This window comes from Streptomyces sp. NRRL F-6492 (genome assembly GCF_001280125.1).
Lineage (GTDB): Bacteria > Actinomycetota > Actinomycetes > Streptomycetales > Streptomycetaceae > Streptomyces.
Genome location: NZ_LGEG01000235.1, coordinates 1 through 54,437, shown reverse-complemented (window position 1 = coordinate 54,437; position 54,437 = coordinate 1). Strand labels below are relative to the sequence as shown.

Below are 54,437 nucleotides of genomic sequence, written 5' to 3'. Positions count from 1 at the left end.
GCGTCGAGGACGGCGCCCAGGAGGGGCCGCAGGGCGTCGGCGCCGGGGGCGCCTCCGGCGAGGGGTGGGGGTGCGGCACGCATGGACGACAGGGTGCCGGGGGGTGCGGGGTTTTGTCCGGCGAGTGCGGGGGTGTGACCCGAACGGGGGACATGGGGTGGTGTTTCGGTGGCGGGTGGTGCGGGGACCGGGGTCCCCGCACCGTCCGGCTCAGGCCTCTCTGGCGCGCAGGGCCCGGCGCAGGTCGTCGAGTTGGTCGACGAGCTTGCGGTGGAGGGCGGGGATCATGGGGGTGTCGGCCAGGTGGCGCTCGCCGAGGGCGAGGGAGTCGGCGTCGACCGCGTGGGCGGGGAAGGCGTGGCGGCCGGCGGCTTCGGCCATGGCGGGGCCGCGCCGGTCGCCGAGGGCGGCGGCGGCCTCGTAGAAGCGGGGCACGTACTCCCTTACGAGGTCGGCCTGTTCGGGCTGCCAGAAGCCTTGTGCGGTGGCGGTGAAGAGGTAGTTGGAGAGGTCGTCGGAGTCGAAGAGGGCGGACCAGGCGGCCGCCTTGGCCTCGGGGGTCGGCAGGGCGGCGCGGCAGCGGGCGGCGCCCTCCTGGCCGGTGGCGCTGGGGTCGCGTTCCAGTTCGGCGGCGATGGCGGCCTCGTCGGTGGCGCCGAGGACGGCGAGCCGGGCGAGGATGCGCCAGCGCAGCTCGGGGTCGAGTTCGGGGCCGCCGTGGACGGTGCCCTCGTCGAGCCAGGAGGCGATCTTGTCGGGGGTGGTGGCGCTGTCGACGAAGGCGCGGACGGCGGTGAGGCGCAGTCCGGGTGCTTCGCCGTCCTCGGTGCGGCGCAGCAGGGCGCGGGCGATCTCGCAGACGACGGCGAGGGCGGCGGGGCGTTCGTCGGCGGGGACGTACCGGTCGGCGATCTGGTGGCGGGCGAAGGCCAGGACGCCCTGGACGACGGCGAGTTCGGGCTCCTCGGCGAGGTGCACGCCGGCGACCACGAGGTAGTCGGCGGGGGCGAGGTCGCCGTCGCGGACCTGGTCGCGCAGCGCGTTCCAGACAACGGCGCGGGTGAGCGGGTCGGGGATGCGGGAGAGGCCGCGCAGGGCGGACTCCTCGGAGACCTCGTCGAAGCGGAGCTTGGTGTAGGTGAGGTCGCCGTCGTTGAGGACGACGAGGGCGGGGCGGGGGCCGGTGAGTTCGGCGGGGGCGTCCTGGGGGACGTCGAGTGCGCGGTGTTCGCGCAGGACGAGGTCGCCGGAGGGGTCGCGGTCGTAGAGGCCGGCGGAGATCCGGTGCGGGCGGGCGCCGTCGCGGTCGACGGTGAGCTTCCAGTGGAGGCCCTCGCCGTCGAGGCGGGGGGGGGGGGGGTCGACGCCGGGGGTGCGGAGCCACTGCTCGGCCCAGCCGTGGACGTCGCGGTCGGTGGCGGCGGCGAGGTTGTCGATGAAGTCGGCGAGGGTGGCGTTGCCGAACCGGTGCCGCTTGAAGTGGATGTTGATGCCGGCGAGGAAGTCCTCCTCGCCGAGCCAGGCGACGAGCTGGCGGAGGGCGGAGGCGCCCTTGGCGTAGGAGATGCCGTCGAAGTTGAGGAGGGCGGAGGCGGTGTCGGGGACGGCCTCGGGGTCGGGGGCGACGGGGTGGGTGGAGGGCCGCTGGTCGGCCTCGTAGCCCCAGGCCTTGCGGGTGACGCCGAAGTCGACCCAGGTGTCGGGGAAGAGGTCGGAGCAGGCTTCGTTGACGGTCTGGTAGCCCATGTACTCGGCGAAGGACTCGTTCAGCCAGATGTCGTCCCACCAGCGCAGGGTGACGAGGTCGCCGAACCACATGTGGGCCATCTCGTGGGCGATGACCATGGCGCGGGTCTGGCGTTCGGTGACGGTGACGGCGGAGCGGAAGACGAACTCGTCGCGGAAGGTGACGAGGCCGGGGTTCTCCATGGCGCCGGCGTTGAACTCGGGGACGAAGGCCTGGTCGTAGGAGTCGAAGGGGTACGGCTCGTCGAACTTCTCGTGGTAGCGGTCGTAGCAGGCCTTGGTGACGGCGAGGATCTCGTCGGCGTCGGCGTCGAGGTGGGGGGCGAGGGAGCGGCGGCAGTGGATGCCGAAGGGGAGGCCGGCGTGTTCGGTGCGGACCGAGTGCCAGGGTCCGGCGGCGACGCAGACGAAGTAGGTGGAGAGGAGGGGGGTGGGGGCGGCCTTCCAGGTGCCGTCGGGCTGCCGTTCGGTGATGCCGTTGGCGAGGACGGTCCAGTCGTCGGGGGCGGTGACGGCGACCTCGAAGACGGCCTTGAGGTCGGGCTGGTCGAAGGCGGCGAAGACGCGCTGGACGTCCTCCATGAAGAGCTGGGTGTAGACGTAGGACTCGCCGTCGGTGGGGTCCGTGAAGCGGTGCATGCCCTCGCCGGTGCGGGAGTAGCGCATGGTGGTGGTGACGCGCAGCTCGTGGTCGCCCTCGGTGAGGCTCAGCGGGAGCCGGTTGCCGTCGAGGGCGGCGGGGTCGAGGGGCTCTCCGTCGAGGGTGGCGGAGTGCAGGGTGACGGGCTTGAGCTCGACGAAGGTGTCCCCGGCGGCGCGGGCGGTGAATCGGACGGTGCTGGTGGACTCGAAGGTCTCGGCGCCGGTGGTGAGGTCGAGGTCCACCAGGTAGCGGTGGACGTCGAGGAGCTGGGCACGGGTCTGCGCTTCGTCGCGCGTCAGTACGGACATGGGCCCTATGCTGCCCGATGCCCGGGGCCGTCGGCAGGGGCGAGGGGGAGAACCTTGCGGGGGGGCTCAGGCGGTTCCGGAGCCGTTCAGGTGGGTGAAGGCCGCGGTGATGCGGGGGCGGTCGTAGCCGGCCGGGCCGGCGGCGCCGCTGGAGAGCAGGGCGTGGAGGAGGATCCGGGCCTTGGCGGGGTCGAGCGGGCCGGCCGGGACCAGTCCGCGGCGCAGCAGGTCGTGTTCGGAGCCGGGGCCCCGGTAGGTGTGCGAGAGGGTCGCTCCGCCGCCCGTGCGGGAGGCGAGGACGACCGGGACGCGCCGGGCGATCGCGGCGAGGGGTTCGACGAGCGGGGCGGGGACGTGTCCGGCGCCGAGGGCGGCGACGACGAGGCCCTGGAAGCGGTGGTCGACGGCTTCGAGGAGTTCGCCGCGGTCGCCGAGGGAGAGGGTCACCAGGGCCACCCGGATCTCGGGGTCGAGCGTCAGCGGGCGGGGGGTGGCGGGCGCGGCGGGGCGGAACAGGATCCTGGGTTCGCCCTCGACGACGGTGCCGAGGGGCCCGGCGCCGGGCGAGGCGAAGGTGGCGACCGAGGTGGTGTGGGTCTTGCGGGCGTGGCGGGCGGCGTGGATCTCGTCGGCGAGGACGACGAGGACGCCGAGGTCCCGGCAGGCGGGGTCGGCGGCGACGGCGAGCGCGGCGGCGAGGTTGGCGGGGCCGTCGGCGCCGGGCAGGTCGGGGCGGCGCATGGCGCCGGTGACGGCGATCGGCCGCTCGGTGGTGCAGAGCAGGTCGAGGAGGAAGGCGGTCTCCTCCAGGGTGTCGGTGCCCTGCACGACGACCGCGCCGGAGCCGGCGGCGACGGTGGCGCGGACCTCGGCGGCCAGGTCCGCGAGGTCGGCGTGGGTGAGGGAGGAGCTGGGGACGCGGCGGAAGTCGCGGAGGACGACGTCCTCGGGCGCGCCGAGCGCGGCGAGCACCTCCGGGCCGGACATGCGGGCCGCGTCACCGCCGCGCGCGGAGATGGTGCCGCCGAGGGTGAAGACGGTGACGCGGGCCATCAGCGTGCCCCGTCCGCGATCGCCTCGCGCGCGGAGGCGGAGGCGGGCGCGGGGGCGAGGGCCGTGGTGTGCGCTGTCACCGTGCTCCGTCCGTGATCGCCTCGCGCGCGGAGGCGGAGGCGGAGGCGGAGGCGGGCGCGGGGGCGAGGGCCGTGGTGTGCGCTGTCACCGTGCTCCGTCCGTGATCGCCTCGCGCGCGGAGGCGGAGGCGGAGGCGGGCGCGGGGGCCGTGGTGTGCGCCGTCACCGTGTTCCGTCCGCGATCGCCTCGTACGCAGGAGCCGTGGTGTGCGCCGTCAACGCGTGCCGTCCGCGATCGTCTCGTGGTGGCGGATGACCTCGGCGATGATGAAGTTCAGGAGCTTCTCCGCGAAGGCCGGGTCCAGTTTCGCGTTCTCGGCGAGTTCCCGCAGGCGGGTGATCTGGCGGGCCTCGCGGGCGGGGTCGGCGGGCGGCAGCTGGTGCTCGGCCTTGAGGACGCCGACCTGCTGGGTGCACTTGAAGCGTTCGGCGAGCATGTGGACGACCGCCGCGTCGATGTTGTCGATGCTGTCGCGCAGCCGGGTCAGTTCGGCGCGTACGGCCTCGTCGGCGGCCGTGGGGGGAGCCGGGGCGGGGGTCGGGGTGGAATCGCTCATGACCTGCGAGCTTAGACGGAGCGCGGGGGGATCGTCGGCGGGTGTTCGGGATCCGGGACGCGGTCGCTCCAGCCGCCGGGCACGGAGCGCCCCTGCTGTTCGCGGAAGCGGATCGGGGCGGTGCCGACGCGGCGGGTGAAGAGCCGGGAGAAGTAGGCGGGGTCGTCGTAGCCGACGCGGCGGGCGACGGCGGAGACGGGCAGTTCGGTGGCGGCGAGGAGTTCCTTGGCGCGGCCGAGGCGGACGGTGAGCAGGTAGTCCTTGGGGCTGCAGCCGGCGGCGCGGCGGACGGCGGTGCGCAGTTCGGCGGGGGTCATGCCGTGGCGGGCGGCGTGTTCGGCGACGGAGAGGGGGGTGAAGGCGTCGCGGGCGAGGGCGGCGAGGACGGGGTCGCCGTCGGCGTTGGTGTCGGCGCGGGCGCGGCGCAGGGCGACGAGCAGTTCGTGGACGGCGGCGCCGGTCTCGACCTCCAGGAGGGGGTTGCCGGGGCGGGCGGCGCGGGCGATCCGGGCGATGGCGTCGCGGGCGGGGGCGGCGTCGGCGAGGGGGACGACGGGCCGGTCGGGCTCGATGTAGCCGAGTTCGGTGTAGGTGGCGGCGGCGGGGCCGGAGAAGTCGACGAAGGCCTCGTCCCAGCCGGTGCCGGGGTCGGCGCCGTAGTGGTGGGGGGTGCCGGGGGTGAGCCAGATCAGGGAGGGGGCGGTGACGGCGGTGCGCCGTCCGTCGGTGCCCCGGTACCAGCCGGCGCCGGCGGAGACGACGACGGCCACGTGGTGGTCGAGGGTGCGGGGTCCGACGGTGGGCAGGGTGCCGTGCTGGAGTCCGACGCCGAGGCAGACGAGGCCGAGGCGGTGGTGGACGGGGCCGGGCGTGAAGTAGCGCATCCAGGTGTGGTACATGCGGTGGTGCCCCTTCCCCGGGGCCCCCGGTCGGGTGGGCCCTAACGTCCAAACTGCGACGATCTTTGTCCATGGACGGGTCCGCCGCCAGGGGGTGAGGTGGTGCCCATGAGCACGTTCGCTGTGGGTGACGAGGACTTTCTGCTCGACGGGCGGCCGGTGCGGCTGCTGTCGGGGGCGCTGCACTACTTCCGGGTGCACGAGGGTCACTGGGAGCACCGGCTCGGGATGCTGCGGGCGATGGGCCTCGACTGCGTCGAGACGTACGTCCCGTGGAACCTGTACGAGCCGGAGCCCGGCCGGTACGGGGACGTGGCGGCGCTCGGCCGGTTCCTGGACGCGGTGGGGCGGGCGGGGATGCGGGCGATCGTGCGGCCGGGGCCGTACGTCTGCGCCGAGTGGGAGAACGGCGGGCTGCCGCACTGGCTGACCGGGCCGCTCGGGCGGCGGGTGCGGACCCGGGACCCGGAGTTCCTGGCGCCGGTGGGGGCCTGGTTCCGGCGGCTGCTGCCGCAGGTGGTGGAGCGGCAGGTCGACCGGGGCGGTCCGGTGGTCCTGGTGCAGGTGGAGAACGAGTACGGGAGCTACGGCAGCGATCCGGTGTATCTGGAGTGGCTGGCGGGGCTGCTGCGGGAGTGCGGGGTGGTCGTGCCGCTGTTCACCTCGGACGGCCCGGAGGACCACATGCTGACGGGCGGGTCGGTGCCGGGGGTGCTGGCGACGGCGAACTTCGGCTCGGGGGCGCGGGAGGGTTTCGCGGCGCTGCGGCGGCACCGGCCGTCGGGTCCGCTGATGTGCATGGAGTTCTGGTGCGGCTGGTTCGACCACTGGGGCACGGAGCACGCGGTGCGGGACGCGGCGGACGCGGCGGCGGCGCTGCGGGAGATCCTGGAGTGCGGGGCGTCGGTCAACGTGTACATGGCGCACGGCGGGACGAACTTCGGGGGCTGGGCGGGGGCGAACCGGGCCGGGGAGCTGCACGACGGGCCGCTGCGGCCGACGGTGACCTCGTACGACTACGACGCGCCGGTGGACGAGGCGGGGCGGCCGACGGAGAAGTTCCGGCGCTTCCGGGAGGTGCTCGCGGAGTACGCGGAGGGGCCGCTGCCGGAGGTGCCGGAGCCGCCGGCCCGGCTGGCGGCGCCGGTGCGGGCCGGCTTCGGGGGGTGGGCGCCGCTGGACGCGGTCCTGGAGGTCCTCGGCGGCGAGGAGGTGGTGGCGGCGGTGCCGCCGGTCTTCGAGGAGCTGGGGGTGGACCGGGGCCTGGTCCGCTACCGGGTGGCGGTGCCGGGTCCCCGGCAGCCGTACCCGCTGGGGGTGACGGGGCTGCGGGACCGGGCGGTGGTGTACGTGGACGGGGTCCTCGCGGGGGTCCTGGACACGGGCGACGGGGAGGACGTGGCGCTGGCGGAGCCGGTGGCGGGTCCGGCGGTGGTGGACCTGTGGGTGGAGTCCCTGGGCCGGGTCAACTACGGGCCGCGGCTCGCGGAGCCGAAGGGGATCACCGGGGGCGTGCGGCACGAGCGGCAGTACCTGCACGGGGTACGGGCGCGGGGGCTGCGGCTGGACGCGTTCGAGGCGGCGGCGGTCGACAAGGTCCCGTTCGAGGAGTTCGGCTCCGGGGAGGCCGGTCCCGGGGAGGTCCGCTCCGGGGAGGTCCGCTCCGAGCGGGTCCGCTCCGGGCCGGGGCTCCTGCGGGGGACGCTCGACGTGGCGGGCGCGGGGGACGCGGTGCTGCGGCTGCCGGGGGCGACCCGGGGCTTCGTGTGGGTGAACGGCTTCTGCCTGGGCCGCTACTGGTCGGCGGGTCCGCAGGAGGCGCTGTTCGTGCCGGGTCCGGTGCTGCGGGAGGGGGCGAACGAGGTGTGGGTCCTGGAGCTGGAGGGGGACGCGGGGGCGGGGGTCGAGCTCGACGTCCTGTGAAGCGGCCCCGAACGAGTGGGGCCGGACGGGCCGTGCACACCGGGCCGGCCCACACCGGCCCGGTGTGCGGAGGGGTGCTCCGGGGCCGAGGCCGCCCCGGAGCGCCCGTTCACGGGGTGCCGCTACAGCGTGGCGGCGGCGGACTTGATGGCGGCGGCGAAGGTCGAGACCTCCGTGTAGACGCCGGGGTAGTTGGGCCGGGCGCAGCCCTGGCCCCAGCTCACGATGCCGACCTGGACCCAGGCGCCGGCGTTGTCCTTGCGGAACATCGGGCCGCCGGAGTCGCCCTGGCAGGTGTCGGTGCCGCCCTGGGCGTAACCGGCGCAGATCTCCTCGGCGGGGACGAGGTCGTTGCCGTAGGAGGCCTTGCAGGAGGCGTCGGAGACGAACGGGACGTTCGCCTTGAGCAGGTAGCGCTGCTGGCCGCCGCCCTCGCGGGCGGCGCCCCAGCCGGCGACCGTGAAGGTGCCGGTGTTGTAGGCGGTGGTCTCGGCGAGCTTGAGGTTGGGCAGGGAGGTGATGGGGCTGGCGAGCTTGATGAGGGCCCAGTCCTTGCCCGTGCCGTTGTAGCCGGGGGCCTGGAGGACCTTGGTCGACTTGACCTTGATGGCGCTGCCGCTCTGGAGGTCCACGACTCCGGCGGTGGCGGTGATGCTGGTGTTGTTGCCGGAGCCGCTCACACAGTGGGCGGCGGTGAGGACGACCTGCGGGCTGATCAGCGAGCCGCCACAGCCCATGGAGAGCCTGACCATCCAGGGGAACTCGCCCTGGGCGGCGCGGGTGCCGCCGACGACGGGGGCCGGGGCGGCGGAGGCGGTGGTGGTGGGCTGGAGGCTGACGGCCGCGAGGACGACGGCGCCGGCGGCGGCCAGCTTCTGGAGCGCGCGGACCGTTCTGTTCTTCTTCACGTATCTGCCTTCTCTCGTGGGGGGTCGACCCAGACGGTTCATGACATGCGCCCGTCAAGGTGTGGTCCGCATTATGAACAGCGCTCAACCGCCGTCACAAGGAAGCCTTTTCGGCCAGCTGCGATGTGAGGGACCGTACAGTGGACGGAAGGGGTGATCCGGCATGCCGCACCGTCCAGAGGCCGATCGTGTCGTCCACGGCTTTCCGCACCGGGCCGCGGTCGGGGCCTCGCTCACCGCGCTCCACCGCCGCCTCTCCGCCGACGGCGTGCGCCGCTGGCCGACGAGCGTCACCGCCGCCGACGTGGCCCTCGACGACGACGAGGACCTGCACCTGGGCACCCAGCGGGTGGCCCGCGCCCTCGTCCGGCACCTGGGCCTTCCCGAGGCCCGGATGGTGGTGACCTTCCGGCGGATGGAACACGCCGGCACCGTCGAACTGGCGCCCGGACCCGAGTACTTCGTGGAGGTGCACGAGCGCTTCCGGACCCGCCGCAGGGACATCGGCGCGGTCCTCGCCCACGAGATCGCCCACGTGCTGCTGCACCGCCTCGACCTGCGCTTCCCGCGCACCGCCGAGAACGAGATCCTCACCGACGTGGTCACCTCCTACCTGGGCGCCGGCTGGCTGCTGCTCGACGCGTACCGCGAGGACGGCGTCGAGCACCAGAAGCTCGGCTACCTGACCCCGGAGGAGTTCGGCTACGTCCTCGCCAAGCGGGCCGAGGCGTTCGGCGAGGACCCGTCGCCGTGGTTCACCAGCCAGGTGGCGTACGACGCGTGGGTGCGGGGCCGGGCGGAGGCCGCCCGGGAGCGGACGGCGCCGCCGCTCGCCGGGGCGGGCCGGGTCGAGCGCGGCCGGTACGCCTGGGAGCGGCGCCGGGGCCGGGCCGGCGAGGGCGCCCCGTACGCCTTCGACGGCGGGGCGCCCGCCACCCGCGTCTCCTTCGCCTGCCCGGTCTGCCGCCAGCGCCTGCGGATCCCGGCCGGGCGGACGCTGCGGGTCCGGTGCGGGGTGTGCGCCACGGTCCTGGAGTGCGCGGCCTGAAACCGCGCCCCGCGCCGCGGGGCTCCGGTCCCCGTCCCGCACGCCCTGCGGCAATCGATTTGCGCCATGTGCCGACGGCGGGTCAGGGTCGGTGCATGAGCACGCTGTTCGACGCGATCCGGGCCGGGGACGAGGACGGGGCCGTACGGGCCCTGAGGGACGGGGCCGACCCCGGGGAGCGGGAGGACGGGGAGACCGCCCTGTACCTGGCGTCCGTCGGCGGCGAGGACGGAATCGTACGGGTGCTGCTCGCCGCCGGGGCGGACCCCGGCCGGGGCAGCGGCGAGGAGGACGGCGACCTGCCGCTGTGCGGGGCGGCCTGCTGCGGGCACACCGGGACGGTGCGGGCGCTGCTCGCGGCGGGCGCGGCGGCGGACCAGGAGGAGGGGTACGGCTTCACGGCCCTGGCCTGGGCCCTGCGGCTCGGGTACGCCGACATCGCGCGGCTCCTCCTGGAGCACGGCGCCGACCCCGACCGGCCCGGCCCCGACGGACTCGGCCCGCTCCTCGCCGCCGCCCGGCGCGGCTCCACCGGCTGCGTGCGGGCGCTCCTCGACCACGGGGCGGGGGGCAGGGAGGCGGCGCTGCGGGAGGCCCGGCGGTGGATCGGCGCCGACATCGCGGCCGAGCTGCGGCGCGGGCTCGTCGCCGGGAACGAGGGCGGGCAGACGTACGAGGCGGTGGTCCGCCGGGTCCGGGAGGACGGCGGGATCACGGTGGTCGTGGAGCTGCTGCGGGAGAACGGCGCTCCCGGGCGGGGCGACGACCGCCAGACCGGGCACGCGGCGATCGCCACCCTCCTGGAGGCCTCGCTGGGCCTGCGCACCTCCGCCGAGGAGCTGGCGGCGCGGGCGCTGCGCTGCGGCGACCCCGGGCTCGACGACTGGACGACGGCGGTGGCCGAGCTCGCGGGCCGGGCCGACGAGGAGACCTTCGTGGCGGCGGCCGGCTGGTGCGCCTACCGGGATCCGCTGCGGCGGGCGCTCGGCGCGCGTGTCCTGGGCGCCCTGCCGGGCTTCGCCCAGAGCGCCCTGCCGGTCCTGAGGCGGCTCGCGGCGGAACCGGCGGGCCCCGCGGGCCCGGCGCGCGAGCCCGCCCTGTCGGTGGTGACGGCGCTCGGGGAGTGCGCGGACCCGGCGGCCGTGCCCGAACTGCTCGCGGCCGCCGGGCATCCCGACGCGGTGGTGCGGCGGGCCGTCGCCGGGGCCCTGGCCGGGATCGTGCCGGCCGGGCACGTCGAGGCCCTCGGGGTGCTGCTCGCGCTGAGCCGGGACGGCGACGCCCGGGTGCGGGACTGGGCCACGCTCGCGCTCGCCGAACTGCCCGACGACACCCCGCTCGTACGGGAGGGTCTCGCCGAGCGGCTCGGCGACCCGGACCCGGAGACGGCGGCGGAGGCGGCGCGCGGGCTCGCGATCCGCCAGGACCCGCGCGCCGTCGACGCGCTCGCGGCGGTCCTCGCGGACGGCGAGGCGGACGGCGCGGCGCGCGAGACGGCGCTCGCCGCCCTCGAACACGTCCGGGACCCCCGGGTCAGGACCCGCCTGGAGTGGACGACCCCGCGCCGGTCCTGAGGGCCGCCGGACGCTCAGCAGCCGTGGTCGATCAGGTCGAACGAGGCGTAGTGGTCGGCGGTGTAGTAGTCCTCCTGGGCCGCGTTCCCGGTGACGATCCGGCGGGCCCCGCGGTTCGGGGAGCCCGGGGTCTTCACCGTGTACTCGTGGTAGTACCCGGACGCGCGGGAGGGCAGGATCCCCTCCCTGTTCTGGAAGACGGACCCGTCCTGGCTGTACGGGAAGGGGCCGCCCGCGTCGATCAGGCCCAGGGTGGTGCGGGCCTGGGAGGGCAGGGCGGAGGAGCAGATCTCCCCGACGGCCGCGACGACGGCGCGGGCGGAGAGGGCAGTGGGCGCGGGGGCCGGCGCGGCGGTGGCCGGGGCGCCGAGGAGGAGGGAGGAGAGGAGGGCGGTGGCGACACCGCCGGCGAGGGTGAATCGAGGGGGGATGCGCATGCTGGGGATGATGATGCGCGTAGACACCGCCCGGGAACCCCGGCGGGCCTCAATTCCCCGGATGTTGACCGCTCGTTCGCGTACGTACGGGACCTGTGAAGACGGGACCGACGGGGACGACGGGGACGACGGGGACGAACGGGCGCGGGCGGCGTCGTCGTCACGACACCGCCCGCGCCCGGATCCGTACGCCCGCGAGGGGTTACGTGTTGTCGGACGCCGGCCGCTGCCGGGGACCGCGGGGGCGGCCCGTGCCCGCCGTGCGGCGCCCGCCGCGGGCGGTCCCGGCGGTGGAGGCGGCGGCGCGGCCGGTGCCCGCGCCCCGGCCCGTACCGGAGCCCCGGCCGCCGGCCGTGCCCGTGCCGGCGGTGCGCGCCGAGCCGGTGGTGGCGCCGGTGCCGGCGCTCCCGGAGGCGGCCGGACGGCGACGGCGGCGACCGCCGCCGGTGCCGGTGCCGCCGGATCCGGCCGGCTTGCGGGGCGGGGTCGGCTGGGGGGTCTCGATGACGATCGGGACGCCGGAGGGCTCCCGGGCGCCGGTGAGCTCGGCGAGCTCCTCGTCGCTGGACTTGATCTGGGCCGTGCGGGGGCTGATGCCCGCGTTCGACATCAGACGGCCCATGTCGCGCTTCTGCTCGGGCAGGACCAGGGTGAAGACGCTGCCGGACTCGCCGGCGCGGGCGGTGCGGCCGCCGCGGTGGAGGTAGTCCTTGTGGTCCATCGGCGGGTCGACGTTCACGACCATGTCGAGGTCGTCGACGTGGATGCCGCGGGCCGCCACGTTCGTCGCGACGAGCGCGGTGACCTGGCCGTTCTTGAACTGGTCCAGGGTCCGGTTGCGCTGCGGCTGCGAGCGCCCGCCGTGCAGGCCGGAGGCCCGTACGCCGTTGGCGAGGAGCCGCTTGACCAGCCGGTCCACGGACCGCTTGGTGTCGAGGAAGAGGATCGTGCGGCCGTCGCGGGCCGCGATCCGCAGCGTGACGGCCTTCTTGTCGGTCTCGTCGGCCACGTACAGGACGTGGTGCTCCATGGTGGTGACCGCGCCGGCCGACGGGTCGACGGAGTGGACGACCGGGTCGTCGAGGAACATCTTGACCAGGCGGTCGATGTTCCGGTCGAGGGTGGCCGAGAACAGCAGGCGCTGGCCGCCCGGCTCGACCTGCTTCAGGAGCTTGGTGACCTGCGGCAGGAAGCCCATGTCGGCCATCTGGTCGGCCTCGTCGAGGACGGTGACGGCGACCTGGTCGAGGCGGCAGTCGCCCCGGTCGATGAGGTCGTGGAGGCGGCCGGGCGTGGCGATGAGCACCTCGGCGCCGCGCCGCAGCGCGGAGGACTGCCGGCTGATCGACATGCCGCCGACGACGGTGGTGATCCGCAGCCGCAGGGCGCCCGCGTACGGGGTGAGGGCGTCGGTCACCTGCTGGGCGAGCTCGCGCGTGGGCACCAGGACGAGCGCGAGCGGCGCGCCCGGCTCGGCGCGGCGGCCCGCGGTGCGGGCGAGCAGGGCGAGGCCGAAGGCGAGGGTCTTGCCGGAGCCGGTGCGCCCGCGGCCGAGCACGTCACGGCCGGCGAGCGAGTTCGGCAGGGTCGCGGCCTGGATCGGGAACGGCTCCGTGACGCCCTGCTCACCGAGGGTCCGCAGCAGGCCCTCGGGCATGTCGAGGTCGGCGAAGGAGGCCACCGCGGGCAGCGCGGGCGTCACCGACACCGGCGGCGTGAACTCGCTCGGCGGCGGGGGCGCGGCGGGACGGCGGCCGCCGCGGGAGGCCTTCGGCTGGGACGTGGACTTCGCCTGCGCGGTGCGGGAACCGCGCTTGTGGGGGCGCTCGGAGCGGGTCATTCGTGCCTTTCTGGCCGGTGCGCCGCCGAGCCCTTCTGGCCGGGTGCGCGGCGCAGCGGGGGCCCGTACCTGCGCGGTACGGGCCCCGGCTGCTCTGTCCGGAACACGTGGTACGGGCTCCGGGCTGTCTACTGTCGCCAGGACACCCCGTTCGGGTCCCGGCCGTCTCGTGCTTCCGCGACCGGAGCGCGCACTGCGGCTCCGGTCGTCTCTACCGGAACAATAGTGCGCCCCGGGACCTTCCCGCCCCGCCCGGCCGATGCCCGGACGGATCGGCCCAGCCCAGCAGCCTCCGACGTGGCCCACCTCACAGCGGCCGGCCGGTCGCGCGCCGGGTCAGGAGGCGGTGGCCTCGCGCTCCGCGCGGCTGCGCTCGACGCAGAACTCGTTCCCCTCGGGGTCCGCCAGGGTCGCCCAGCCGGTGCCGTCCGGGTTCCGGCGGTCGTCGAGGAGGGTCGCGCCGAGGCCGACGAGGCGCTCGACCTCCTCGTCGCGGGTGCGGTCCTGCGGCTGGAGGTCGAGGTGGACCCGGTTCTTCACCGCCTTCGGCTCGGGCACCTGGACGAAGAGGAGCGCGATCCCGGGCGACTCGACGAGCGCCTCCTCGTCCCCCGGCCGGTCGTCGTCGGAGAGCTTGGTGTCGAGGGCCTGGGCCCAGAAGGAGGCGAGGGAGTAGGCGTCGGCGCAGTCGATGGTCACGTGGCGTACGAGAGAGCTCATGGCGTCATGGTCCTCGCCGGGGCCGGGCGACGGCCACCGGTTTTCGGGCGGGGGCCTCTTTCGGGCGGGTGCCGGTTCCGGACGGCACCGGTTTTCGGGCGGGTGCCGGTTCCGGACGGCACCGGTTTTCGGGCGGGCGCGTCGCGGGGCGCGGGTCCGGCCGCCGGTCCTCACGTCCGGACGATGCCCCGGGCCCGGGCGGCGGCGAGCCACGCCGGGAACTCGGAGACGAGCCGGTCGTACAGCTCGGCGTCCGGGACCCGGCCGGGGTCCTGTCCCGCGTGGAAGAACCCGGCGTTGTCGACGGGCCGCTTCGCCGGGACGTCCAGCTCGTCCAGCCCGCGCAGGAAGTCGAACTGCCGGCTGTCGGGGTCGCCGAAGCCGATGAACTGCCAGAAGAGCGGCAGCCGGGCCGCCTTGCACACGTACCGTTCGGCGGCGAGCTTGTTGATCGGTCCGCCGTCGGTCTGGAAGACGACGAGCGCGGGCGCGGTCGAGCCGCTGTCCAGGTAGTGGTCGATGACGGCGTCCATGGCCAGGTGGTAGCTCGTCTTCCCCATGTGCCCGAGCCCGGCGACGATCCGGTCGATCCGCCCCTCGTGGTCGTCGAGCCGGATCTCGGTCTCCGCGTCGACGTCGGTGGAGAAGAACACCACCGGCACCCGCCCGTCGTCGTCGAGGTGCGCGGAGAGCCCGAGGACCCGGTCGGCGAGCGCCTGCACGGCACCGCTCCGGTAGTACGGCTTCATCGAGCCGGAGTGGTCGACGACCAGGTAGACGGCGACCGGCTGCCCGTCGATCCCGTGCCGCCGCAGCGACTCCCCCGCCGACTTGTAGAGGTTCACGAGCGCGGGCGCGGTCTCCTCGACCTTCCGCAGGCTCAGTGCCATGGACGTCCCCCCTCGTGCGCGGCCGTTTCCGGCGTCCTGCCGAGCGTACGGCAGCGTCCGGACGCGCCGCGGCGCCCACCCGGTTCGTCCGGTCGGGGACAGGTCGGGGGGCGCCGCGCTCAGTTCCGCACGTCGTTGTACGGGACGTTCGGGGGTGATCCGGCGGGATCAGACCGTCAGCGAACGGTCCGTCGGGCGGATCGGGGCCGGCAGGGAGCTGGCGCCGGTCAGGTGGCGGTCCACGCCGCGGGCGGCGGAGCGGCCCTCGGCGATGGCCCAGACGATGAGCGACTGGCCGCGGCCGGCGTCACCGGCGACGAAGACGCCGTCGACGTTGGTGGCGAAGTCCGCGTCACGGGCGATGTTGCCCCGCGCGTCGAGCTCCAGGCCGAACTGGGCGACCAGTCCGTTCGCCACGTCCGTGCCGGTGAAGCCCATGGCGAGGGTGACCAGCTGGGCGGGGATCTTCCGCTCCGTGCCCGGCTTCTGCGTCAGCCTGCCCTCGACGAACTCGACCTCGACGAGGTGGAGGGACTGGACGTTGCCGTCCTCGTCGCCCTCGAAGTGGGTGGTGGAGACGGAGTAGACCCGCTCGCCACCCTCCTCGTGCGCCGAGGTGACCTTGTACAGCATGGGGAAGGTCGGCCAGGGCTGGCCCGGGTTCCGCTCCTCGCCGGGCCGGGGCATGATCTCCAGCTGCGTGACCGAGGCCGCGCCCTGGCGGTGGGCGGTGCCGACGCAGTCGGCGCCGGTGTCGCCGCCGCCGATGACGACGACGTGCTTGCCCTCGGCGGTGATCGGCGGGGCCACGAAGTCGCCCTCGACGACCTTGTTGGCGAGCGGCAGGTACTCCATCGCCTGGTGGATGCCGTTCAGCTCGCGGCCGGGGACGGGCAGGTCGCGGGCGGTGGTGGCGCCGGCGGCGATGACGACCGCGTCGAACCGCTTGCGCAGGTCGGTGGCGGTGATGTCGCGGCCGACCTCGACGCCGGTGCGGAACTTGGTACCCTCCGCGCGCATCTGCTCGATGCGGCGGTTGATGTGCCGCTTCTCCATCTTGAACTCGGGGATGCCGTAGCGCAGCAGGCCGCCGATGCGGTCGGCGCGCTCGTACACGACCACGGTGTGGCCGGCCCGGGTCAGCTGCTGGGCAGCGGCGAGGCCCGCCGGGCCCGAGCCGATGACGGCGGCGGTCTTGCCGGAGAGGCGCTCGGGCACCTGCGGCTTGACGTCGCCCCCGTCCCAGGCCTTGTCGATGATGGAGACTTCGACGTTCTTGATGGTGACGGCCGGCTGGTTGATGCCGAGCACGCACGCGGACTCGCACGGGGCGGGGCAGAGGCGGCCGGTGAACTCCGGGAAGTTGTTGGTGGCGTGCAGGCGCTCCTGCGCCGCCGACCAGTCCTCGCGGTAGGCGTAGTCGTTCCACTCGGGGATCAGGTTCCCGAGGGGGCAGCCGTTGTGACAGAACGGGATGCCGCAGTCCATGCAGCGGCCGGCCTGCTTGCTGATGATCGGCAGCAGGGAGCCGGGGACGTAGACCTCGTTCCAGTCGCGGACGCGCTCGGTCGCGGGACGGGTCCGGGCGACCTCGCGGCCGGTGGTGAGAAAGCCCTTCGGATCAGCCATGGGTCGCCGCCTCCATCATCTTCTCGGTGGTCTCGGCCTCGGAGAGACCGGCGAGCTCAGCGGCGTCCTTGGCGGCGAGCACTGCCTTGTACGTGGTGGGGATGATCTTGCTGAACCGGGCCGCGGCGGCGTCCCAGTCGGCGAGGAGCTTCTCGGCGACGGTGGAGCCGGTCTCCTCGTGGTGGCGGCGCACGACGTCGTGCAGCAGGGCCGCGTCGGTGTCCGACAGGGTCTCGACCGCTCCCAGGTTCCCGGAGTTGACGTTGTCCCGGTCGAGGTCGATCACGTAGGCGACGCCGCCCGACATGCCGGCCGCGAAGTTGCGTCCGGTCTCGCCGAGGACGACGGCCGTACCGCCGGTCATGTACTCGCAGCCGTGGTCGCCCACGCCCTCGGAGACGACGAGGGCGCCGGAGTTGCGGACGCAGAAGCGCTCGCCGGTGCGGCCGCGGAGGAACAGCTCGCCGCCGGTCGCGCCGTACGCGATGGTGTTGCCCGCGATGGTGGAGTACTCGGCCAGGTGGTCGGCGCCCCGGTCGGGGCGGACGATCACGCGGCCGCCGGAGAGGCCCTTGCCGACGTAGTCGTTGGCGTCGCCCTCCAGGCGGAGGGTCACGCCGCTCGGCAGGAAGGCGCCGAAGGACTGGCCGGCGGAGCCGGTGAAGGTGATGTCGATGGTGTCGGCCGGGAGGCCGGCGCCGCCGAACTTCTTCGTGACCTGGTGGCCGAGCATGGTGCCGACCGTGCGGTTGATGTTGCGGATGGCGACCTGGGCGCGGACCGGCTGGGCCTCCTCGGCGGAGGCGGCGTTCAGTGCCTCGGCGGCGAGCTGGACCAGCTGGTTGTCGAGGGCCTTCTCCAGGCCGTGGTCCTGCTCGACCAGGGCGTGGCGGACCGCGCCCTCGGGGAGCTCGGGCACGTAGAAGAGGGGCTCCAGGTCGAGGCCCTGGGCCTTCCAGTGCGTGACGGCGCGGCTGGTGTCGAGCAGCTCGGCGTGGCCGACGGCCTCTTCGAGGGTGCGGAAGCCCAGCTCGGCGAGGAGTTCGCGGACCTCCTCGGCGATGAACTCGAAGAAGTTGACGACGTACTCGGCCTTGCCGGAGAAGCGGTCGCGCAGGACCGGGTTCTGGGTGGCGATGCCGACCGGGCAGGTGTCGAGGTGGCAGACGCGCATCATGACGCAGCCGGAGACGACGAGCGGCGCGGTGGCGAAGCCGAACTCCTCGGCGCCGAGCAGCGCGGCGATGACGACGTCGCGGCCGGTCTTGAGCTGGCCGTCGGTCTGGACGACGATCCGGTCGCGCAGGCCGTTGAGCAGCAGGGTCTGCTGGGTCTCGGCGAGGCCGAGCTCCCAGGGGCCGCCCGCGTGCTTGAGGCTCGTCAAAGGAGACGCGCCCGTGCCGCCGTCGTGGCCGGAGATGAGGACGACGTCCGCGTGGGCCTTGGAGACGCCGGCGGCGACCGTGCCGACGCCGACCTCGGAGACCAGCTTCACGTGGATGCGGGCGACCGGGTTGGCGTTCTTGAGGTCGTGGATCAGCTGGGCGAGGTCTTCGATGGAGTAGATGTCGTGGTGCGGCGGCGGGGAGATCAGGCCGACGCCGGGCGTCGAGTGACGCGTCTTGGCGACCCACGGGTAGACCTTGTGGCCGGGCAGCTGGCCGCCCTCGCCGGGCTTGGCGCCCTGGGCCATCTTGATCTGGATGTCGTCGGCGTTGACCAGGTACTCGCTGGTGACGCCGAAGCGGCCGGAGGCGACCTGCTTGATGGAGGAGCGGCGCGCCGGGTCGTACAGGCGGTCCGGGTCCTCGCCGCCCTCGCCGGTGTTCGACTTGCCGCCGATCCGGTTCATGGCGATGGCGAGGGTCTCGTGCGCCTCCTTGGAGATGGAGCCGTACGACATGGCGCCGGTGGAGAAGCGCTTGACGATCTCGGAGACCGGCTCGACCTCGTCGAGGGAGATCGGGGTGCGGCCCTCGGAGGCGAAGCCGAAGAGGCCGCGGAGCGTCATCAGCCGCTCGGACTGCTCGTTCACCCGGTCGGTGTACTGCTTGAAGATGTCGTACCGCTTGTTGCGCGTGGCGTGCTGGAGGCGGAAGACGGTCTCCGGGTCGAACAGGTGCGGCTCGCCCTCGCGGCGCCACTGGTACTCGCCGCCGATGTCCAGGGCGCGGTGCGCCGAGGGGACGCCGGAGGCGGGGTACGCCTTGGCGTGGCGGGCGGCGACCTCCTTGGCGACGACGTCGAGGCCGGCGCCGCCGATCTTGGTGGCCGTGCCGTTGAAGTAGGTGGCGACGAAGGTCTCGTCGAGGCCGACGGCCTCGAAGACCTGGGCGCCGCGGTAGGAGGCGACGGTGGAGATGCCCATCTTGGACATGACCTTGAGGACGCCCTTGCCGAGGGCGTAGATCAGGTTCCGGATGGCCTGCTCGGGCTCCAGGCCCTCGATGAAGGTGCCGGCGCGGACCAGGTCCTCGACGGACTCCATGGCGAGGTAGGGGTTGACCGCGGCGGCGCCGTAGCCGATGAGCAGGGCGACGTGGTGGACCTCGCGGACGTCGCCGGCCTCGATGAGCAGGCCCACCTTGGTGCGCTGCTTGGTGCGGATGAGGTGGTGGTGGACGGCCGCGGTGAGCAGCAGCGAGGGGATCGGGGCGTGCTCGGCGTCGGAGTGCCGGTCGGAGAGCACGACGAGGCGGGCGCCGCCCTCGATGGCGGTGTCGGCCTCGGCGCAGATCTCCTCGATGCGGGCGGCGAGGGCGTCGCCGCCGCCGGAGACCCGGTAGAGGCCGGAGAGGGTCGCGGCCTTCATGCCGGGCATGTCGCCGTCGGCGTTGATGTGGACGAGCTTGGCCAGCTCGTCGTTGTCGATCACCGGGAAGGGCAGGGTGACGCTGCGACACGACACGGAGGTCGGGTCGAGCAGGTTGCCCTGGGGGCCGAGCGAGGAGCGCAGCGAGGTGACGAGCTCCTCGCGGATGGCGTCCAGCGGCGGGTTGGTGACCTGGGCGAAGAGCTGGGTGAAGTAGTCGAAGAGCAGCCGCGGGCGGGCGGACAGGGCCGCGATCGGGGAGTCCGTGCCCATGGAGCCGAGGGGCTCGCCGGCGGTGCGGGCCATCGGGGCGAGGATGACGCGGAGCTCTTCCTCGGTGTAGCCGAAGGTCTGCTGGCGGCGGGTGACCGAGGCGTGGGTGTGCACGACGTGCTCGCGCTCGGGGAGGTCGGAGAGCTCGATCTCGCCGGTCTCCAGCCACTCCTCGTAGGGGTTCTCGGCGGCGAGGCCGGCCTTGATCTCGTCGTCCTCGACGATGCGGTGCTCGGCGGTGTCGACGAGGAACATCCTGCCGGGCTGGAGGCGGCCCTTGCGGACGACCCTGGCGGGGTCGATGTCGAGGACGCCGACCTCGGAGGAGAGGACGACGAGGCCCTCGTCGGTGACCCAGTAGCGGCCGGGGCGCAGACCGTTGCGGTCGAGGACCGCGCCGACCTGGACGCCGTCGGTGAAGGTGACGCAGGCCGGGCCGTCCCAGGGCTCCATCATCGTGGAGTGGTACTGGTAGAAGGCGCGGCGGGCCGGCTCCATGGTCTCGTGGTTCTCCCACGCCTCCGGGACCATCATGAGGACCGCGTGGGGCAGGGAGCGGCCGCCGAGGTGGAGCAGCTCCAGGACCTCGTCGAAGGAGGCCGAGTCGGAGGCGTCCGGGGTGCAGATCGGGAAGATCCGGTCCAGCGGGCCCTCGCCGAAGACCCGGGAGTCGAGCTGGGCCTCGCGGGCGGTCATCCAGTTCCGGTTGCCCTTGACGGTGTTGATCTCACCGTTGTGGGCGACGAAGCGGTACGGGTGGGCCAGCGGCCAGCTCGGGAAGGTGTTGGTGGAGAACCGGGAGTGGACCAGGGCCACGGCGGTGGCGCAGCGGCGGTCCGACAGGTCCGGGAAGAAGGGCTCCAGCTGGCCGGTGGTCAGCATGCCCTTGTAGACGAGGGTGCGGGCGGAGAGCGACGGGAAGTAGGTCGCGGCCTCGCGCTCGGCGCGCTTGCGCAGGACGAAGGCCTTGCGGTCGAGCGCGATGCCCGCGTTCTGCCCGTCGGCGACGAAGAGCTGGCGGAAGACCGGCATGGTGGACCGGGCGGAGGCGCCGAGCAGCTCGGGGGCGACGGGGACCTCGCGCCAGCCGAGGACGTCCAGGTCCTCCTCGGCGGCGATCGCCTCAATCTTCGCGACGGTGGCGTCGATGCCGTCCTCGGGGAGGAAGGCGATGCCGACGGCGTACGCGCCGGCCTCGGGGAGCTCGAATCCGGCGACCTCGCGGAGGAAGGCGTCCGGGACCTGGAGCAGGATGCCGGCGCCGTCACCGGAGTCGGCCTCCGCGCCGGTGGCGCCGCGGTGTTCGAGGTTGCGCAGTACGGTCAGCGCCTGCTCCACCAGCGCGTGGCTGGCTACACCGGTGAGGGTGGCCACGAACCCGACACCGCAGGCGTCGTGTTCGTTGCGGGGGTCGTACATTCCCTGCGGGGCAGGGCGACCGTCCATGGGCGACCAGGCGTCGGAACGCATCGGCTCTCCCGTCGTCGTCGTGGCTGGGGGCACCTCCCAGACAACGTCTGGGGGAGCGACTGCCGAGGGACGACGCTGGCCCTCCGCGAAATTTCGTGCAGGTTACATGATGGCTGGCTTCTCGCGAAGCGGATAGCGCGTTCCAACATGCGGACGCCGCGGACACGCAGCGCTGGTACTGGTTCACCTGTGGGGTGCGGCGGCAGGGACTGCCCCGCGGGGACGGATCGAGGGGGTCCGGGGGATCTCCGGGTCTCCGGCGAGCCGTCGCTGGGTGGGCTTCGTTGCCCAGTGGCGCTCATGCCTCTTTCCCGTTGGTCACGGGTCCGAAACCGCCGGGTAACCGGCTATGTATGTGGCGCTCCGCATAGTGTCTCATCGCCGCGGCGGATCGGGCCAGGGAGATACGTCACAGGCGACATGCGGCTCGGGTCGGGTCGGGTCGGGAAAAGGGGGGCGCTCCGAGCGCCCGGGGGCTACAGCGCGGCGCCGAAGAGCATGCCCAGTCCGTATGTGACGGCCGCGGCGGCGCCGCCCAGGACGAGCTGGCGGGCCCCGCTGAAGAACCAGCCGCGCGCGGTCACCCGGGCCACCAGGGCGCCGCAGGCGAAGAGCCCGAGGAGGGCGAGCAGCACGGCCGGCCAGAGGGCGCTCGCCCCGAGCAGGTACGGCAGGACCGGCAGCAGCGCGCCGAGCGCGAACGAGCCGAACGACGAGACCGCGGCGACCGCGGGCGACGGCAGGTCGTCGGGGTCGATGCCGAGCTCCTCGCGGGCGTGGATCTCCAGCGCCCGGTCGGGGTCCTTCGACAGCTGCATCGCGACCTCGCGGGCGAGGGCGGGCTCGACGCCCCGGGAGGCGTAGAGCGCGGCGAGCTCCTCCATCTCGTCGACGGGGTGCTTGCGCAACTGGCTCCGCTCGACGTCCAGTTCGGCCTGCACGAGCTCGCGCTGCGAGGCGACGGAGGTGTACTCGCCGGCGGCCATGGAGAAGGCTCCGGCGGCGAGGCCCGCGAGGCCGGTGACGGCGACGGTGCCGGAGGAGACCGCGCCGCCGGCGACGCCGGTCATCAGGGCGAGGTTGGACACGAGTCCGTCCATCGCGCCGAAGACCGCAGGCCGCAGCCAACCGCCGTTCACGTCGCGGTGCGTGTGGTTGTCGCGGTGGGCTTCGTGCAGTGGCGCCCGGGCCTCGATGACGGACATGGTGCTCCCCTCTTCGGGGCGGACCGGAACGGGCCCGCCTCCCCCTCGACTACCCTCGAAAATACGCTCGATGTAAGGGGCGCGCCAGGAAGGCAGGCCGTACTTACTGAGGCTCGCCTCACCGGCGGGCCGGATCCTGGCGGGGTGTCAGGCGGGTGACAGAGACGTTTCCGCGGCGAGTTCGCGGGCGGCGGTGGCACAGATCCAGGCAGCGGGGCGCCGCCGGTGCGCCTCGCCGAGGAAGGAGCCGCCGCACATGGTCACCACCACGGCACGCGACACGCGGGAACGGGCGAGGGGGGCGCTCCTCGGCCTCGCCGTCGGCGACGCGCTCGGCGCGCCCGCCGAGAACATGCGGCCCTCCGAGATCCGCCGCCGCTGGGGCCGGATCGAGGGCTTCGTGACGGAGAGCCCGGCGGGCACGGACGACACCGAGTACGCCGTCTTCTCGGGGCTGCTGCTCGCCCGGCACGGCTCGGCCCTCACCGTCCGCCACGTCGAACGGGCCTGGCACCGCTGGATCGCCGACCTCGACGAAGGGCCCTTCCGGGGCGCGGGCTTCTCGGAGCGGGGCACCCTGGAGAACCTCCGGCGGGGGCTCGCGGCGCCCATCTCCGCACAGCACCGGCACGCCTGGAGCGACGGCCTCGCGATGCGCGCGGCACCGTTCGGGGTGTTCGCCGCCGGGCGCCCGGCGGAGGCGGCGCGGCTCGTCGCGATCGACGGCAGCGTCAGCCACGAGGGGGAGGGCATCTACGGCGGCCAGGCGGTCGCGGCGGGGGTCGCGGCGGCGATGGCGGGGGCGAGCGTGACCTCGGTGGTCGCGGCGGCCCTCTCCGCCGTCCCGATGGACTCGTGGACGGCCCGCTCGCTGCGCCGCGCGGTCGTGGCGGCCCGGCGGGTCCAGCCGGACCCGCTCGCCCGCGAGCGCCAGGTCCGCTCGGCGGTCGTCATCGGCGGCTACCCCTGGACGGACCTGGCCCCGGAGGCGGTGGGCCTGGCGTTCGGCGCCTTCGCGGCGGCCCGCGGGGACTTCCGTACGGCCGTCCTGACCGCGGTCAACATGGGGCGCGACGCCGACACCACGGCGGCGGTCGCGGGCGCCCTGGCGGGCGCGATGTCGGGCGTCCGGGCGATTCCGGCGGAGTGGGCCACGGCCATCGCGCCGGTCACCGGCAGCTGCCTCCCCTCCATGCGCGGCTACCACGTCCTGGACGTCGCGGACCTCCTGACCCCGGAGGAGGCGGCGTGAACCCGGACAGCAGGACGGATCGGCCGGGGCCGGGGACGCTCGCGGACAGCGGTACGGCCATGGGGACGACCACCGCTACGACCACGGGGGCGGGCCCGCTCGCACCGACCCCCACCGCGAGCACCGCCCCGGGTCCGGACACCGCGCCGGGGGTCGGCACCGCCGGGGCCCTCGGGGGCGGGACGGCTCCGGGCGCGGGCATCGCCGCCGCCCCCGCGAGCGGCACCGCGCCGGGGGCCGGCACCGCCACCGTCACCACCCCTGTGGGCAGTCGTCCCGCCGGGCGTGGGGGTCCCCCCTCCGAGGGAGGGTGGGCACAGGCCCCGGTGCGGGGCACCGATCTGCTGGACGGGGCCCACGAGGGCCCGGCAGCACCCCCGGTACGCGACGCGCACGACCGGACCTCGACGCCGACCGCCCAGGTCACGACGCCGACCGCCCCGGTCCAGACGCCGACCGCCCACGTCACGATGCCGACCACCCCGGTCCAGACGCCGACCGCCCACGTCACGACGCCGACCGCCCAGGTCCCCGCGCGCCGCGACGCGATCGAGGGCCTCCTCCTCGGGCTCGCCGCGGGCGACGCCGCCGGGTGGCCCGCCGCCCGGCACCGCGCCGCCCGCATGCCCGAGTGGACCCGCCGCCTCACCCGGGAGCTCGACACCTTCGCGGAGCAGAACGCGACGACCACCCTCCCCGTCCCCATCGCCCTCAACCAGCCCCCCGAGCCCCTGCTGCTCGGCCCCTCCGACGACGCCGAGTGGGCGGCCTTCACCGCCGAGGCGATCCTCGCCTCCTCCTCCCCCGCCCTCGCCGGGCTGCCCCCGGAGCGCCGGCTCCGCGCCGCCGTCGACCTCGCCTGGAACGCCCTCGCCGGCCAGGTCGCGGCCGCCGCCGACCGCGCCCCCGAGGTCGAGTCCGCCGTCCTCCCCCTGCGCGCCCGGATCTCCGTCCGCGCCGGGCTCGGCAACCTCGCCACCGGTCTGCGCCCGCCCGCGACCGGGCACGACAACCCGCACTACTTCGACGACGCCGCCTGCGTACGGGCCGCCGTCCTGGCCGCCGTCCACCCGGGCGACCCGCGCGCCGCCGCCGAACTCGCCGAGTTCGACGCCCGGTACACCCAGGACGGCGACGGCGTCCACGGCGCCCGGGCGACGGCGGCGGCGGTCGCCGCGGCCCTCGGCGGGGCGACGGTCGACGAGTCCGTCGGGGCGGCGCTCGCCGAACTCCCGCCCGCCACCGAGATCGGCCGCAACGCCCGGCACGCCGTGGAGCTCGCCCGGGCCGCCGGCTCGGCCTTCGAGCTGGTCCCGCTCCTGGAGCACCAGATCGTGGACCACGTCTACAGCTACGGCGTCGCCGCCGCCGAGACCGTCCCGGTCGCCCTGGCCCTCGCCCTCGCCGCCCGGGGCGAGATGACGGCCGCGGTACCGGCCGCCGCCTGCCTCTCCCGGGTCGCGGACTCGGCGCCGGCGCTCGCGGGCGCGCTCACCGGGGCGCTCGGCGGCGGCCGTTCGGTCCCGGCGAGCTGGCGCGAGGCCTGCCGGACGCTCGCGGGCTGCGCGCTGCCCCGGCTCGCGGGGACGGACCTGGTGGAACTCGCCGGGCTGCTCGGAGCCACGGAACCGGCCGCCCCAGGTGGACAATTCCGACATGGAACCCACACTGGACGTGCCCACCCCGGCTGTACGCACACCGAACGCGCCGACCGCGCCGAACACACCGGGCGTTCCCACCCTGGATGACCGGATCACCGGCAGCCTCCTCGGGGCCGCCGTCGGCGACGCGCTCGGCGGCCCCGTCGAGGGCTACACCCCCGAACAGATCCTGGAGCGCCACGGCGGCCGCGTCACCGGGATCGTCGGCCCCTGGAACGGCGACGCCTGGCGCACCGCCCGCCCCATCGCCCCGTACCACAAGGGCGACGGGCACGTCACCGACGACACCCTGATGACCCACACCCTGATCAGGGTGTACGAGAAGGTCCGCGGCCACCTCGACGCGTACGCGGTCGCGGACCACCTCGTCCCCGAGCTCATGAGCTCCCCCGTCTGGATCCCGGAGCTGGAGGCGGAGGCGCTGCCGCTCCAGCGGATCTTCCTCGCCGAGAAGTGGATCGTGACCCGGCTCCACTACGGACACGTGGACCCGCGCGAGGCCGGCAGCGGCAACATCGTCAACTGCGGCGCCGCGATGTACATGGCGCCGGTCGGGCTCGTCAACGCCGCCAACCCGCAGGCCGCCTACGCCGAGGCCCTCGACCTGGCGGGCGCGCACCAGTCCTCGTACGGCCGGGAGGCGGCGGGCGTGTTCGCGGCGGCGGTGGCGGCGGCCTGCGTGCCGGGCGCGACACCGGCCTCGGTCGTGGACGCGGCCCTGTCGCTGGCGAAGGACGGCACGGAGGCGGCGATCGAGGCGGTGGCCGAAGCGGCCTGTGGCCACACGGACTTCGAGACCGCCCTCACCCCGCTGCGCAGGGCGGTGGCCCCCTTCGACACGGTCGGCCCCGACTACCGGGCGCCGTCCCTCGGCGCCCGGCGCCCCTCCCGGCTCCACGCGATCGAGGAGCTGCCGATCGCCCTGGGGATGCTGCTCGTCGGCGCGGGCGACTTCCGGCGCACGGTCCTGGGCGCGGTCAACTACGGCCGGGACTGCGACTCGATCGCCACGATGGCGGGTGCGATCGTGGGCGCGCTGCACGGCGAGGCGGCCGTGCCGGCCGACTGGGCGAAGCGGGTGGCGGAGGCGAGCCGGCTCGACCTGCACGCCCCGGCGCGGGCCCTGGCCGGGGTCGCCCGGGAGGTCTTCGCGCGGGACGCGGAGGCGCGCCGGGCCCACGAGTCGGCGTTCACGGCGCTGACGGGCGCGGACCGGTGAACCTCCGGGTGACCTGGGTGCAGCCGGAGGACCTGGTGGGCCACGAGCTCCGGCAGGCGGCGGAGGACGGCCGCGACGCCCGCGCCCCGGCGGCCCGCTGGGCGGCGGCGGGCGGCCCGCCCGCCCCGGAGACGGCGGGCGCCTCCGGGACCCCCCGCCCGGACCTGCGTCCCCTGGCGGAGGAGCTCCTGGACGCCCTGGCCGCGCTGCCCTCCCCCCTCGCGGAACACGAGCCGACCGCCCTCCCCGGGATCCGGGCCCTGACGACCGCGCCCGCCGCAGGACCCCGCGGCGAGACCGGGAACGGCCGCGCTCCGGCCTCCCCGTACGAACGCGAAGCCCCGGCGCCGGACCTCTCCCCCGACACGGAAACGGGTACGGGCACGGGCACGGATACGGGCACGGGCACGGGCACGGATACGGGAACGAGCACGCGCACGGGAACGAGCACGGGCACGGGAACGAGCACGGGCACGGGAACGAGCACGGCCACCGACCCCGCCCTCCTCCCCCGCCTGCACGCCGCCTGGCTCGGCCGTGCCGTCGGGTGCCTGCTCGGCAAGCCCGTCGAGAAACTCCCCCTGCCCGCGATCCGCGCCCTCGCCCGCGCCGCCGGCAACTGGCCCCTCACCAGCTGGTTCACCGCCCGGGGCGTGCCCCCCGAACTGCTCGCCGCCCACCCCTGGAACCGGCGCTCCGCCGGCACCTCCCTCGCCGAGAACATCGACGGGATGCCCGAGGACGACGACCTCAACTACCCCCTCCTGGGCCTCCTCCTGCTCCAGCGGCACGGCCGCGGCTTCACCACCGCCGACGTCGCCCGCCTCTGGCTCGACGAGCTTCCCGCCGGCCGGACCTTCACGGCCGAGCGCGTCGCCTACCGCAACCTCCTCGACGGGATCGAACCCCCGCTGACCGCCGCCCGCCGCAACCCCTTCCGCGAGTGGATCGGCGCCCAGATCCGGGCCGACGTGCACGGCTGGACCCGTCCGGGCGACCCGGTCGCCGCCGCCGCGCAGGCGTACCGGGACGCGGTGCTCACCCACACCGCCAACGGCGTGTACGGCGCCATGTTCGTCGCCGCCACCGTCGCCGCCGCCGCGTCCGGCACCGCCGACGTCCACCGGGCGCTCGCCGCCGGACTCTCCGTGGTCCCGCCCCGCTCCCGCCTGGCGCGGGCGGTCCGCCGGGGCATCGCGCACGCCCGCGCCCACGCCGACTTCGACGCCGTCGTGGACCGGCTGCACGCCGAACTCGGCGGGTACCACTGGGTGCATGCCGTCCCCAACGCCGCCCTGCTCGCCGCCGCCCTCACCCACGCCGACGGCGACTTCTCCCGCTCCGTCTGCGCGGCGGTGTCGGGCGGCTGGGACACCGACTCCAACGGCGCCACCGCCGGCTCGGTCGCCGGTCTGCTCGCCGGCCACCCCGACCGGTTGCCCGAGCGCTGGACCTCCCCCCTCAAGAACCGCCTCGCGACCTCCGTCCCGTCCTTCGACGGCATCGGTTTCGACACCCTGGCCGAACTGACACACCTGGAGGCAGTACGCCCATGACCAGCATCGTCGTGCTCGGCAGCACGAACATGGACCTCGTCGTCTACGTGCCGCAGGCCCCGGCCCTCGGCGAGACCGTCACCGGCCGCTCCTTCCGCACGATCCCCGGCGGCAAGGGCGCCAACCAGGCCGTCGCCGCCGCCCGCGCCGGTGCCGAGGTGGCGATGATCGGGGCGGTCGGCACGGACGGCTACGGCGCGCGGCTCCGGGCGGCCCTGGAGCACTGCGCGGTGGACACCGACCTGCTGCGCACCGTCGAGGGCCCCTCGGGCACCGCCCACGTCGTGGTGGACGACGAGGGGGGCAACGCGATCGTCGTCGTCCCCGGCGCCAACGGCACCGTCACCTCCCTCACCCACGGCGACGAGGCCCTCATCGGCACCGCCGACTCCCTGCTCCTCCAGCTCGAACTCCCCCTCCCCGTCGTCGTCGAGGGCGCCACGGCCGCCCGCCGGCTCGGCGTCCGCACCGTCCTCACCCCCTCCCCCGCGCGGCCGCTCCCTCCCGAACTCCTCGCCGTCACCGACCTGCTGGTGCCGAACGAGCACGAGGCCGCCGCGCTCACCGGTCTCGCCGATCCGCGCGCCGCGGCCGAGGCCCTGCTGCGGGACGTCCCCGAGGTGGTCGTCACCCTGGGCGCGGCCGGCAGCCTGTACGCGGCGCGCGGCGCCGAACCGGTCGCCGTGCCCGCCCGCCGGGTCCGGGCCGTGGACACCACCGGCGCCGGCGACACCTTCGTCGGCGCCCTCGCGGTCGCCCTCGGCGAGGGCCGCCCCGCCCCCGAGGCGCTCGTCTGGGCGCAGACGGCCGCCGCGCTCTCCGTCCTGCGCGAGGGCGCGTCGACCTCGATGCCGTACCGCGTCGACATCGAAGGGGCCTTCCGCTCCCCCGACACCCTGGAGGCCGATCCCGCATGACGACTCTCCCCGCTCCGGACGCCGCGGCCGACGGCACGCCGGACACCGCGCCCGTCCCTCCCCTCCAGGGGCTGCGCGTCCTGGACCTCGCGACCCTCTTCGCCGGGCCGCTCGCCGCCATGATGCTGGGCGACTTCGGCGCCGACGTCGTCAAGGTCGAGCACCCCCGCAAGCCCGACCCGTCCCGGGGCCACGGCCCCGCCAAGGACGGCGTCGGCCTGTGGTGGAAGGTCCTCGGCCGCAACAAGCGGACGATCACCCTCGACCTGTCCACGCCGGGCGGCCGCGACACCCTCCTCGCGCTCGCGGCCGACGCCGACGTGATCGTGGAGAACTTCCGCCCCGGCACCCTGGAGCGCTGGGGCCTGGGCTGGGAGGAGCTCTCCGCCGCCAACCCGCGTCTGGTCCTGGCCCGCGTCACCGGCTTCGGCCAGTTCGGCCCGTACTCCCACCGTCCCGGCTTCGGGACCCTCGCCGAGGCGATGAGCGGCTTCGCCGCCATCACCGGCGAGCCCGGCGGCCCGCCGACCCTGCCCCCCTTCGGCCTGGCCGACTCGATCGCCGCCCTGGCCACCGCGTACGCCGTGATGACCGCGCTCACCGCCAGGGCGACGACCGGCCGCGGCCAGGTCGTCGACATGGCGATCATCGAGCCGATGCTCTCCGTCATCGGACCCCACCCCCTCTGGTACGACCAGCTCGGATACGTCCAGCCCCGCACCGGCAACCGCTCCCGCAACAACGCCCCGCGCAACACCTACCGGACCGCCGACGGCTCCTGGGTCGCCGTCTCCACCTCCGCGCAGTCGATCGCGGAGCGGGTGCTGGGCCTCGTCGGGCGCCCGGAGCTGATCGACGAGCCGTGGTTCGCCGACGGCACGGGCCGGGCCGCGCACGCGGACGTCCTGGACGAGGCGGTCGGCTCCTGGATCGCCCGGCACACCCGCGACGAGGCCCTGGCGGCCTTCGAGAAGGCGGAGGCGGCCATCGCCCCCGTCTACGACGTGCGGGACGTCCTCGACGACCCGCAGTACCAGGCGCTCGGCACCGTCACCGAGGTGGAGGACCCCGAGCTGGGCCCGATCAGGATGCAGAACGTCCTCTTCCGCCTCTCCGAGACCCCCGGCGGCATCCGCTGGCCCGGCCGCCCGCACGGCGCCGACACCGCCGCCGTCCTCGCCGAGCTCGGCCTCACCCCCGCCGAGATCGGCGCCCTCCGCGAGCAGGGGGCGGTATGAGCGGCCCGCACGGCGTCCGGAACATCGGACGGGTCAGCGGTCCCCGCGAGCGGACCGGCGCGCCCGTCGCGAGCGGCACCGCCGGGCCGCACACCCCCCTCACCTGGCTGTACGCGCCCGGCGACCGGCCCGAGGTCGTCCGCAAGGCGCTGGCCTCCGGCGCCGACGTCGTGATCGTCGACCTGGAGGACGCGGTCGCCCCGCACCGCAAGGCGTACGCCCTGGACGCCACCGCCGACCTCCTCGCGGACGTCCACCCCGTCCCGGTCCACGTCCGGGTCCACACCCCGCTCGACATCCCCGTCCTGACCCCCCTCCCCGGCCTCTGCGGTCTCCGTGTGCCCAAGGTGACACACGCCACCGACATCCACCGGATCGCCGGCCTCGCCCCGGGCCTGCCCCTCTATCCACTCCTGGAGAGCGCCCTCGCCGTGGAGAACGCCTACGCCGTCGCCTCCGCCCACCCCGCCGTGCGCGGCATCGCGCTCGGCGAGGCCGACCTCCGCTCCGACCTGGGGGTACGGGAGGACGCCGGGCTCGACTGGTCGCGCGGGCGGCTGGTGGTCGCGGCCCGGGCGGCCGCCCTCCCGCCGCCGACCCAGTCGGTCCACCCCCACGTCCGCGACCTGGACGGGCTGGCCGCCGACTGCGCCCGGGGCCGGGCGATGGGGTTCCTGGGGCGGGCGGCCATCCACCCCCGCCAGCTCCCGGTCATCGAGCGCGCCTACCTCCCCACCCCGGAGGAGGTCGACGCGGCCCGGGAGATCGTCGCCGCGACCGGGCAGGGCGCGCTGGCCCTCCCGGACGGCCGGTTCGTGGACGCGGCGGTGGTGGAGGGCGCCCACCGGGTCCTCGCCCTCGCCGCGCGGGCCGGGTGATCCGTACCCCCGCACGCGGAAGGGCCGCCGGAACCCTTCGGTTCCGGCGGCCCTTCTCGTCCGCAGCGGGGCGGGGCGGGCGGTCAGCCCTTGCCGGCGCCGTGCCCCGCCTCCTTGCCGTTCGTGCCGTCCTTGCCGAGGTCGACGGCGTCGGCGGAGGCGTCCGGCTCCCCGTCCTCGCCCTTCGCGCCGCCGTCGGCGTCCGCGTCGGCGTCGGTGTCCTCGCCGGAGGCCACGGCGCCCTCGGGCTTCTGCTCCGCCTTCGGCTCCACGATCTCCTCGCGTCCCGGGCGGAGCCGCGACGAGACGACGATGTAGACCACCGCGAGCACGAAGACGACGATCGCCGTCCACACGTTCAGCCGCAGGCCGAGCACGTGGTGCGCCTCGTCGACGCGCATGTACTCGATCCAGCCGCGGCCCGCGCAGTACGCGGCGACGTAGAGCGCGAAGGCGCGCCCGTGGCCGAGCCTGAAGCGGCGGTCGGCCCAGACGACGAGGAGGGCGACGCCGACGCACCAGAGCGACTCGTACAGGAAGGTCGGGTGGTAGGTCCCGGCCTCGCGGTTCACGCCCTCGGTGATCTTCAGGGCCCAGGGCAGGTCGGTCGGCCGGCCGTACAGCTCCTGGTTGAACCAGTTGCCCCAGCGGCCGATGGCCTGGGCGAGGGCGATGCCGGGCGCGATGGCGTCGGCGTACGCGGGGAGCGGGATGCCCCGGCGGCGGCAGCCGATCCAGGCGCCCACCGCGCCGAGCGCGATGGCGCCCCAGATGCCGAGGCCGCCCTCCCAGATCTTGAAGGCGTCGACCCAGTTCTCACCCTCGCTGAAGTACAGCTGGTAGTCGGTGATCACGTGGTACAGGCGTCCGCCGACGAGGCCGAAGGGCACCGCCCAGACGGCGATGTCGGCCACGGTGCCGGCGGTGCCGCCCCGGGCGATCCAGCGCTTGTTGCCGTACCAGACGGCGACGAAGACACCGATGATGATGCAGAAGGCATAGCCGCGCAGCGGGATCGGTCCGAGGTGGATCACGCCGGTCGACGGGCTGGGAATGTAGGCAAGGTCCATGGCAGGTCCGACGCTACCCTGCCGGGCGGGCGCGGCGGCAGCCCGGCCCGGCAACGTCTGGGTAACTAACCCCGGCGGAGCGGGCCCGCCGGGGGCGGTTCAGCCGGCGGACGGGGAGGCCGTGCCGGGCTTCTTGCCCTTGTTGGCCTCGGCGACCCACTTCTTCAGGTTCTCCGGGGAGAGCTGCTCGTTCCCCTTGGTCGGGAAGATCGATTCTCCGTTGAGCAGGACGGTCGGGGTGCCGCGGAAGCCGCCCTTCTGGAAGGCCTCGTTGGACTTCACGACCCAGCTGTCGTGCGTGCCGTCCTCCACGCAGCTCCGGAACTCCGGCGTGTCGAGACCGGGCACCTTCGCCGCCAGCTCGATCAGCTTCTTGTTGTCGCCGAAGGCGTCGTCCGTCTCCTGCGGCTGGTTGACGTAGAGCGTGTCGTGGTACGCGGTGAACTTCCCCGCGTCCTGGGCGCACGCGGCGGCGTTCGCCGCGCGGAGCGAGCCGCTGCCGCCCATGTTCCCGTCGATGAGGGTGGCGAGGTGGTACTCGGTCCTGAGCTGCCCGGAGGCCTCCAGCTCGTGGATGGAGTTCCGCATCACGTTCTCGAACTGGGCGCACGCCGGGCAGCGGAAGTCCTCCCAGATCTGGAGGGTGGCGGGGGCGTCCGGCCGGCCCGTGGGGATGGCGGGCTTGTCGCCCTCGACCGAGGTCGACGGCGCGACCACGGGACCCGCCTTGTCGGATCCGCCGCCCTTGTCGGCGTTCGCGGCGATCACGCCGACGACGGCGGCCAGGGCGAGGACGCCGACCACCGCCGACGACACGATCAGGACGCGTCGCTGCCTGTCGCGGGCCTTGTCGCGCTCGCGCTGCTGCTGAAGGCGCTCCCGCGCGTTCCGGTTGCCGTCACCACGGCTGTTCTGGCTCACGCCCCGGTCAACGAACCGGGGAGGCACGTACGCGCCTCCCCGGTCCCAGATCCACCCGGACGGGTTACGGATCCCGGCGGACGCCCTCGGCGAGTTCGGCCGCCAGTTCCCTTACGGCGGCGAGTCCGGCGGCCTCGTCGCCGTCGGCGTCGAGGATCCGCTTCACGAAGGCGGAGCCGACGATGACGCCGTCGGAGAAGGCCGCGACCTCCTTGGCCTGGGCGGCGTCGGAGACGCCGAGGCCGACGCAGACGGGCAGGTCCCGGCCGGGCTCGACGGCGGCGCGGGTGCGGCGGACCAGGTCGGCCGCCTGCTCGCCGACCGACGCGCGGGTGCCGGTGACGCCCATGAGGGAGGCGGCGTAGACGAAGCCGGACCCGGCGGCCGTGATGGTGGCGAGGCGCGCGTCCCTGCTGCTGGGCGCGACGACGAAGACGGTCGCGAGACCGTGCTTGTCGGCGTGCTCGCGCCAGAGAGCGGACTCCTGGACCGGCAGGTCGGGCAGGATGCAGCCCGCGCCGCCGGCCGCGGCGAGCTCCTCGGTGAAGCGCTCGACGCCGTAGCGGTCGATCGGGTTCCAGTACGTCATGACGAGGACCGGCTTGCCGGTGGCCTCGTGGGCCTCGCGGACCGTGCGCATGACGTCGGCGATCCGGACGCCGCCGCGCAGGGCGATGTCGTCGGCGGTCTGGATGACCGGGCCGTCGAGGACGGGGTCGCTGTGCGGGAGGCCGACCTCGACGACGTCGGCGCCGCCGTCGAAGACGGCCCTGATCGCCGCGATGCCGCCGTCGACGGTCGGGAACCCGGCGGGCAGGTAGGCGATGAGCGCGGCCCGGTCCTCGGCCTTCGCCGCGGCGAGGGTGTCGCTCAACAGCTGGATTTTGCCGCTCACTTGGCGTCCCCCTCGATCTCGGCGGTGTCGTCGGCGCCGGCGTCGGCGGCGACCTCGGCGTCGGTGTCGTACAGGCCGAAGTAGCGGGCGGCGGTGTCCATGTCCTTGTCGCCGCGCCCGGAGAGGTTGACGACGATCAGGCCGTCGGGGCCCAGCTCCCTGCCGACCTCGATGGCCCCGGCGAGGGCGTGCGCCGACTCGATGGCCGGGATGATGCCCTCGGTGCGGGAGAGCAGGCGGAGCGCCCGCATGGCGGCGTCGTCGGTGACGGCCCGGTACTCGCCCCGGCCGCTGTCCTTGAGGTAGGCGTGCTCGGGGCCGATGCCGGGGTAGTCGAGGCCGGCCGAGATCGAGTACGGCTCGGTGATCTGGCCCTCGTCGTCCTGGAGGACGTACGACCGCGAGCCGTGCAGGATGCCGGGCTCGCCCGCGGTGAGGGTGGCCGCGTGTTCGCCGGTCTCGACGCCGTGGCCGGCCGGCTCGCAGCCGATCAGGCGGACGCCGGCGTCGGGGACGAAGGCGTGGAAGAGGCCGATGGCGTTGGAGCCGCCGCCGACGCAGGCGATCGCCGCGTCGGGGAGGCGTCCGGCGCGCTCCAGGATCTGGCGGCGGGCCTCGACGCCGATGACGCGGTGGAAGTCGCGGACCATGGCGGGGAAGGGGTGCGGGCCAGCGACCGTGCCGAAGAGGTAGTGCGTGCGGTCGACGTTGGCGACCCAGTCGCGGAAGGCCTCGTTGATGGCGTCCTTGAGGGTGCGGCTGCCGGACTTCACGGCGACGACCTCGGCGCCGAGCATCCGCATCCGGGCGACGTTCAGCGCCTGGCGCTGGGTGTCGATCTCGCCCATGTAGACGGTGCAGTCGAGGCCGAAGAGGGCGCAGGCGGTGGCGGTGGCGACGCCGTGCTGTCCGGCGCCGGTCTCCGCGATGACCCGGGTCTTGCCCATGCGCTTGGTCAGGAGGGCCTGGCCGAGCACGTTGTTGATCTTGTGCGAGCCGGTGTGGTTGAGGTCCTCGCGCTTGAGGAGGATCCGGGCGCCGCCGGCGTGCCCGGCGAACCGGGGGACCTCGGTGAGGGCGCTCGGGCGGCCCGTGTAGTTGACCATCAGGTCGTTGAGCTCGCGGGCGAACTCGGGGTCGGCCTTCGCCTTGTCGTACTCGACGGCGACCTCGTCCACGGCGGCGACGAGGGCCTCCGGGATGAACTTGCCGCCGTAGGCGCCGAAGTAGCCCTCGGCGGTGGGGACCTGACCCTCCGGGTCCGGAATGAAGAACTCGCTCGACATGCGGTTGCTCCTCGCGGGGCGGGTGCCCCGGGGTTACGTGTGGGTGATGGTCACGGTATGCGCGCGGCACTCGCGTACGCCGTTGCCGCCGCCGGTGCGGTCGCGGTTGCCGGGCACCGGTCACGGGCCGCCGCCCCGCCCATGAGGACGGCGCCCGGGTGTCCGCCCCGGCGGTACCCGCGGCTCGGCCGCGGTCCTCGCCCCGCCTGTTGCGGGCCCGCCGCCCCTCCGTCGTGGGCAGTCGTTCCGCCGGGCGTGGGGGTGCCCCCTCTGGGGGAGGGTGGGCACACGGGCGAGGCAGGAGCCATGCGGCGCGGAGCCGGTCCGTAGCGGCGGGGTGCCGGAGGGCCGGAAGCGCTAGGCGTTGACGTCGCGCGCGAGGCGCGGGTGCCATCGCATGCCGTTGACCTGGCCGGGCTCGTCGCCGATCACGTACCGCACCCGGCGGCCGAGGACCCGGCGGGCGGGTGCGCGGCAGCCGCGCGGGCGGCAGCCCCGGGCCAGGGGGGCGTGCGCGGGGACGGGGGCCGCGGCGGTGCGGAGCCGGCCGCGGCGCCCGGGTGCCGACGGCACGGCGACGCTCCCCCGGGCGGTGCCCGGAGGGGTCGGCGCGTCGTGGCGGGGGGTCATGGTCCGGTCAGCTCCGGCCGTGGCGGAGGGCCGGGTGGGCGCCGGCGGCGACCAGGTCGGCGACGGCGGCCTTCGGGTCGCGGCCGGTCACCAGGGACTCGCCCACGAGGACCGCGTCGGCGCCCGCGTTGGCGTACGCGATGAGGTCGTGCGGGCCGCGGACGCCGGACTCGGCGACCTTGACGACGTGCGCCGGGATCTCGGGGGCGACGCGCTCGAAGGTGGAGCGGTCGACCTTGAGGGTCTTGAGGTTGCGGGCGTTGACGCCGATGATCCGGGCGCCGGCGTCGACGGCGCGCTCGACCTCCTCCTCGTCGTGCACCTCGACCAGCGGGGTGAGCCCGATGGACTCGGCCCGCTCGATGAGGGAGACGAGGGCCTCCTGCTCCAGGGCGGCGACGATGAGGAGCGCGAGGTCCGCTCCGTACGCCCGTGCCTCCCAGAGCTGGTAGGCGGTGACGATGAAGTCCTTGCGCAGGACCGGGATGTCGACCTTGGCGCGGACGGCCTCCAGGTCCGCGAGGGAGCCGCCGAAGCGGCGCTCCTCGGTGAGGACGGAGATGACGGCCGCGCCGCCCGCCTCGTAGTCGGCGGCGAGTCCGGCCGGGTCGGCGATCGCGGCGAGCGCGCCCTTGGACGGGCTGGAGCGCTTGACCTCGCAGATCACCTTGACGCCGTCGCCGCGCAGTGCGGCGACGCCGTCCTTGGCCTGCGGCGCCTTGGCGGCGCGCTCCTTGAGCTCGTCGAGGGTGACCCGCGCCTGCCGCTCTGCGAGGTCGGCGCGTACGCCTTCGATGATCTCGTCGAGCACACTCACGCGAGGGGCCCCCTTCCGGGACGGTGTTGATGAACCAGGTTCAGCCACATCGATCCTATCCGCAGGACGGCCCCGGTCTCGCATCGACCGGAGCCGCGTCCCATCTGCTGGGACGTCCGGCCGGGGTTCCGGCGGGTCCTCACGGGACCAGCGCGGAGCCGAGGGGAAGGTTCCTGACCAGGGTGAAGAGGGCGAGGACGGCCCCGATCCCCCACCACCAGACCGGGGGAACAGCGAGGCGCGCGGGCACGCCCCGACAGGCGCGAACCAGCCACAGGACGGCGACGACGGCGAACACCCCGTAGCCGACGACGGCGAGGGCGTTGGCGCCGAGGGCGGTCGGGAGGTCGCCGTGGGCGAAGGCGTGGGCGCTGCGGAGGCCGCCGCAGCCGGGGCAGTACAGACCGGTGAGGCGGAACAGCGGGCAGACGGGGTAGTGCCCCGGTTCGTTGGGGTCGACGGCCCTGACGTACGCGAAGGCCGCGACGACCCCGGCGAGCGTCCCCACGGGCGCGAGCAGGCGCCGCGCGCGCGACCGGGGCGGGGAGGGGGGCGGGAGGGCGGGCGCGGGGAGCCCGTGCCGGGCGGCGCCGGGCGGTGGGGGCACGGCCTCCGGACGGGGGCCCGCGGCTCCCGGCGACGGGGCCGGAGCCCCCCACGGCGGGGCCTGGACATTCGTGCCCGCGGGTTCCGCCGACCGGGTGCGGGGGGCGGTGTCGGCCGTGGGTTCGGGCGTCGGGTGTGGGTCCACGCGGCGATTCTCGCCCCTCACGCGCGAGGGCGCAGCCCGGCGTCGCCGGACCGCGCCCTCGGAGGCGTGGGGTCGCGTCAGGAGCGGGCCCGCGCGGTGGTGGTCGCGGCCTCGCGCGCGGCGACGACGTCGGCCGACTGCTTCGGCATGCCGAGGCCCGCGACCTTCATCCCTCCGCCGACGATGCCGCCGAGGACGACGACGGCCATGCCCGCCCAGAAACCGGGCACGTTGGCGGCCACCATGAAGACCCCGGCGACGCAGAAGCCGATGAAGGAGATGATGACACCGGTCCAGGCGGCCGGGGTGTGTCCGTGGGCGCTGCCCGCCATGAGTTGCTCCTCGTTGCTGTTGCTCGATGGTGAGGTCACGCGTGCGCGGACGCTCGGCGCTCATTGTCCCGCACGCGGGCGCGCGAGGATGAATCGGGGGTACCGGGACGATCACGCGTCGCGGTCGGCGCCCCGGCTCCGTCAGCCCCGGGTGGGGTCCTCGCCGCGGTCCAGGGCCTTCCACAGGTCCTCGGGCCGGTCCGGATCGGCCGTGGGGGCCTTGCGGGCGGCGCGGGGGGCGGCGGTGCGCTCGTAGCGGCCGCCCATGGCCGGCCAGCTCTTGCCGAAGCGGAGCGCGAAGAGGCCGGCGAGCAGGATGAGGGCGGCTCCGGCGGCGGTCACGTACGGCCAGGCCGTGTGGGTCAGGCCGGCGACGGCGGCGGCCGTGTCGCCGCTGATCCGGGCGGCCTCGGCGTCCAGGGCGGCCCGGTCGGAGGCGCCGAGGACGGCGGCGAGCGCGGCGCCCGCACCGCTCAGCGCGAGGAGCGCGGCGACGAGGGTGCGGCCGGTGCGGCGGACGGCGAAGACGGCGAAGAGCGCGGCCAGGCCGACGATCGCGAGGGCGGTCGGCACGCCGGTGACGGTGCCGCCGTCGGCCTCGACGGGGACGCTGCCGCCGCCGACGGCCGCGGTGCCCTCCGCCCAGATCTGCCCGGCGGAGAGCAGGACGACGGTGGCGCCGAGGGCGCCGAGGAGGAGGGCCGCGGCCAGGCTGCGACGGCCACCGGTGGGGGCGGCCGCTCGGGCGGCCCGGGGCTGGGGTACGGGTACGGCACTCACGTACCCCACTATCCCCTACGGGCTCAGGAGGCGTTCATCCGGTTGGCGGTGTGGACGGCGCGGAGCACGGCGGCGGCCTTGTTGCGGCACTCGTCGTCCTCGGCGACCGGGTCGGAGTCGGCGACGACACCCGCTCCGGCCTGCACGTACGCGGTGCCGTCGCGGAGCAGGGCGGTGCGGATGGCGATGGCGGTGTCCGCGTCGCCGGCGAAATCGAGATAACCGACACATCCGCCGTACAGGCCGCGCCGGGAGGGTTCGAGCTCCTCGATGATCTGCATGGCGCGCGGCTTGGGGGCGCCGGAGAGCGTTCCGGCGGGGAAGCAGGCGGTGAGGACGTCGAAGGCGGTGCGGCCCTCGGCGACCCGGCCGGTCACGGTGGAGACGATGTGCATGACGTGGGAGTAGCGCTCGATCGACATGAAGTCGACGACCTCCACGGAGCCGGGCGCGCAGACCCGGCCGAGGTCGTTGCGGCCGAGGTCGACGAGCATGAGGTGCTCGGCGCGTTCCTTGGGGTCGGCGAGCAGCTCCTCGGCGAGGTCGTGGTCCTCCTGCGGGGTGGCGCCGCGGTGCCGGGTGCCGGCGATGGGGTGCAGGAGCGCCTGCCCGTCCTCGACCTTGACGAGGGCCTCGGGGCTGGATCCGACGACGTCGAAGCCGTTCTCGAAGCGGAAGAGGTACATGTACGGGGAGGGGTTGGTGGCCCGCAGGACCCGGTAGACGTCGAGCGCGGAGGCGGTGCAGGGGGTCTCGAACCGCTGCGAGGGCACGACCTGGAAGGCCTCGCCGGCCCGGATGCGCTCCTTCACGTCCTCGACGGCGTCCTGGTAGGCCGGGCCGCCCCAGAGGGCCGAGTACTCCGGCAGCTCGGAGGCGGGCAGGGCGGTGGGGGCGGTGGCGACCGGGCGGGCCAGGTCGGCCTCCATCGCGTCGAGGCGGGCGACGGCGTGCGCGTACGCCTCGTCGACGCCGGTCTCCAGGTCGTTGTGGTTGATCGCGTTGGCGATCAGGAGGACCGAGCCGTCCCAGTGGTCGAGGACCGCGAGGTCGCTGGTGAGGAGCATGGTGAGCTCGGGGAGCTCCAGGTCGTCGCGGCCGTGCTCGCCGATCTTCTCCAGGCGGCGGACGATGTCGTAGCCGAGGTAGCCGACCATACCGCCGGTGAAGGGCGGCAGTCCCCCGTCGAGCAGGGCAGCCAGGTCACGGGGGGTGTGGAGGGTCTCGACGGTGGCGCGCAGGGCCCGGAGGGGGTCGCCGTCGGCGGGGACGCCGACGGGCGGGGTGCCGAGCCAGTGGGCCTCGCCGTCCCGCACCGTCAGGGTGGCGTCGCTGCGGACCCCGATGAAGGAGTAGCGGGACCAGCTGCGGCCGTTCTCCGCGGATTCGAGGAGGAAGGTGCCGGGGCGTTCGGCGGCGAGCTTGCGGTAGAGCCCGACCGGGGTGTCGCCGTCCGCGAGCAGCCTGCGGCTGACGGGGATGACGCGGCGGTCGGCCGCCAGCTTGCGGAAGGTGTCGAGATCCATGGCACCGGACCTTACTGGGATACGGGGAGCACGTCGGCGTCGAAGCAGGTGCGGGCGCCGGTGTGGCAGGCGGCCCCGACCTGGTCGACCTTGACGAGGAGGGTGTCGGCGTCGCAGTCGAGGGCGACGGATCTGACGTGCTGGACGTGCCCGGAGGTGTCGCCCTTGACCCAGTACTCGTTCCGGCTGCGGGACCAGTAGGTGCAGCGGCCGGTGGTGAGGGTGCGGTGCAGGGCCTCGTCGTCCATCCAGCCGAGCATCAGCACCTCGCCGGTGTCGTACTGCTGGGCGATGGCGGGGACGAGTCCGTCCGGGCTGCGCTTGAGGCGGGCGGCGATCGCCGGGTCGAGATTGCTGCTCATGGCGCCATTGTGCCGTGCCCGGGGGCGGTGTCCGGCGGGCGTCCACTGGGCGGACCGTCGGCGACCGCCGTACGCTGGCGGACATGTCGACCCATGCCAAACGTGAACGTCTCCTGCTGGCCGATCTGTTGGAAGCGGCCGGCCCCGACGCGCCGACGCTCTGCGAGGGCTGGCGGACCCGGGACCTCGCGGCCCATGTGGTGGTGCGGGAGCGGCGCCCGGACGCGGCGGCCGGTTCGCTCCTGCCGGTGCTCAAGGACCGGCAGGACCGGGTGCAGGCGGAGTTCGCCGACAAGCCGTACGACGAGCTGATCCGGCTCATCCGCACGGGCCCGCCGCGGTTCTCGCCGTTCACGATCAAGCAGGTGGACGAGGGGGCGAACGTCGTCGAGTTCTACGTGCACGCGGAGGACGTGCGCCGGGCCCAGCCCCACTGGTCGGCCCGTGAGCTGGACCCGGTCTTCGCGGACGCCCTCTGGTCCCGTCTGGAGCGCTCGGCCCGGCTGCTCGGCCGCAAGGCCCCGGTGGGCCTGGTGCTGCGCCGTCCGGACGGGCAGACGGTGGTCGCCCACAAGGGCACCCCGGTGGTGACGGCCTCCGGGGAGCCGGGCGAGCTGACGATGTACCTGTACGGGCGGCAGGACGCGGCGAAGGTGGCCCTGGACGGGGAGCCGCAGGCGATCGAGCGGCTGCGGGAGACGAAGCAGCTGGGGTTCTAGACCCCGGGAAGCTCGGCGCGGCGCAGGGCCGGGACCAGGAGGCCGTAGACGCCCGCCAGGGCGCAGACGGCGGCGCTGGCGACGAAGACCGGGCCGGTGCCCCACAGGCCGATCGCGGCGCCCGTGAGCGGGAAGCTCAGCGGGGCGAGGCCCAGGCTGCACAGGCCCGCGACGGCGGAGACGCGGCCGAGGTACGCGGGGTCGCACTCGGTCTGGAGGAGGGCGCCGGCCAGCGCTCCGGAGAGCCCGGCGAGCAGGCCGACGGAGAGCGCGAGGAGCACGGCGGCGGGCAGCGTCGGGACGTGGGCGAGCGCGCCGACCGAGACGGCGCCGAGGGCCATGGTCCAGCCGAGGACGGCTCCGGCGCGCGGGACGCGGCCCCTGACGCCGAGCAGCAGCGAGGAGGCCGCCGCGCCCGTGCCGAAGCCGGCGAGGATCCAGCCGATGCCGGAGGCGCCCCAGCCGCGCTGGTCGGAGAGGAGCGCGAGGCCGACGTTGAGGGGGCCGACGAAGCCGAGGTCGCTGAGGGCGATGACGATCATGAGGGGTCCGAGGACCCGGTGGCCGCGCAGGTAGCGCAGTCCGTCGGCGAGGTCGCCGCGGGCGGTGCCCTTCCGGGCCCGCGTGCCGGTGGCGGCGGGCAGCGGGTTCAGGCGGAGGCCGAGCAACAGGGGCAGGGAGAGCGCGAAGAGCAGTCCGGCGGCGGCGAACGCGGCGCCCGGTCCGCCGAGGGCGACCGCGAGGCCGCCGAGCGGGGCGCCGAGGACGGCTCCGGCGCGCTGGCCGAGGCCGCGCATGCCCTGGACGCGGGCGAGCTGGTCGCGCGGGGCGATCCGGGGCGGCAGGGCGCCGACGGCGGGCAGGAAGAGGGCGTCGAGGACGCCGAAGACGAGGGCGACGGCGGCGAGCGCCCAGAGGGTGGGCGCGGTGGCGAGGACGAGCGCGGCCAGGGCGAGGACGACGAGGCAGCGGACGGCGTCGGAGGCGATGACGACCCGGCGGGGGCCGAAGCGGTCGGCGATCACTCCTCCGCCGAGCATGAGGAGGGCCCGGGGCACGGCGGAGACGGCCAGGACGAGTCCGGCCTGCGCCGGGGTGCCGCCGCTGACGGCGGCCCAGGAGAGGGCGAGGTGGTAGACGCCGTCACCGAGGGTGGAGGCGGTGTAGGCGCCGAGCCAGCGCAGGACCCGGGGGTCGCGGTGGGCGGGCCGCGACGGGGCGGCGGCGAGGACGGCGGCGCTCATGCGCGGTAGGGGAAGGCGTGGATGTGGACGGCGGTGTTCTCGCGTCCCTCGGTGTCGCCGGCCTCTTCGGCGGCGCGGGCCCGCTGGTCGTACTTCTGGACGACGGCGTCCAGTTCGGCGGTGAGCGCGGCGAGTTCGGGGGCGGTGAGGCGGGGCAGCCACTCGGAGGCGGTGGAGGCGGCGCGCCACTCGGCGGACCAGGTGGGCCGCTCGTCGAGGAAGCGGGCGTGCATCCCGTTGCGCTGTTCCTCGACCGCACGGCTGAAGGCGGTGTTGGCGGCGACGAGTTCGGGGGCGTCGCGCATGTCCTCGTCGTGGATGCTGAAGCCGTACGAGCTGGGCTGCCACCAGCGCTCGCGGCCGTCCGTGGACCGGGCCTCGGCCTCCTCGACGAGGCCGTGGTCGGCGAGCTTGCGCAGGTGGTAGCTGACGAGGGAGACGGCCTCGTCGACCTGATCGGCGAGCTGGGAGGCGGTGGCGGTGCGGGCCGTGAAGAGGGCGCGGTAGAGGCGCATCCGCAGCGGGTGCGAGATGGCCTTGAGGGTGCCGAGGTCGGTGATCCGGCGGTTCTCGGGCGAGGTCATGTCCACGACCCTAGATACGAAAGAAAAGTTGCGCAACTAAAATTGCGAAATAAATGTTGCACGTCTGGGCGTGAAGAAGGGCCCCCGAAGGGGCCCTTCCGGAAAGCGGAACCGGGTCTCAGCGGACCTGGTGGCCCGCTTCCCGCAGCGTCTCCTTGACCTGGCCGATCCGCAGGTCGCCGAAGTGGAAGACGGAGGCCGCGAGCACCGCGTCCGCGCCCGCCGCGACGGCCGGCGGGAAGTCGGAGAGCTTCCCCGCGCCGCCGGAGGCGATCACCGGCACGGTCACGTGCTTGCGCACGGCCGCGATCATCTCGGTGTCGTAGCCGTCCTTCGTGCCGTCCGCGTCCATCGAGTTGAGCAGGATCTCGCCCGCGCCCAGCTCGGCGGCGCGGTGCGCCCACTCGACGGCGTCGATGCCGGTGCCCTTGCGGCCGCCGTGCGTGGTGACCTCGAAGGAGCCCGTCTCCGTACGGCGCGCGTCCACGGACAGGACGAGCACCTGGCGGCCGAAGCGCTCCGCGATCTCCCGGATCAGCTCGGGGCGGGCGATGGCGGCGGTGTTCACGCCGACCTTGTCGGCGCCGGCCCGCAGCAGCCTGTCGACGTCCTCCGCCGACCGGACGCCGCCGCCGACCGTGAGCGGGATGAAGACCTGCTCGGCGGTGCGGCGCACCACGTCGTAGGTGGTCTCCCGGTTGCCGGAGGAGGCGGTGATGTCGAGGAAGGTCAGCTCGTCGGCGCCCTCGGCGTCGTACAGCTTCGCCATCTCGACGGGGTCGCCCGCGTCCCGCAGGTTCTGGAAGTTGACGCCCTTGACGACCCGGCCGTTGTCCACGTCCAGGCAGGGGATCACGCGTACCGCGAGGGTCATTCCGCACTCCCCCGGTAGGCCTCGACCTCGACCTCGACGACCAGGCTGGGGTCGACGAAGCCGGAGACGATGATCATCGAGGCGGCGGGGCGGATGCCGTCGAACAGCTCCTTGTGGGCGCGGCCGACCTCCTCCACGTCCCGGGCGTGCGTGAGGTACATCCGGGTGCGGACGACGTGCTCCGGGCCCAGGCCCAGCTGCTTCAGCGCCTCGAAGGCGACGTTGAAGGAGTTGACCGCCTGCTCGTGGGGGCCGCCGCCGGCGATCTGGCCGCCGACCACCGACGTGCAGCCGGAGACCAGGACCGTGCCGTTCGGCAGCTCGACCGCGCGGGAGTAGCCGAACTGCTCCTCCCAGGGGGCGCCGGTGACGACCTTCTTCACGCCGTCGGTCATGCGGAAGCCACCGCCGCGAGCGCCTCTTCCAGGGTGAACGCCTCGGCGTAGAGCGCCTTGCCGACGATCGCGCCCTCGACGCCCAGCGGGACCAGGCCGGACAGGGCCCGCAGGTCGTCCAGGGAGGAGACGCCGCCGGAGGCGACGACGGGCTTGTCGGTGGCCGCGCAGACGTTCTTCAGGAGCTCCAGGTTGGGGCCCTGGAGGGTGCCGTCCTTGGCGATGTCGGTGACGACGTAGCGGGCGCAGCCCTCGGAGTCGAGGCGGGCCAGCGTCTCGTACAGGTCGCCGCCGTCGCGGGTCCAGCCGCGGCCGCGCAGGGTGGTGCCGCGCACGTCCAGGCCGACGGCGATCCTGTCGCCGTACTCGGCGATGACCTTGGCGACCCACTCGGGGGTCTCCAGGGCGGCGGTGCCGAGGTTGACGCGGGTGCAGCCGGTGGCGAGGGCGGCGGCGAGCGAGGCGTCGTCGCGGATGCCGCCGGAGAGCTCGACCTTGATGTCCATCGCCCGCGCGACCTCGGCGATCAGCTCGCGGTTGTCGCCGGTGCCGAAGGCCGCGTCGAGGTCGACCAGGTGCAGCCACTCGGCGCCGGAGCGCTGCCAGGCCAGGGCCGCTTCGAGCGGGGAGCCGTAGGAGGTCTCGGTGCCGGACTCGCCGTGCACGAGGCGGACGGCCTGGCCGTCGCGGACGTCGACGGCGGGGAGGAGTTCGAGCACGTTCGTGGACGACACGGTCACAGGGTTCCGATCCAGTTGGTGAGGAGCTGGGCTCCGGCGTCGCCGGACTTCTCGGGGTGGAACTGGGTCGCCCACAGGGCGCCGTTCTCGACGGCCGCGACGAAGGGCTCGCCGTGGGTGGCCCAGCTGACCTTGGGAGCGCGGATGTGGGGGTTGCCGATCTCCAGGGTCCACTCGCGCACCCCGTAGGAGTGCACGAAGTAGTACCGCGCGTCGGCGTCGAGCCCGGCGAACAGCTCGCTGTCGGCGGGCGCGTCGACGGTGTTCCAGCCCATGTGGGGGACGACGGGGGCGTCGAGCGGCTCGACCGTGCCGGGCCACTCGTCGAGGCCCTCGGTCTCCACGCCGTGCTCGATGCCCTGGGCGAAGAGGATCTGCATGCCGACGCAGATGCCCATGACGGGCCGGCCGCCGGAGAGGCGGCGGCCGACGATCCAGTCGCCGCGGGCCTCCTTGAGCCCCCGCATGCAGGCGGAGAAGGCGCCGACGCCGGGGACGAGGAGTCCGTCGGCGTTCATGGCGCGCTCGTAGTCGCGGGTGATCTCGACGTCGGCGCCGACCCGGGCGAGCGCGCGCTCGGCGGAGCGCACGTTGCCGAAGCCGTAGTCGAAGACGACGACCTTCTTGGGACTCCCCTTCGCGGGGCCCGCGGACGCGCTCATGACCACACGTCCAGACGGAGCACGCCGGCGGCGAGGCACATCGCGGCGCCGAGGGAGAGCAGCACGATGACGCCCTTGGGCATCTGCTGTCTGGCGAAGGAGTAGATGCCGCCGAGCAGGAACAGCCCGACGACGATCAGGATGGTGGAGAGGCCGTTCACGACTAGAGCGCGCCCTTCGTGGAGGGGAGGATGCCGGCGGCGCGGGGGTCGCGCTCGGAGGCGTAGCGCAGGGCGCGGGCGAGGGCCTTGAACTGGCACTCCACGATGTGGTGGGCATTGCGCCCGTACGGGACGTGGATGTGCAGCGCGATCTGGGCCTGGGCGACGAAGGACTCGAAGATGTGCCGGGTCATCGTCGTGTCGTACGAGCCGATCATCGGCGCCATGTTCTCGGGCTCGGTGTGCACGAGGTACGGGCGGCCGGAGAGGTCGACGGTGACCTGGGCGAGCGACTCGTCCAGCGGGACGGTGCAGTTGCCGAAGCGGTAGATGCCGACCTTGTCGCCGAGGGCCTGCTTGAAGGCGGCGCCGAGCGCGAGGGCGCTGTCCTCGATGGTGTGGTGCGAGTCGATGTGCAGGTCGCCCTCGGTCTTGACCGTGAGGTCGAAGAGCCCGTGGCGGCCGAGCTGGTCGAGCATGTGGTCGTAGAAGCCGACCCCGGTCGACACGTCGACCTTCCCGGTGCCGTCGAGGTCGATCTCGACGACGACGGAGGTCTCCTTGGTGGTGCGCTCAACGCGGCCTACGCGGCTCATCGTTCCTGCTCCTTCATCAATTCACGGACCGCGTCGAGGAACGCGTCGTTCTCTTCGGGGGTGCCGGCGGTGACGCGCAGCCATCCCGGTACGCCGTTGTCCCGGACCAGGACGCCCCGGTCGAGGATCGCCCGCCAGGCGGCGTGGGTGTCGGGGAACTTCCCGAACTGCACGAAGTTGGCGTCGGACTCGGTGACCTCGTAGCCGATCGCCCGCAGTTCGGCGACGAGCCGGTCGCGCTCGGCCTTGAGCTGCTCGACGTACCCGAGGAGGGTGTCGGTGTGCTCCAGGGCGGCGAGCGCGGTGGCCTGGGTGACGGCGGAGAGGTGGTACGGCAGCCGGACCAGCTGCACGGCGTCGACCACGGCGGGGTGGGCGGCGAGGTAGCCGAGGCGGAGTCCGGCGGCGCCGAAGGCCTTGGACATGGTCCGCGAGACCACCAGGTTCGGGCGGCCCTCGATGAGGGGCAGCAGCGAGGCGCGGTGGCTGAACTCCACGTACGCCTCGTCGACGACGACCATCGAGGGCCCGGCCGCCTGGGCCGCCTCGTACAGGGCGAGGACGGTGTCGGCCTCGACGGCGGTGCCGGTGGGGTTGTTGGGCGAGGTGACGAAGACGACGTCCGGGCGGTGCTCGGCGATCGCCTTCCGGGCGGCCTCCACGTCCAGGCGGAAGTCCTCGTCGCGCGGGCCGGAGATCCAGCCGGTGCCGGTGCCGCGGGCGATCAGGGCGTGCATCGAGTACGAGGGCTCGAAGCCGATCGCGGTGCGGCCGGGGCCGCCGAAGGTCTGGAGGAGCTGCTGGAGCACCTCGTTGGAGCCGTTGGCCGCCCAGACGTTCTCCACCGCGACCGGGTGCCCGCCGGTGCGGGTGAGGTAGCGGGCGAGCCCGGTGCGCAGCTCGACCGCGTCCCGGTCGGGGTAGCGGTTGAGGCCGCGGGCGGCCTCGGCGACCCGCTCCGCGATCCGGGCCACGAGCGGCTCGGGCAGCGGGTAGGGGTTCTCGTTGGTGTTCAGCTGGACGGGGACGTCGAGCTGGGGTGCGCCGTAGGGGGACTTGCCGCGCAGCTCGTCCCGGACGGGGAGGTCGTCGATTCCGGTCACGCCGGTCCCGGTCGCTCGGTCTGCGGTCACTTGGTCTCCGGCACCTTCCACCCGAAGCGGGCCTTGATCGCGGCGCCGTGGGCCGGCAGGTCCTCGGCCTCCGCGAGGGTCACCACGTGGTGGGCGACGTCCGCGAGGGCGTCGCGGCTGTAGTCCACGATGTGCACCCCGCGCAGGAAGGACTGCACGGAGAGGCCCGAGGAGTGGCAGGCGCAGCCGCCGGTGGGCAGGACGTGGTTGGAGCCGGCGCAGTAGTCGCCGAGCGAGACGGGGGCCCAGGGGCCGACGAAGATCGCGCCGGCGTTGCGGACGCGGTCGGCGACGGCGGCGGCGTCGGCGGTCTGGATCTCCAGGTGCTCGGCGCCGTAGGCGTCGACGACCTTGAGGCCGTCGGCGAGGTCGCGAACGAGGACGATCGCGGACTGGCGGCCGGCCAGGGCCGGGACGATCCGGTCGTCGACGTGCTTGGAGGCGGCGACCTGGGTCTTCAGCTCGGCCTCGGTGGCCTCCGCCAGCTCCTCGGAGTCGGTGACGAGGACGGAGGCGGCCATCGGGTCGTGCTCGGCCTGGCTGATGAGGTCGGCGGCGACGTGCACGGGGTCGGCGGTGGAGTCCGCGAGGATCGCGATCTCGGTGGGTCCGGCCTCGGCGTCGATGCCGATGCGGCCCTTGAGGAGGCGCTTGGCGGCGGCCACGTAGATGTTGCCGGGGCCGGTGACCAGGTCGACGGGGGCGCAGCCGGGCTCGCCGTCCATGCCGGCGCCGCCGAGGGTCCCGTACGCGAACATGGCGACGGCCTGGGCGCCGCCCGCCGCGTAGACCTCGTCCACGCCGAGCAGGGCGCAGGCGGCGAGGATCGTGGGGTGCGGCAGGCCGCCGAACTCCCTCTGCGGGGGCGAGGCGACGGCGACGCCCTCGACGCCGGCCTCCTGGGCCGGGACGACGTTCATCACGACGGAGGACGGGTAGACGGAGCGGCCGCCCGGCACGTACAGGCCGACGCGGTCGACGGGGATCCACTTCTCGGTGACGGTCCCGCCGGGGACGACCTGGGTGGTGTGGGTGGTGCGGCGCTGCTCGCGGTGGACGAGCCGGGCGCGCCGGACGGACTCCTCCAGGGCAGCGCGGACGGCCGGGTCGAGCTCGTCGAGGGCGCGGGCGAGCTCCTCGGCGGGGACGCGCAGGCTCCGGACGCGGACGCCGTCGAACCTCTCCCCGTAGTCGATCACCGCGGCCGCGCCATGATGCCGTACGTCCTCGCAGATGGGCCGCACCTTCTCCAGGGCGGCTTCCACGTCGAACTCGGCACGGGGCAGCAGGTCACGCAGGGCGGAACCCTCGGGGAGGGCCTCGCCGCGCAGATCGATTCGAGAGATCACGGGTCAATTCTCTCAGACGCCCCCAGGCACCGGACGCCCGTATCACTGGCTGATACACACCACAGTGGCGTCTTGTCGCCACTCCTGACCGTTAGCGTTCAGCCCGTCACACAGCGGGAAGAACGGCTGTACGAATCCACGGGTCCCGGGAAGCGGAAGCGTGGACGCGGATCGCGGAAAGCGAGGGGGCGGCAGTGACCGAGCCGCACGAGGACGGGATGCCGGACGGTCTCACGGATCCGGAGCGGGCCCTGTGGCACGCGTTCCGGGTGGGCAGGACGTGCGATCTGACGGAGGGGATCGCGGAGCGGGACGACCCGTTCGGGGCGCGGGAGTGGGGGGAGGAGCGGAGCGTCCGCGCCGAGGTGGTGGCGCTGCTGCTGCTCTCGGGGCCCCAGGCCCGGACCGGGCGGGTGGCCGCGCTGAAGCTGCGCGGGGCCAGGATCACGGGCGTCCTGGACCTGGCAGGCGGGGCGATAGGGCCGTACGTGGAGCTCCAGGGTTGCCGGTTCGACGGCGAGGTGGCGGTGCCCGAGGCCCGGTTCGGCACCCTGCGGATGGTCGAGTGCGCGCTGCCGCGCCTGGAGGCGGCCCGGCTGCACACGGAGGGGGACCTGCACCTGCCGCGCTGCCGGGTGCGGTGGGGCATCCGCCTGACGGACGCGCAGATCGGCACGGACCTGCTGATCAACCAGATCCAGGTGTGGCCGGACCGGCGGGGGCGGGCGATCGCGGCGGACGGGATGGTGGTGGCGCAGGACCTCCAGGCCGAGCTGATCGAGACCTACGGCGAGCTGAGCCTGCGCGGGGCCCAGGTCGGGGTCTCGCTCAGCCTGCGGGGCAGCGTGCTGCGCGGCGCGCAGGGCCGCCGCGCGCTCAACGCGCCGCAGCTGACGGTGGAGCGCTCGCTCTATCTGAACGCGGCCTGGGTGTACGAGGGGACGGGGACCGCGGGGGTGGCGGGCGGCTCGACGGCCACCCCGCCGTACGGGCTGACGCCCGCCCGGGGCACCCGGCGCAAGCCGGTCGAGTTCCACGGCGGGGTGCGGCTCGACGACGGGCGGTTCGGCGACGCGGTGGACCTCAAGCACGCCCGGTTCCTCCTGGACGGCGCGCGCCGGGAGGAGGTGTCGCTGCGCCGGATCGTCACCCCGGAGCTGCGGTTCAACGGCGAGCGCCCGGAGGAGGGGCGGGTGGTGCTCAACGGCGCCAAGATCGTCACGCTCATCGACCTGTGGAGCAGCTGGCCGGGGCCCGGCGGCCTGGCGATGGGCGGCTTCGTCTACGAGAACCTCGTGCCGTACGAGCGCTTCCCGCTGGCCCTGCGCCTGGAGTGGGTGGCGGCGGCGACCCCGGAGTACGCCCCCGAGCCGTACGAGCGACTCGCGACGGTGCTGCGCAACAGCGGCGAGGACGCGGACGCCCGCGAGGTGCTGCTCGCCAAGCAGCGGCGCCGGCGGGAGACGCTGCCGCTGGCCGGGAAGCTCTGGGGGTACCTCCAGGACTGGACGGTGGCGTACGGCTACCGGCCGGGCCGGGCGGCGCTCTGGATGGCGGTGCTGTGGGCGGCGGGCACGGTGGCCTTCTCCCACTACCGGCCGGTGCCGCTGAAGCAGGACGAGGCGCCCGAGTGGAACGGCCCGCTGTACGCCCTCGACCTGCTGCTGCCGGTGATCAACCTCGGCCAGGACGGCTACTGGCGCCTCGAAGGCACGTGGCAGTGGGCGGCGGCGGTGCTGATCCTGCTGGGATGGATCCTCGCCACGACGGTGGCGGCGGGGGCGACCCGCCTGCTGAGCAGGGGGTGAGGGGACTCCCCGGAGGGGTGGGGGCGGGAGGGGGCTCCGCGGCGGGGCCGGGTGTGTGCGGCAGGCGTGTGGAAGCTGTCACGGCGGGGTGAGAAACCTGTCACGACCTGCTGGGACGGCTGCGGCGGCGGGTGGCGCCGGGGGACAATACGTCACGCCATGTCCTTGTTCCGCGCCCTGGTCGGCGCCGCCCGCTCGGCCCGGCACGCCCCGCGGCTCGCCGCCGGGCTCGTGCCGGACGACGACGTGCTGCTCGACGCCCCCGACGAGCGGCTCGCCCCCGCTCTGGTCGCCGCCGCCCTCGCCGACCCCGAGCCCGCGGCGAAGCTGCTCGCCACCACCCGGGACGCCGCCGAGTGGGAGGACCGCGACCGGTACGTCACCCGGCTCGCCACCTTCGCGTACCGCAGGGACGAGTGGCTCTCCCGGTGGCTCTCGGCCGCGCCCCGCGACCCGGACGCCCTCCTCGTCACGGCGCACCTCGCCGTGCGCCGGGCCTGGGAGTCCCCGGCGCGGGCCGAGCGGCTGCGCGAGCTGGACCCGCTGGTCCGGGCGGTCGCCGAGGACGCGCCGCACGACCCGGTGCCGTGGCGCCTCGCCCTGGACCACGCGCGCGGGGCGCAGGCCGGGCCCGCCGTCTTCGAGTCGCTGTGGGAGCAGGCCGTGCGCCGCTCCCCGCACCACTACGGCTGTCACGTCGCGGCGCTGAAGTACCTGTCCGCCCAGGGGCACGGCTCGCGCCGCGCCGCCTTCGACTTCGCCGAGCGGGCGGCCGACGACGCCGCCCCGGACTCGCTCGTGCGGGCGCTGCCGGTCCGCGCCGCCCACGACGCGCTGCGGGTGCCGCCGGGGCAGGACGGGTCCGAGCCGCCGGCCGTGCTCGACCGGGCGGCGGACCGGGCCCTGGCCCTGTCGGCGGTGTTCCCGGCGGGCGACCCGTGGCCCGCCGGGGTCCGCAACCTGCTCGCGCACGTGCTGATGGAGCGGGGCCGGTGGGCGGAGGCGCGGGAGGAGTTCGGCCGGATCGGCCCCTACGCGACCTCGTTCCCCTGGGGGTCCGCGCGGGACGCCGTACCGGAGGATCCGCTCCGCCGTTTCCTGGCCGCGCGGGACCGGACGCGGTTCGAACTGGCCCGCCGGACGCCCCTGTGGACGCCCGGTCGTGGACGGGCCGGACGGGACGGGCCCGGCGGCCATTAGGCTTGGCGGCTGTGACCACCGCCCGCCTGCCCCTCTTCCCGCTCAACACGGTGCTGTTCCCGGGTCTCGTGCTGCCGCTGAACGTCTTCGAGGAGCGTTATCGCGCCATGATGCGCGAGCTGCTCACGATCGACGACACGGAACCGCGCCGCTTCGCCGTCGTCGCGATCCGCGACGGCCGCGAGGTCGCCCCGACCGCGCCCGGCATGCCCGACCCGACGGCGCTGCCCGAGAAGGGTCCGGCGGCCGGTTTCGGCCCCGACCCGATCCAGTCCTTCCACCGGGTCGGCTGTGTCGCCGACGCGGCGAGCATCCGGGAGCGCGCCGACGGCAGCTTCGAGGTGATGACCACCGGCACGACCCGGGTGAAGCTGCTGTCGGTCGACGCGAGCGGCCCGTTCCTGACGGCCGAGGTCGAGGAGCTCCCGGAGGAGCCGGGCGAGGAGGCGGGCACGCTCGCCGAGGGGGTGCTGCGGGCCTTCCGGAGCTACCAGAAGCGGCTGGCGGGGGCCAAGGAGCGCTCGCTGACCACGAGCGAGCTGCCGGACGACCCGTCGGTGGTGTCGTACCTGGTCGCGGCGGCGGCGGTGCTCGACACGCCGTCGAAGCAGCGGCTGCTCCAGGCCCCGGACACGGCGACGCGGCTGCGCGAGGAGCTGTCCCTGCTGCGCGCGGAGACGGCGGTCATCCGGCACCTGCCGTCGCTGCCGGTGGTGGACCTGACGCAGGCCCCGACGTACCCGAACTGAGCCGGTCCGGCCCGGACGCCCGGGCCGGGGAAGAAGCAGCGAGGAGGAGCGCGTGGCGAAGAAGCAGAAGAAGAACGGCGGGGGCACTCCGGCGACGGTGGCCCTGACGGCGGCCGGCACGCCGTTCACCGTGCACGCGTACGAGCACGACCCGGCCTCCCCCTCGTACGGCGAGGAGGCGGCGGAGGCCCTGGGGGTCTCCCCCGACCGGGTGTTCAAGACGCTGGTGGCGGACGTCGACGGCGAGCTGACGGTCGCGGTGGTCCCGGTGGCGGGCCAGCTGGACCTGAAGGCGCTGGCCTCGGCGGTCGGCGGCAAGCGCGCGACGATGGCCGACCCGGCGGCGGCGGAGCGCACCACGGGCTACGTGCGGGGCGGCATCTCCCCCCTGGGGCAGCGCAAGCGGCTCCGCACGGTCCTCGACTCCTCGGCGTCCGGCCACGCGACGATCTGCGTGTCGGCGGGGCGGCGGGGCCTCGAGGTGGAGCTCTCCCCCGCCGATCTCGCCGCCCTCACCTCGGCGGTGGTGGCCCCGGTCGGCCGCGCCTGACCGGGGGCCGGCGCCTCAGAACTCCTTCGGGTGCTCCCAGGGGTCCGGGTCGCGCGGGCCGAAGGCGGCCGTCAGGGCCAGGTGCGCGATCATCGCCGCGAGCGGCCAGGCGAGGAGCGCGGCGATCCCCAGGTTCAGTTCCAGCGGGGCCTCGAAGGTGACGCCGGGGCCGACCGCCTTCGCGTGGGCGACCACGTCCGAGGTCGGACCGAAGTGGGTGCCGACGCCCCACGCGAGCAGCGAGCCCAGGACGCCGCCGACCGCCAGGCCGAGCACCGGCGGGACCCCGCCGCGACGGCGCAGCAGGAAGACGACGAGGCCGGCGACCGCGCCGAAGGCCAGGGCGAGGAGGACGAACGTGCCGTCCGCGCCGATCGCGGACTCCCCCTCGGAGTTCCGCAGGTAGACCCCCTTGCCGTCCGAGACGAGCAGGACGCGGGGGGCCAGGTTCAGCCACAGCACTCCGAGCAGCGCTCCCACGACCGCCGAGACGGCGGTCACCAGGACGCCCTGGATGACCTCGGCCGCCGTGATCGGGTCCCCGGCCGGGCCGGGGACCGGCAAGGGCGGCGGGGGCCGGTCGGGGTCGTGCGGCTGCGGCTGGTGGGACGGAGTCAGAGGTGCGGTCACCCCGCCATCGTGCCAGGTGTGCCTGTGACCCGCCTCAGCGGACGGCGGCCCTTCGGTACGCCCGGGTGGCGATCGCCAGCGAGACCGCGCCGACCGCGCCGCAGACGGCGAGGTCGAGGGCGACGGCCGCCCAGTCGGGGTGCGGCTCGAAGGTGCGGGCCAGGGCCTCCACCCCGTACGTCGACGGCAGCAGGTCCCGCGCCCAGCCGATGGGGCCGGGCAGCCGCTCCGCCGGGAGCACGCCGAGGAGCAGCGCCGCCGACATGCCGAGCTGGCCCAGGAGGGTGGCCAGCTCCTGCCGGGGGGCGAGGAGCCCGAGGGCCGCGCCGAGGCCCGCGAGGGCGGCGCCGGAGAGGGGGACGACGGCGACCAGGATCCACAGGTGGGTGAGCGGGAGGCCGAAGAGGAGGGAGCCCGCGACGGCGGTGACGGCGGTCCCGGGGACGGTGAAGGAGGCGTACGCCCCGGCCGCGCCGAGCACGACGGCGGCGGGCGGCACCGGCAGGGTGGCGTAGTGGTCGAGGCCGCCGCCGGCCCGCAGCTGCCCGAAGTACTGGGCGAGCAGGTTGAGCGCGACGAAGGCGACGACGAGGACGGTGGAGCCGGCCACGACGGCGCGCGCCTCGGAGCCGCCGTCGACGACCCCGCGCATCAGGACCATGATCCCGACGGACTGGAAGGTGGCGACGAAGAGCAGCGGGATGCGGGCGACGCGGGCCCGGGAGAGCTGGGCGCGGTAGACGGCGGCCAGGGACGGCAGCAGCCGGGCGCGCGGGGCGAGGGGCGCGGCGGCGGCCTCGTCGTCGCGCGCCCGGACGCCCGGCGCGCGGGTCAGGGCCTCGGCGGACACGGTGCTCACTGCGGACGGCTCCTGACGGTCACGTGCGGAACGCGGCGGCCTCCGGGGGTGGGGAGGGCCGCGTACGGGAGGCGGGGG

49 protein-coding genes and 1 pseudogene are annotated in these 54,437 nt (G+C 74.7%); 15 read left to right on the top strand and 35 right to left on the bottom strand.

Annotated elements, in window-relative coordinates:
• Nucleotides 1-210: 210 nt before the first annotated feature.
• The 4 genes from pepN to ADL08_RS24310 form a co-directional block, all read right to left on the bottom strand.
• Nucleotides 211-2,697, bottom strand: coding sequence for an aminopeptidase N (pepN, locus tag ADL08_RS24325; RefSeq protein ID WP_053646435.1), 2,487 nt, complete (start codon nt 2,695-2,697; stop codon nt 211-213).
• Between the two features lie 66 nt (nt 2,698-2,763).
• Complete coding sequence (locus tag ADL08_RS24320; protein WP_053646434.1) at nt 2,764-3,750, bottom strand: asparaginase; 987 nt, start codon at nt 3,748-3,750, stop codon at nt 2,764-2,766.
• Nucleotides 3,751-4,045: 295 nt separating this feature from the next.
• Entirely contained in the window at nt 4,046-4,387 is a 342-nt protein-coding gene (locus ADL08_RS24315) for a chorismate mutase (protein ID WP_053646431.1), read from the bottom strand.
• Nucleotides 4,388-4,398: 11 nt separating this feature from the next.
• Nucleotides 4,399-5,286 (bottom strand): AraC family transcriptional regulator, encoded by an 888-nt coding sequence (locus ADL08_RS24310; RefSeq protein ID WP_053646429.1) that lies wholly within the window; start codon nt 5,284-5,286, stop codon nt 4,399-4,401.
• Between the two features lie 108 nt (nt 5,287-5,394).
• Between ADL08_RS24310 and ADL08_RS24305 the strand changes: the two genes are divergently transcribed.
• A complete protein-coding gene (locus ADL08_RS24305) occupies nt 5,395-7,209 on the top strand; it encodes a glycoside hydrolase family 35 protein (protein ID WP_053646427.1) in 1,815 nt (604 codons plus the stop codon).
• A 122-nt stretch (nt 7,210-7,331) separates the two neighbouring features.
• Here the strand turns inward: ADL08_RS24305 and ADL08_RS24300 are convergent, their stop codons facing one another.
• The gene (locus ADL08_RS24300) at nt 7,332-8,117 is read right to left on the bottom strand and encodes a S1 family peptidase (RefSeq protein WP_420709645.1); all 786 of its coding nucleotides are present in this window, start codon (nt 8,115-8,117) and stop codon (nt 7,332-7,334) included.
• A gap of 163 nt (nt 8,118-8,280) precedes the next feature.
• On the opposite strand from ADL08_RS24300, the gene ADL08_RS24295 reads away from it, so the two are divergent.
• Both ADL08_RS24295 and ADL08_RS24290 read left to right on the top strand, forming a co-directional pair.
• A complete protein-coding gene (locus tag ADL08_RS24295; protein ID WP_053646423.1) occupies nt 8,281-9,165 on the top strand; it encodes a hypothetical protein in 885 nt (294 codons plus the stop codon).
• A 95-nt stretch (nt 9,166-9,260) separates the two neighbouring features.
• A complete protein-coding gene (locus ADL08_RS24290; protein ID WP_053646421.1) occupies nt 9,261-10,739 on the top strand; it encodes an ankyrin repeat domain-containing protein in 1,479 nt (492 codons plus the stop codon).
• Between the two features lie 14 nt (nt 10,740-10,753).
• Here the strand turns inward: ADL08_RS24290 and ADL08_RS24285 are convergent, their stop codons facing one another.
• The 7 genes and pseudogenes from ADL08_RS24285 to ADL08_RS24255 all read right to left on the bottom strand — a co-directional run bounded on the left by ADL08_RS24285 (nt 10,754) and on the right by ADL08_RS24255 (nt 22,015).
• Nucleotides 10,754-11,176 carry a ribonuclease domain-containing protein gene (locus tag ADL08_RS24285; RefSeq protein WP_078968407.1) on the bottom strand — a complete coding sequence of 141 codons (423 nt, stop codon included), beginning with the start codon at nt 11,174-11,176 and terminating at the stop codon, nt 10,754-10,756.
• A gap of 202 nt (nt 11,177-11,378) precedes the next feature.
• Nucleotides 11,379-13,016 (bottom strand): DEAD/DEAH box helicase, encoded by a 1,638-nt coding sequence (locus tag ADL08_RS24280; protein WP_053646419.1) that lies wholly within the window; start codon nt 13,014-13,016, stop codon nt 11,379-11,381.
• Nucleotides 13,017-13,364: 348 nt separating this feature from the next.
• Nucleotides 13,365-13,736, bottom strand: a pseudogene (locus ADL08_RS37315) (VOC family protein); the annotation flags it as partial.
• Nucleotides 13,737-13,906: 170 nt separating this feature from the next.
• Nucleotides 13,907-14,626, bottom strand: coding sequence for a vWA domain-containing protein (locus ADL08_RS24270; protein WP_053646415.1), 720 nt, complete (start codon nt 14,624-14,626; stop codon nt 13,907-13,909).
• A gap of 168 nt (nt 14,627-14,794) precedes the next feature.
• Entirely contained in the window at nt 14,795-16,255 is a 1,461-nt protein-coding gene (locus ADL08_RS24265; RefSeq protein WP_053646412.1) for a glutamate synthase subunit beta, read from the bottom strand.
• Nucleotides 16,248-20,810, bottom strand: a complete 4,563-nt coding sequence (gltB, locus tag ADL08_RS24260; RefSeq protein ID WP_053646410.1) for a glutamate synthase large subunit — start codon at nt 20,808-20,810, stop codon at nt 16,248-16,250. The genes ADL08_RS24265 and gltB overlap by 8 nt, the downstream gene beginning before the upstream one ends.
• A 476-nt stretch (nt 20,811-21,286) precedes the next feature.
• Nucleotides 21,287-22,015, bottom strand: coding sequence for a VIT1/CCC1 transporter family protein (locus tag ADL08_RS24255; protein WP_053646408.1), 729 nt, complete (start codon nt 22,013-22,015; stop codon nt 21,287-21,289).
• A gap of 256 nt (nt 22,016-22,271) precedes the next feature.
• Here ADL08_RS24255 and ADL08_RS24250 point away from each other — a divergent pair, with 256 nt between their 5' ends.
• The 7 genes from ADL08_RS24250 (at nt 22,272) to ADL08_RS24220 (ending at nt 30,736) form a co-directional block, all read left to right on the top strand.
• Nucleotides 22,272-23,267 (top strand): ADP-ribosylglycohydrolase family protein, encoded by a 996-nt coding sequence (locus ADL08_RS24250; RefSeq protein WP_053646406.1) that lies wholly within the window; start codon nt 22,272-22,274, stop codon nt 23,265-23,267.
• Between the two features lie 470 nt (nt 23,268-23,737).
• Nucleotides 23,738-25,015, top strand: a complete 1,278-nt coding sequence (locus ADL08_RS24245) for an ADP-ribosylglycohydrolase family protein (protein ID WP_234352241.1) — start codon at nt 23,738-23,740, stop codon at nt 25,013-25,015.
• Complete coding sequence (locus ADL08_RS24240; RefSeq protein WP_053646404.1) at nt 24,924-26,147, top strand: ADP-ribosylglycohydrolase family protein; 1,224 nt, start codon at nt 24,924-24,926, stop codon at nt 26,145-26,147. Before ADL08_RS24245 ends, ADL08_RS24240 begins: the two co-directional genes overlap by 92 nt.
• A gap of 8 nt (nt 26,148-26,155) precedes the next feature.
• Nucleotides 26,156-27,703 (top strand): ADP-ribosylglycohydrolase family protein, encoded by a 1,548-nt coding sequence (locus tag ADL08_RS24235; RefSeq protein WP_420709644.1) that lies wholly within the window; start codon nt 26,156-26,158, stop codon nt 27,701-27,703.
• A complete protein-coding gene (gene rbsK / locus ADL08_RS24230) occupies nt 27,700-28,620 on the top strand; it encodes a ribokinase (RefSeq protein ID WP_053646399.1) in 921 nt (306 codons plus the stop codon). Before ADL08_RS24235 ends, rbsK begins: the two co-directional genes overlap by 4 nt.
• Entirely contained in the window at nt 28,617-29,858 is a 1,242-nt protein-coding gene (locus ADL08_RS24225; protein ID WP_053646397.1) for a CaiB/BaiF CoA transferase family protein, read from the top strand. Before rbsK ends, ADL08_RS24225 begins: the two co-directional genes overlap by 4 nt.
• Nucleotides 29,855-30,736 (top strand): HpcH/HpaI aldolase/citrate lyase family protein, encoded by an 882-nt coding sequence (locus tag ADL08_RS24220; RefSeq protein ID WP_078968404.1) that lies wholly within the window; start codon nt 29,855-29,857, stop codon nt 30,734-30,736. The genes ADL08_RS24225 and ADL08_RS24220 overlap by 4 nt, the downstream gene beginning before the upstream one ends.
• Nucleotides 30,737-30,819: 83 nt before the next feature.
• Here ADL08_RS24220 and lgt read toward each other — a convergent pair whose 3' ends face one another.
• From lgt to hisI, 11 genes are all read right to left on the bottom strand, one after another.
• Nucleotides 30,820-31,806 (bottom strand): prolipoprotein diacylglyceryl transferase, encoded by a 987-nt coding sequence (lgt, locus tag ADL08_RS24215; RefSeq protein ID WP_053646395.1) that lies wholly within the window; start codon nt 31,804-31,806, stop codon nt 30,820-30,822.
• Nucleotides 31,807-31,905: 99 nt separating this feature from the next.
• The gene (locus ADL08_RS24210) at nt 31,906-32,727 is read right to left on the bottom strand and encodes a DsbA family protein (RefSeq protein ID WP_053646393.1); all 822 of its coding nucleotides are present in this window, start codon (nt 32,725-32,727) and stop codon (nt 31,906-31,908) included.
• 64 nt (nt 32,728-32,791) lie between these two features.
• Nucleotides 32,792-33,622, bottom strand: coding sequence for a tryptophan synthase subunit alpha (trpA, locus tag ADL08_RS24205; RefSeq protein ID WP_053646392.1), 831 nt, complete (start codon nt 33,620-33,622; stop codon nt 32,792-32,794).
• Nucleotides 33,619-34,908 carry a tryptophan synthase subunit beta gene (gene trpB, locus ADL08_RS24200; RefSeq protein ID WP_053646390.1) on the bottom strand — a complete coding sequence of 430 codons (1,290 nt, stop codon included), beginning with the start codon at nt 34,906-34,908 and terminating at the stop codon, nt 33,619-33,621. The genes trpA and trpB overlap by 4 nt, the downstream gene beginning before the upstream one ends.
• 357 nt (nt 34,909-35,265) lie before the next feature.
• Nucleotides 35,266-35,538, bottom strand: coding sequence for a tryptophan biosynthesis modulator TrpM (gene trpM / locus ADL08_RS24195; protein WP_420709643.1), 273 nt, complete (start codon nt 35,536-35,538; stop codon nt 35,266-35,268).
• Between the two features lie 7 nt (nt 35,539-35,545).
• Nucleotides 35,546-36,355 (bottom strand): indole-3-glycerol phosphate synthase TrpC, encoded by an 810-nt coding sequence (gene trpC / locus ADL08_RS24190; RefSeq protein WP_053646388.1) that lies wholly within the window; start codon nt 36,353-36,355, stop codon nt 35,546-35,548.
• A 139-nt stretch (nt 36,356-36,494) separates the two neighbouring features.
• The gene (locus ADL08_RS24185) at nt 36,495-36,962 is read right to left on the bottom strand and encodes a DUF2752 domain-containing protein (RefSeq protein WP_078968403.1); all 468 of its coding nucleotides are present in this window, start codon (nt 36,960-36,962) and stop codon (nt 36,495-36,497) included.
• A 221-nt stretch (nt 36,963-37,183) separates the two neighbouring features.
• Nucleotides 37,184-37,438: an HGxxPAAW family protein gene (locus ADL08_RS24180; protein ID WP_053646386.1), complete on the bottom strand. Its 255-nt coding sequence runs from the start codon at nt 37,436-37,438 to the stop codon at nt 37,184-37,186.
• Nucleotides 37,439-37,579: 141 nt separating this feature from the next.
• Nucleotides 37,580-38,227: a TIGR02234 family membrane protein gene (locus ADL08_RS24175; protein WP_053646383.1), complete on the bottom strand. Its 648-nt coding sequence runs from the start codon at nt 38,225-38,227 to the stop codon at nt 37,580-37,582.
• Between the two features lie 14 nt (nt 38,228-38,241).
• A complete protein-coding gene (locus ADL08_RS24170) occupies nt 38,242-39,744 on the bottom strand; it encodes an anthranilate synthase component I (protein WP_053646381.1) in 1,503 nt (500 codons plus the stop codon).
• 11 nt (nt 39,745-39,755) lie between these two features.
• Nucleotides 39,756-40,106 (bottom strand): phosphoribosyl-AMP cyclohydrolase, encoded by a 351-nt coding sequence (gene hisI, locus ADL08_RS24165; RefSeq protein WP_053646379.1) that lies wholly within the window; start codon nt 40,104-40,106, stop codon nt 39,756-39,758.
• An 83-nt stretch (nt 40,107-40,189) separates the two neighbouring features.
• Here hisI and ADL08_RS24160 point away from each other — a divergent pair, with 83 nt between their 5' ends.
• The gene (locus ADL08_RS24160) at nt 40,190-40,825 is read left to right on the top strand and encodes a TIGR03085 family metal-binding protein (protein ID WP_053646377.1); all 636 of its coding nucleotides are present in this window, start codon (nt 40,190-40,192) and stop codon (nt 40,823-40,825) included.
• On the opposite strand, the gene ADL08_RS24155 is transcribed toward ADL08_RS24160, so the two are convergent.
• The 10 genes from ADL08_RS24155 to hisD all read right to left on the bottom strand — a co-directional run bounded on the left by ADL08_RS24155 (nt 40,822) and on the right by hisD (nt 48,563).
• Nucleotides 40,822-42,069, bottom strand: a complete 1,248-nt coding sequence (locus tag ADL08_RS24155) for an MFS transporter (protein ID WP_053646375.1) — start codon at nt 42,067-42,069, stop codon at nt 40,822-40,824. The genes ADL08_RS24160 and ADL08_RS24155 overlap by 4 nt on opposite strands.
• Nucleotides 42,066-42,653 carry an ArsR/SmtB family transcription factor gene (locus ADL08_RS24150; protein ID WP_053646373.1) on the bottom strand — a complete coding sequence of 196 codons (588 nt, stop codon included), beginning with the start codon at nt 42,651-42,653 and terminating at the stop codon, nt 42,066-42,068. The genes ADL08_RS24155 and ADL08_RS24150 overlap by 4 nt, the downstream gene beginning before the upstream one ends.
• 118 nt (nt 42,654-42,771) lie before the next feature.
• A complete protein-coding gene (hisF, locus tag ADL08_RS24145; protein ID WP_053646371.1) occupies nt 42,772-43,527 on the bottom strand; it encodes an imidazole glycerol phosphate synthase subunit HisF in 756 nt (251 codons plus the stop codon).
• The gene (locus ADL08_RS24140; RefSeq protein WP_053646370.1) at nt 43,524-43,922 is read right to left on the bottom strand and encodes a RidA family protein; all 399 of its coding nucleotides are present in this window, start codon (nt 43,920-43,922) and stop codon (nt 43,524-43,526) included. Before ADL08_RS24140 ends, hisF begins: the two co-directional genes overlap by 4 nt.
• A complete protein-coding gene (gene priA, locus ADL08_RS24135) occupies nt 43,919-44,656 on the bottom strand; it encodes a bifunctional 1-(5-phosphoribosyl)-5-((5-phosphoribosylamino)methylideneamino)imidazole-4-carboxamide isomerase/phosphoribosylanthranilate isomerase PriA (RefSeq protein ID WP_199837075.1) in 738 nt (245 codons plus the stop codon). The genes ADL08_RS24140 and priA overlap by 4 nt, the downstream gene beginning before the upstream one ends.
• Before the next feature lie 2 nt (nt 44,657-44,658).
• A complete protein-coding gene (gene hisH, locus ADL08_RS24130) occupies nt 44,659-45,324 on the bottom strand; it encodes an imidazole glycerol phosphate synthase subunit HisH (protein WP_053646367.1) in 666 nt (221 codons plus the stop codon).
• A complete protein-coding gene (locus ADL08_RS37680; protein WP_053646365.1) occupies nt 45,321-45,485 on the bottom strand; it encodes a hypothetical protein in 165 nt (54 codons plus the stop codon). The genes hisH and ADL08_RS37680 overlap by 4 nt, the downstream gene beginning before the upstream one ends.
• 2 nt (nt 45,486-45,487) lie before the next feature.
• Nucleotides 45,488-46,081, bottom strand: coding sequence for an imidazoleglycerol-phosphate dehydratase HisB (gene hisB / locus ADL08_RS24120; RefSeq protein WP_053646363.1), 594 nt, complete (start codon nt 46,079-46,081; stop codon nt 45,488-45,490).
• Nucleotides 46,078-47,184 carry a histidinol-phosphate transaminase gene (locus tag ADL08_RS24115; RefSeq protein WP_107092105.1) on the bottom strand — a complete coding sequence of 369 codons (1,107 nt, stop codon included), beginning with the start codon at nt 47,182-47,184 and terminating at the stop codon, nt 46,078-46,080. Before ADL08_RS24115 ends, hisB begins: the two co-directional genes overlap by 4 nt.
• Before the next feature lie 26 nt (nt 47,185-47,210).
• Nucleotides 47,211-48,563, bottom strand: coding sequence for a histidinol dehydrogenase (gene hisD, locus ADL08_RS24110; protein WP_053646360.1), 1,353 nt, complete (start codon nt 48,561-48,563; stop codon nt 47,211-47,213).
• A 194-nt stretch (nt 48,564-48,757) separates the two neighbouring features.
• Between hisD and ADL08_RS24105 the strand changes: the two genes are divergently transcribed.
• The 4 genes from ADL08_RS24105 (at nt 48,758) to ybaK (ending at nt 52,870) form a co-directional block, all read left to right on the top strand.
• Nucleotides 48,758-50,371 (top strand): hypothetical protein, encoded by a 1,614-nt coding sequence (locus ADL08_RS24105; RefSeq protein WP_053646358.1) that lies wholly within the window; start codon nt 48,758-48,760, stop codon nt 50,369-50,371.
• A gap of 159 nt (nt 50,372-50,530) precedes the next feature.
• On the top strand, nt 50,531-51,571 hold the full coding sequence (locus ADL08_RS24100; protein ID WP_053646355.1) for a hypothetical protein: 1,041 nt from the start codon (nt 50,531-50,533) through the stop codon (nt 51,569-51,571).
• A gap of 11 nt (nt 51,572-51,582) precedes the next feature.
• Nucleotides 51,583-52,320, top strand: coding sequence for an LON peptidase substrate-binding domain-containing protein (locus tag ADL08_RS24095; protein ID WP_053646353.1), 738 nt, complete (start codon nt 51,583-51,585; stop codon nt 52,318-52,320).
• A 52-nt stretch (nt 52,321-52,372) separates the two neighbouring features.
• Nucleotides 52,373-52,870: a Cys-tRNA(Pro) deacylase gene (gene ybaK / locus ADL08_RS24090; protein WP_053646351.1), complete on the top strand. Its 498-nt coding sequence runs from the start codon at nt 52,373-52,375 to the stop codon at nt 52,868-52,870.
• 15 nt (nt 52,871-52,885) lie between these two features.
• Here ybaK and ADL08_RS24085 read toward each other — a convergent pair whose 3' ends face one another.
• Together ADL08_RS24085 and ADL08_RS24080 are read right to left on the bottom strand one after the other, a co-directional pair.
• The gene (locus tag ADL08_RS24085; protein WP_053646348.1) at nt 52,886-53,500 is read right to left on the bottom strand and encodes a hypothetical protein; all 615 of its coding nucleotides are present in this window, start codon (nt 53,498-53,500) and stop codon (nt 52,886-52,888) included.
• Between the two features lie 34 nt (nt 53,501-53,534).
• A complete protein-coding gene (locus ADL08_RS24080) occupies nt 53,535-54,359 on the bottom strand; it encodes an ABC transporter permease (protein WP_063885348.1) in 825 nt (274 codons plus the stop codon).
• Nucleotides 54,360-54,437 lie beyond the last annotated feature (78 nt).

Bases quoted from the DNA above. Each gene is read 5' to 3' on its own strand.
- ADL08_RS24250 (WP_053646406.1), top strand. From the start codon at position 22,272: ATGGTCACCACCACGGCACGCGACACGCGGGAACGGGCGAGGGGGGCG.
- ADL08_RS24295 (WP_053646423.1), top strand. From the start codon at position 8,281: ATGCCGCACCGTCCAGAGGCCGATCGTGTCGTCCACGGCTTTCCGCAC.
- pepN (WP_053646435.1), bottom strand. From the start codon at position 2,697: ATGTCCGTACTGACGCGCGACGAAGCGCAGACCCGTGCCCAGCTCCTC.
- ADL08_RS24315 (WP_053646431.1), bottom strand. From the start codon at position 4,387: ATGAGCGATTCCACCCCGACCCCCGCCCCGGCTCCCCCCACGGCCGCC.
- ADL08_RS24270 (WP_053646415.1), bottom strand. From the start codon at position 14,626: ATGGCACTGAGCCTGCGGAAGGTCGAGGAGACCGCGCCCGCGCTCGTG.
- ADL08_RS24225 (WP_053646397.1), top strand. From the start codon at position 28,617: ATGACGACTCTCCCCGCTCCGGACGCCGCGGCCGACGGCACGCCGGAC.
- hisI (WP_053646379.1), bottom strand. From the start codon at position 40,106: ATGAGCAGCAATCTCGACCCGGCGATCGCCGCCCGCCTCAAGCGCAGC.
- rbsK (WP_053646399.1), top strand. From the start codon at position 27,700: ATGACCAGCATCGTCGTGCTCGGCAGCACGAACATGGACCTCGTCGTC.
- ADL08_RS24320 (WP_053646434.1), bottom strand. From the start codon at position 3,750: ATGGCCCGCGTCACCGTCTTCACCCTCGGCGGCACCATCTCCGCGCGC.
- ADL08_RS24240 (WP_053646404.1), top strand. From the start codon at position 24,924: ATGGAACCCACACTGGACGTGCCCACCCCGGCTGTACGCACACCGAAC.
- ADL08_RS24255 (WP_053646408.1), bottom strand. From the start codon at position 22,015: ATGTCCGTCATCGAGGCCCGGGCGCCACTGCACGAAGCCCACCGCGAC.
- ADL08_RS24265 (WP_053646412.1), bottom strand. From the start codon at position 16,255: ATGGCTGATCCGAAGGGCTTTCTCACCACCGGCCGCGAGGTCGCCCGG.
- ADL08_RS24220 (WP_078968404.1), top strand. From the start codon at position 29,855: ATGAGCGGCCCGCACGGCGTCCGGAACATCGGACGGGTCAGCGGTCCC.
- ADL08_RS24100 (WP_053646355.1), top strand. From the start codon at position 50,531: ATGTCCTTGTTCCGCGCCCTGGTCGGCGCCGCCCGCTCGGCCCGGCAC.
- ADL08_RS24155 (WP_053646375.1), bottom strand. From the start codon at position 42,069: ATGAGCGCCGCCGTCCTCGCCGCCGCCCCGTCGCGGCCCGCCCACCGC.
- trpM (WP_420709643.1), bottom strand. From the start codon at position 35,538: ATGACCCCCCGCCACGACGCGCCGACCCCTCCGGGCACCGCCCGGGGG.
- ADL08_RS24140 (WP_053646370.1), bottom strand. From the start codon at position 43,922: ATGACCGACGGCGTGAAGAAGGTCGTCACCGGCGCCCCCTGGGAGGAG.
- trpB (WP_053646390.1), bottom strand. From the start codon at position 34,908: ATGTCGAGCGAGTTCTTCATTCCGGACCCGGAGGGTCAGGTCCCCACC.
- lgt (WP_053646395.1), bottom strand. From the start codon at position 31,806: ATGGACCTTGCCTACATTCCCAGCCCGTCGACCGGCGTGATCCACCTC.
- hisH (WP_053646367.1), bottom strand. From the start codon at position 45,324: ATGAGCGCGTCCGCGGGCCCCGCGAAGGGGAGTCCCAAGAAGGTCGTC.
- ADL08_RS24170 (WP_053646381.1), bottom strand. From the start codon at position 39,744: ATGGATCTCGACACCTTCCGCAAGCTGGCGGCCGACCGCCGCGTCATC.
- ADL08_RS24290 (WP_053646421.1), top strand. From the start codon at position 9,261: ATGAGCACGCTGTTCGACGCGATCCGGGCCGGGGACGAGGACGGGGCC.
- ADL08_RS24285 (WP_078968407.1), bottom strand. From the start codon at position 11,176: ATGCGCATCCCCCCTCGATTCACCCTCGCCGGCGGTGTCGCCACCGCC.
- ADL08_RS24305 (WP_053646427.1), top strand. From the start codon at position 5,395: ATGAGCACGTTCGCTGTGGGTGACGAGGACTTTCTGCTCGACGGGCGG.
- ADL08_RS24310 (WP_053646429.1), bottom strand. From the start codon at position 5,286: ATGTACCACACCTGGATGCGCTACTTCACGCCCGGCCCCGTCCACCAC.
- ADL08_RS24150 (WP_053646373.1), bottom strand. From the start codon at position 42,653: ATGACCTCGCCCGAGAACCGCCGGATCACCGACCTCGGCACCCTCAAG.
- ADL08_RS24180 (WP_053646386.1), bottom strand. From the start codon at position 37,438: ATGGCGGGCAGCGCCCACGGACACACCCCGGCCGCCTGGACCGGTGTC.
- hisF (WP_053646371.1), bottom strand. From the start codon at position 43,527: ATGACCCTCGCGGTACGCGTGATCCCCTGCCTGGACGTGGACAACGGC.
- ADL08_RS24280 (WP_053646419.1), bottom strand. From the start codon at position 13,016: ATGACCCGCTCCGAGCGCCCCCACAAGCGCGGTTCCCGCACCGCGCAG.
- ADL08_RS24245 (WP_234352241.1), top strand. From the start codon at position 23,738: ATGCCGACCACCCCGGTCCAGACGCCGACCGCCCACGTCACGACGCCG.
- ADL08_RS24160 (WP_053646377.1), top strand. From the start codon at position 40,190: ATGTCGACCCATGCCAAACGTGAACGTCTCCTGCTGGCCGATCTGTTG.
- gltB (WP_053646410.1), bottom strand. From the start codon at position 20,810: ATGCGTTCCGACGCCTGGTCGCCCATGGACGGTCGCCCTGCCCCGCAG.
- hisB (WP_053646363.1), bottom strand. From the start codon at position 46,081: ATGAGCCGCGTAGGCCGCGTTGAGCGCACCACCAAGGAGACCTCCGTC.